Raw genomic sequence first — 56838 nt, 5'->3', positions numbered from 1 at the left:
TGAAGCCTTCTCCGGCCGAGGTCAGGGCGATGCCGCGGGCCCGGCGTTCGAACAGTACGGCGCCGAGGTGTTGTTCCAGCAGCTTGATCTGTTTGCTCACTGCGCTTTGCGTCAGGTAAAGCTCGCTGGCGGCGCGGGTGAAACTGCCGGTGCGCACCACTGCTTCAAAAGCGATCAGGGTGTCCAGCGGGGGCAGGTGGCGGCTGAAACGACTCATGCTGGCAATCCGTTCTGAGGAATGGCTGCATCATAAAGTCGATACTTACAGGCTGAAAGCCATTCCATACAGGAATGCCTGCATGCCTAATGATCTTTTGTCCGGACGACGGCCAAACGGTAGCCTGCGCACTTCTTTGAACAGGAGCGGGCAAGTGAAACAGGGTGTGGCCTACGCCGGGGTAGCCGGGGCGATGTGGGGGCTGGTGCTGATGGTGCCGCAGTTGTTGCCAGAGTTCAGTCCGGTGTTGCTCAGTTGTGCGCGCTTTGTGCTGTTCGGGGGGGTGACGCTGGTACTCGCGCTGCCGATGCGCAAGGCCCTCGGAAAACTGACCCTGGCCGATCTGTGGATGCTGGGGCGCTTGGCCCTGGTCGGCAACCTGCTGTATTTCATCTGCCTGGTGGCGGCTATCCAGCGCCTTGGCGTAGCGCCCGCTTCGCTGATTGTCGGTGTGTTGCCACTGACCATTACCCTGTATGGTCGCCATGACAGCGGCGGGGTAGCGCTCAAACAGTTGTTCGCGCCGCTGCTGCTGATTCTTGCCGGTATGCTGTGCATCAACCTGCAGACCTTTGCCGTTGAACCGGGCGCGGCGGGCGACAAAGTCGCGGGTGTGCTCTACGCTCTGGCAGCCTTGGCCTGCTGGACCTGGTACGCGGTTAACAACAGCCGATATCTCAAACAGTGCGGACATTTCGACAGTCATCAATGGTCGGTGTTGTGCGGCGTGATGACCGGGGTGTTCAGCCTGGTGCTGGTGGCGGTTATCGCACTGTGGCAGCCGTCACAGCTTCAGGTGCAGGCGTCGGCCGAGCGCTGGTGGCTGTTCTGGCTTTACAGCCTGGGCTGCGCGGTTTTTGGCTCGTGGCTGGCGGCGCTGCTGTGGAATGCCGCGTCCAAGCGCATGCCGTTGACCTTGAGCGGCCAACTGATCGTCTTTGAAACCCTGTTTGCCTTGCTCTATGCCTTCATCTGGCGGCAAAGCGGGCCGAGCCTGCTGGAGGCTGCGGCAATCCTCCTGGTGATCGGCGGCGTTTGCTGGTCGATGCGTCAGCACGGGCCTGCGGTGGGAGCGGGCTTGCCCCGCGAGGCGACTTGACTGATACACCGCAATCGCGGGTCAAGCCCGCTCCCACAGACTGCTGCTCCTTGCAAAACTCATTCAATCCTGAGAAAAGGCTGCGATTAAAGGCATACCACGAGGTCACGCATGAGCAGCGAACTGCAAATCATCGATATCCAGCTGGGCGAAGGCAAGGAAGCGGTCAAGGGTGCGCTGATTACCACCCAGTACACCGGCTGGCTGGAAGACGGCACGAAATTCGACTCGTCCTACGATCGCGGCAAACCGTTCCAGTGTGTGATCGGCACTGGCCGGGTCATCAAGGGCTGGGATCAGGGCCTGATGGGCATGAAGGTCGGCGGCAAGCGCAAGCTGGTGGTGCCGTCTCACCTGGCTTATGGCGAGCGCAGCATGGGTGCGATCACGCCACATTCGAACCTGACGTTCGAGATCGAGTTGCTGGAAGTCCTGACCCGCGACGAGTGACAGGCGCCTGTCTTAATCCGGCAACATCACGGCACTAAAGTCACTCGTGCTCAGGGTTGAGCAGTCAGGGATCGAACCAAACGGGATTCTCGCACTCTCAGTTAGCCCGCTCCACGGATGGAACAACAGACAGGGATCACCCGCGGCCTCGGCCGCGGCGTGTCATACGCGGGCCAGCGTTATCCCTTTTTGCCGTAAAGAGCCCGCACCATGAAGTTGTCGACCCTGTTCAAACGCCACCGCCATGCCTTGTGTTCTATGGCCCTGCTCGGTGGTGTCACGCTGCTGGCCGTGGAAGCCGTCGAAAGCCGCGCCGAGCCAGTGGACGGCGTCCAGACTCTGGTGTTCCTGCGCCATGCGGAAAAACCGGGGGAAGGTCTGGGCCAGCTTAACTGCCAAGGCCTGAATCGCGCCCTGGACCTGGCCACCTTGCTCCCGGAGAAGTTCGGCAAGGCCGACTATGTGTTCGCCGCCAATCCGTCTCGCCACGTTGAAGAAGGCAGCAAGGATGACGCTTACAGCTACATCCGCCCATTGATGACCATCAGCCCGAGCGCCATCAAGCTTGGCCTGCCGGTGAACATCGACTTTGGCGCCAACGACACCGGCGCACTGGCCGACGAGTTGCTGCAGGACAAATACCGCAATGCCACCGTCTACACCGCCTGGTCCCACGGTTACCTGCCCGAACTGATCAATACCGTGGCCGGCAAGGCCCTGGGTGAGAAGCGGGTGATTACAGAGGACTGGGATGGCGACGATTTTGACTCGCTGTACGTCCTGACCCTGACCTGGCACGACGGCAAGGCCAGTCTGCTTAGCCGCAACTACAAGCAAGGCCTGAACAACGGCGAGCATAGTTGCCCAAGCTGATCAAAGGGTGGGAGCGGGCTTGCCCCGCGATGCGATTTGACTGAAATACTGCAATCGCGGGGCAAGCCCGCTCCCACCGGAGGTGTTACCCCATCGGCGGCAAGCGCCGCTTGACCGGTGTTTTTTTCACGATTGCGGTGTTGGTCTCGGCATGGCTGTTGAGCTTGTCCAGCACCGTGTCCAACTGCTCCATCGAGCGCACATGCAAGCGGGCGATAAAACAGTCATCACCGGTGACCTTGTCGCACTCAGTGAACTCGGGAATGGCCATGATCTGCCGCTCCACTTCCTGCAACTGCCCCGGCAACGGTCGCACCCGCACGATTGCCTGCAACTGATAACCAAAGCAGCGCGGGTCGATTTCGACCGTGTAGCCTTTGAGTACACCGCGTTCCTCAAGGCGGCGCAGGCGTTCGCTGACGCTGGGTGCAGACAAACCGCTGAGCTGCGCCAGGGCCTTGAGCGAGCGGCGCGAGTCTTCCATCAGCGCCTTTATCAACAACTGGTCGATATCGTCGGTCATCTCAGTCTCGTTAGGCAGATTGCGAAATCTGCCTTGATAGTAAAGGTGTCTTTGCAGTTTAGCCTGTTTAATCCACTGGAGCAGGCAGCGCCAGGCTCGCATAATTTAGCCATCGTTCAGGAGGTGAGTGATGGACAGTTCAATACGCCGTGGTTCGCTGGAAATGGTCGCCGCGATGCTGATCTCGGGGACTATTGGCTGGTTTGTGCTGGTGTCCGGGCAACCGGTGCTGGATGTGGTGTTCTGGCGCTGCGTGTTTGGCGCTGGCACCTTGCTGTTGATCTGCCTGGCCATGGGCTTTCTCAAGCCCGGCATTCTGACCTTGGCCACCTTCGCCCTTGCAGTGCTCAGTGGTGTGGCGATCGTCGGCAACTGGGTGTTGTTGTTCGCCTCCTACTCGCGGGCTTCGATTGCCATCGGTACCGCGGTGTACAACGTCCAGCCGTTCATGCTGGTGGGGCTGGCGGCAGTGTTTCTCGGTGAGAAGATCACCGTGCAGAAGCTGTTCTGGCTGGCGCTGTCGTTTGCCGGGATGCTGGCGATTGTCAGCGCCCACGGCAGCCAGGGCGGCAGCGGTAATGACTATCTGTTGGGGATCGGCCTGGCTCTGGGCGCGGCGTTCCTGTATGCGCTGGCGGCGTTGATCATCAAGCGTCTGAGTGGTACGCCACCGCACCTGATTGCGTTGATCCAGGTGTGCACCGGCATCCTGTTGCTGGCGCCCTGGGCCAATACCTCGGGCCTGCCCAGCGAGGCCGGTGCGCTGGCTTCGCTGGTCACGCTGGGGATCGTTCACACGGGGGTGATGTATGTGCTGCTGTACGGTGCCATCCAGAAACTGCCGACCGCGTTGACCGGGGCCTTGTCGTTCATCTACCCGATCGCGGCGATCTTGGTTGACTGGTTCGCCTTCGACCACCGCCTGGCGCCGCTGCAGTGGCTGGGGGTGGCGACGATCCTGCTGGCCGCCGCCGGTATGCAGCAAGGCTGGTGGTTCAAACCGGCGGTCAAGGTTGCGACGGTCAAGCCGGACTGAGCGCGGCGCGGTCGATCAGCGCTGCCACTTCGGCAGCCCGCGAGGCCAATGAGGCGTGGCTGGCGTCCAGGCGCAACACTTCTTTCGGGTTCATGCGTTTGGACATCATTTCCTGATTGGCCGGGGCGATCATCCGATCGTGGGTGGAGAGCTGATACCAGGTAGGTTTGTGCTTCCACGCCGGGTTGTTGATGGTGTCACCGAAGGTGCTGGCCAGCGGGGCTTTCTGGGTCACGCTCATGACCAGCCCTTCGTCCTTGTTCAGGTCCTGGCAGAAGCTTTCGTGGAGTTTGTCGGGTTTGATCCACAGGTAACCGTCCGCATCCGGCTGCAGGTTGGCGGCTGCCTCAGGCGGGTTTTGTCCGGTAATGCTGCCAGGGCTTTCGCCGTCGTCAGGGGCGAAGGCGGCGATGTACACCAGGCCGGTGACATTGGGCAGATTACCCATCTGGGTGATCACCGCGCCGCCATAGGAATGACCGACCAGCAGCACCTTGCCAGGAATGGACGCGACCATTTTGCGTGTGCGTTCGGCGTCATCGGCCAGCGAGGTCAGGGGCATTTCCACGGCGTGCAGGTCGCGGTAACCCAGGCGTGACAATTCAAGAATGACTTTGCTCCAGTGGGCGGCGCCGCCCCAGAAGCCGTGGACCAGGACAATGCTAGGTTTTTCGCTCATGGTGGTTGTCCAGCAGATGAGGGTGGGATAGGCAGTGTAGATGCTCCCGGTGGTTTCGGGTGGCGTACCGGTTGCGCTACCGAGTGGGCGTGGTCAGGGTAGAATAGGCGGCTTTCCTGTATTGAATCTGCCCATGACTTCTGTGATCGACACTCTCCAGCAACACCTGCTTGCGGCGCTTGACCCGGCGCCGGCCGAAACCCGCCGGTTGTTTCATGGCCGCGGGCGCTGCTGGCCGGGGCTTGAGCAGATCACCGTGGACTGGTTGCAGGGTGTGCTGCTGGTGTCGCTGTTTCGCGAACCACCGGAAGGTCAATTGCCGGAGCTGGAGCAGATGCTGTTGGCGCTGGCCCAGGCGCCGTGCTGGAGTGGGCAGGCCATGCTGATCCAGCATCGCTACCTGCCCGACAGTCCCGGGCAGTGGTTGCTGGGTTCACCGAGTGAGCACTGGCTGATTGATGAAGACGGTTTGCGCTATCAGCTGGATCTTGGTTTGAAGCAGAACACCGGGTTGTTTCTCGACATGCGCTACGGACGGCGCTGGGTGCGTGAGCAGGCGGCGGGCAAGCGGGTATTGAACCTGTTTGCCTATACCTGTGGGTTTTCGGTGGCGGCAATTGCCGGTGGTGCCGAGCAGGTGGTCAATCTGGATATGGCGCGTTCGGCGCTGAGCCGCGGGCGGGATAATCATCGGCTCAATGGTCATGACCTGGGGCGGGTGAGTTTTCTCGGGCATGAGTTGTTCAAGTCGTGGGGCAAGGTGCGTAAGTCCGGGCCTTATGATCTGATCATTATCGATCCGCCGACCTTTCAGAAAGGCAGCTTTGTGTTGACTCAGGATTACCGCAAGATTTTGCGGCGGTTGCCTGAGCTGTTGACTGACGGTGGGACGGTGTTGGCGTGTGTCAATGATCCGGCCATCGGGCCTGAGTTTTTGATTGAAGGTATGGCTGAGGAGGCGCCGGATCTGGTGTTTGTCGAGCGTTTGGCCAACCCACCGGAGTTTCCCGATAACGATCCGGCGGGTGGGCTCAAAGCGCTGGTGTTCCGCCTGTAGGAGCGGATTCATCCGCGATGGACTGCGTAGCAGGCCCATTGTCTGGGGCCGCGCTGCGACCCATCGCGGATAAATCCGCTCCTACAGAGGCTGGCATCTGTCGCGCTTCTCTGTGGGCGCTACGCTGGCCCCGAACTACTTACGCAATCGCCGCCATCCCAACACCACCCCACTGACGCTGAGAATCAGCCCTCCAACACTGAAGACAATCATCCAGATATCCCAAACCGGCCGCCGCTGCAGCAACGGCAACCAGTCCCAGCTATGCAACAAGGCAAACAACCAGCGTGATACCCGCTTGGGTTGATCGAGCACACCAAGCACTTCCCCGGTGTACAGATCCAGATGCAACCAGGTCTGTTGCGAATCATCAAAGCGCACCCGCAACACCGGCAAACGCTTTTCCAGATGCCCGAGCATGCTCTGCTCAGCCCGTGCGTAGTAGTAAAAGTCGTAGCTATCGAGTAGCTCACTGTGCATCCGCCCCTGCGGCAAAATCGCCTGCGCAGCGCGTTCCAGCGCCGCCCTCGGCAAGCGGTTATGCACCTGCCCATCGACCATCGACAGCACCCGGGTACGACCCCCACCGTCATGCCCGATCAGATAACCCTGACCACCGACCAGACGCCACTCCAGCTCCCGCGCCACCAATCCTTCATCGGCAAACCTTGAAAGCGCTTCGGGCGCGGAAACAGGAAAGGCTTGGGCCTGCAACGGCCCACCTTGATACGCCGCGGTGTCCAGTGGCGTTGAACTGCTGAAAATCCGCCAGGGATTCATCGACATCAAGCCACTGAAGATCCAGGTGATCGCCAGCACACCAAACAGCAAACCACCGATATGGTGCCAGCGGGCAAACCCCCGATAGGGCGAACGCGAGCCGCTGCGGTAGGGTTTGCTGATGCGCCAGCGCAGCACACCGATCACCGCCCCAAGCACCGCCATGAGCGTGGCCGTCAGCGACAGGTAGATCACCAGATTGCTCCACCAGCCATCCAGGCCGATGCCACGCAGCGGGTACAGCCAGTGCAGCCAGGCGCCGACCCGGTTCCAGCCGCGTTCCAGCGCGCTGGCATCGCGGACCACTGCGCCGGTTTGCCCCGAGATGTACAACAGGGTGCCGTCGGCATCGGCAAGCTGTACCCGTTGCATCGGCCGGTCGGCATCCAACGCACGGGAATGGCTCCAGAGGTCTTCCTGCACCGGCCCCCGATAAACCGGTGCTGCCAATGGATCGTACTGGCGAGCGGCGGCCAGGGCCCACTCGCGGTCAGTGAAGCCCACGCGCTGGCCCGTGCGAGCATCCACCGCGACATTGCTGCGGCCCGGATAGCTGAACAGGTAGCGCGGCTGACCCGCCACGGTACTGAGGCGAATGCTTGCGGGGGCTCGCTGCGGATCGGCTGCGGCCAGCGCGACGGCCAGGTCGACGCAGCAGTCCTGCAGGCTGAGCACCGGCAGATGGCTCAGGTGCTCTCGCGGTGTCAGCTTGGGATAGCCGACGTAGAGCATGACCACGCCCGAGAAAAACCACAGGGCCATGAACAGACACAGACCGATGCCCAGCCAGCGGTGCCACAGGTACAGGTAACGTTTCATCGTCGGTGTCCTAGAAACGTGTCTGCACGGCCAGTTCCAGGGTCCGCGGCGCACCGAGGTAGAGCATGCTCGAGCTGGTCCAGCGCGCGTACACCTCGTCGGTCAGGTTGCGCACCCGGGCGGTGATGCGGGTGTCGTCATCGACCTTGTAGCCAACGAAGGCGCCGAAGACGGTGTAGGCCGGCGCATAGCGGGTGTTGGCCGCATCGGCATACACCGACGACACGTAGCGGCTATCGCCGCCCACTTGCCAGCTGGGGTCGATGTCGTAGGTCAGCCACAGGTTGGCGACCCGCTCGGGGATGTTGGTCGGGGTATTGCCTTTGCGCGAGAAGCTGGTGCCGCCGACGTTTTCGTTGAACTCGTCGTACTGGGCATCGACGTAGGCGAAGTTGCCCTCGGCCAGCAGTTGCGGGGTGACGCGCAGGGAGGCGGCCAGTTCGATGCCGCGTGACGATTGCTTGCCCACCGGCTGGGTGACGCCGGGGTTGGCCGGGTCGGCGGTGGCCAGGTTCTTGCGCTCGATGTGGTAGGCGGCAACCGTGGCAGCGCCGCGGCCGTCGAGGAAGCTGAGCTTGCTGCCCACTTCGACCTGTTTGCCGGTGCTCAGGTCAAAGTCGCGCACCTGGGCGAACGTTGCGGTGGTGAGGATGCCGGCGGGCGGGTCGGCGGCGGTGCTGTATTGCACGTAGACATTGGCCGCCGGCGTCAGCTCGTAGACCAGGCCAACACGTCCGGTGGTGGGTTCGTAGATGCGCTTGAAGTCGCGCGGATTGTTGGCATCGACAGTGCGGTAGTTGTGCACCTGCAGGTCGATGTGGTCGTGACGCAGGCCGGTCAGCAGCGACAGGCGATCGGTCAGTTGCAGGCGGTTTTCAAGGAAGGCGGCCCAGGTGTCGACGGTGTTCTGGCGGTTCTTCTGGTAGCCCGGGACCATGCCTTTGAGGTCGTAGAAATGACCGGGGTCGAAGTGCGCCGGGTCGACGCTGCCGAACCCTCCGGTGACCGAGCGCGGATAGTTCATCTGCACGTTGTGGCTGTAGTCGATGCCGCTCGACCACTGGCTGTTCATGCCGAACAGCTGGCCTTGGTGCAGCAGTTCGATACGGTTGCCGTTGAGCTCCTGGTCATGGCGCTGCAACAGCGCGTTGGAGCGTTTGACCTGACTGTTGTCGGCGTTGTAGGCGTAGGTCTCGAGGTTGCGGAAGTTTCGCTCGGTGTTGTAGTGGTAGAGGGTATTGCGCAGCGAGGTGTCGTCGTTGAAGCGGTACTCGGTGATCGAGCGCAGCCAGCGTACGCGTTGTTCGTAGCGGCCGTCCTCGACGTTGTAGTTTTCGAAGCGGCGGCTTTCGTCGACCTTCATTTCGCCACCCAGCGGGTTGAGTACCGGGCTGCCCCAGTAGGGGCTGTCGACGCTTTCGTTCTGGTATTCCAGGGCCAGGGTGTGCGACAGCTGGTCGTTGATGTCGGTCAGCAGCGAGAAGGCCACACTCCAGGCATCGCGCTCTTCACGGTCAACATAACCATTGCTGTGGGTATGGCTGAAGTCCAGGCGGGCATAGTTGCGGATGCCGTCGCCGTCATTGAGGGCATGGTTGAAGCCGAACGAGGTTTCGCTGCTGTCGTAGGAACCGTACTTGATGCGGCCTTCGTTGAAGTTTTCGTCGCGGCTGGCCAGCTTGGTGATGTAGTTGATCGAGCCACCGACGGCGCCGGCGCCGAACAGAAAGCTTGAAGGCCCGCCGATGGCTTCGACGCGGTCATAGATCCAGCTGTCCACCGGGCGCGCGGCAATCGAGTCGTACTGCACGCTGATGCCGTTGAACAGTTGGGTGATCTGCGCCCCGGAAAAACCGCGGTAGGCCACCGACCCTGCCGAGCCGGGTGGCGAGGCGGCGGTCATGCCGGGTACGCCGGCGAGCATGTCCTGGGTGGTCTGGGCGCCGCGTTGTTCGATCTGCTGGCGGTTGACGATATTCACCGACGCCGGGGTTTCCCGTGGGGTCAGGCCCAGGCGTGAGCCGGTTTGTGAGGGGGTGTCGAGCAACACGCCGTCGTCGGCGTCTGCACGACCATCGATGCGCAGGTCGGGCAGGGTCAGCGGCGCTTCAGCCGAGGCATTGAAGGACAGCGCGCACAGCAGCGCCGCGCAACCGGAAAAGCGATAGGAGTAGGGCATGGAGCAAACTCTGGAAATTGAGCCAGCGGCCAGCGGCGCCTGTCACACAGGTGCGGCAAAAAGGCCGGTTACCGGCAGCCACGCAAGCTGCCGCAGGGATCAAGCCAGAAGAGGGGAGGCGCGAGGGTTGGCAGCGGGCCAGCAATAGCGCGGTGGCGCCTTGCTGCGCAGTTCGCGGTGATAGCGTCGGGTGCGGGTGGCAGCCAGCAGCCAGCCAATGACCAGCATCAGGCCCAGGCAGACAACCGCGGCGGCGCACACCGGACAGGTTTGCATACTGTCCCAGCCAGAAACCGACTGGTCGCTGAAATCACTTTTCAGCGTTGGCCCGGCGCTGCCCATGGCCGAACAATAGGCGCCGCCGATACCGTTGAGTTGCAGGCCGACCATCTGCCCGTGGCCGATACCGCAGGCGAACAGATTGAACAGGACGCTGAAGTACAGGGTCCAGGCAATCAGCGGGCGGTTGGCGGGGAAGGTGTTCATGGCCGCGACTTTATCACCGATCTCAGGGGGCTAGAAAGTCGAATCAGGCTTGCCCGTCACCGACACGCGAGGGTGGTGGATTGTACTGGGCAAAGCTCACGTCATCGGTCTGGTCGACACGTTTTTTCAGGCGCTCGTTGAAGGCGCGGTTGACCGCATATTGTCCGCCCGAAGTGGTACGGAACTGTGCGGTCAGGGTGATGCCATTGAGGTTCATGCTGTCGACCCCGAACACCTGCAAGGGCCCTTGCAGACTGTGGCGCAGCATCGGGTCTTCGCTGATCGAGTGGCCGACTTCGCGGATCAGCTTCAAGGCGCTGTCGATGTCGGTTTCATAGCTGAACTGCACCGAGAAAAAGGCATAGGCAAATTGCCGGGACTGGTTGGTGACCGCCTTGATCTGGCCGAACGGCACCGAGTGCACGAAGCCTTTGCTGTCGCGCAGACGCAAGGTGCGGATGGTCAGGCTCTCAACAGTGCCGGCATGCCCGGAGTCGAGCACTACCCAGTCGCCGATGGCAATGGTGTCTTCGATGAGGATGAACAGCCCGGTGATCACGTCTTGCACCAGTTGCTGGGAGCCGAAGCCGATGGCCAGGCCAACCACCCCGGCACCGGCCAGCAGCGGGGCAACGTTGATGCCCAGGTTGGCCATGGTGGTGATGGTGCAGATCACCACCAGGATGATCTTGATCGCGTTGCGCAGCATCGGCAGGATGGTCCGCACCCGCGTGCTGGGCTGGCGTGCCGCACGGCGTCCGACCGTGGGCTTGAGTGCTTCCTGAATAGCGGTGTCGATTACTACCCAGAGCAGCCAGGTGACCAGCAGGATCAGGCCGATGCTGCTCAACGAGTCGCTGATGGCGCGGCCCAAGCTGTTGCGCAGGGCGAAGTCGAGCACCGAAAACCCCCAGATGCGCCCCAGCAGCACGATGAAGGCCACCGCAATGGCGATGCGCAACAGTGCGCGAGCGAGGTTGCGCAACAGCTCCTTGTAGGGGCGCAGGCGTTGTCTGGCGTCTGCTTCTTCCTGGTGTTTGAACATGTGCTGAAACACGGTGCTGAGAAACACTGTGCCGATCAGCAGGATTGAGGTCAGCAACGCCTTTTGCAGAGCACGCTGGCTCTCTTCGCCGGCGCCGATCAAGTGTATGGCCGAGACCAGGATCATCATCAGGATTGGCAGGAACCACAGTGCCGAGAAAATTCTCAGGGTTTCCTGCACGGCACGGTGTTGTAGGCGATCGGGCAAGGCGCGGTTGCGGATCAGGTGAGCTACCGGGCGGCGCAGCCTGATCACCAGCACGGCAAATGCCAGGGTCGCCAGCAAACCGGTCACCGCGGCGACGCTGCTGGTGATGTTGCCACCCAGGTGCCGGGCGATCTGCGGGCTGGTCAGCGCGTCGCTCCAGGCGGCGAGAAAGCCGATCAGAAACAATGGCCGTGGCGCCACCCGGCGAATGATCCGCACTGCCGTGCGTTTATGCCCGGTGTCGAACAGGGTGATCAGGCAGAAGATGATCGAGGTCGAGAAAATACCGCTACTGGTCGCGTAGGCCAGGCTCATGCCCAGGGCACGACCGGCGGAGAGCGCGAGGAAATGACTGACGTAGAGGGTGATGATCAGGCTGGCCATGGCTGGCAGGGTATAAACCAGCAGATATTTGACCACGCGGCTGGGACGCGGTCGCGCGCGCAGCAGACGAGAATGGCTGCTCTTGCCTGCCAGCAGGCGGCCGCCGTTGGTGAGCAGGGCAAAGGCGAGCAGCCAGGTGATCGTCAGCAGGGCGAAGTCGGTCCACAGCTCCAGAGAGCTGAGCCCTGAGGGCTGGCTGACCAGTTGATCGACTTCATCGGCGGCGCGATCGGCGCGCAGGCGCCAGTTATCGATCAGGTGGTTGTCGACATCCAGTTCCTGGCTGACGTCGTCCAGGCCATCGGCAATTGCGCCGAGCAGACCGCCCTGGACCACAGGCTCGGCAGGCTCTGTCGATTTTGCCGCAGTGGGCAGCAAGGGGGCGGCGGTCGCCAGCTGGAGGCTCAGCAGACAACCGAGCAGGAGGGCGAACAGGGATCGGGTCACTGGATACTCCTTGAACCGTGGATGACGGAAAGGGTAGTCAATGAACGAATCAAGGGTGGTGAAACGATCGCGGGGCAAGCCCGCTCCCACAGGGAGGGTGGAAATCCTCTGTGGGAGCGGGCTTGCCCCGCGATAGAGCTGTTACTGCCCGGTATAGATCTGGTCGAACACGCCACCGTCGTTGAAGTGGGTCTTCTGCACGGTGCGCCAGTCACCGAAGGTCTTCTCTACCGAGAGGAAATCGACTTTCGGGAAACGGTCGGTGTACTTGGCCAGTACCGCTGGATCACGCGGGCGCAGGTAGTTGTTGGCGGCAATTTCCTGGGCCTCCGGCGACCACAGGTACTTCAGGTAGGCCTCAGCGGTGGCGCGGCTGCCTTTTTTGTCCACCACTTTGTCGACCACGGTCACCGGTGGTTCGGCTTCGGCGGAAACGCTCGGGTAAATGACTTCGAACTGATCACGGCCAAACTCGCGGGCGATCATCTCGGCTTCGTTTTCGAAGGTCACCAGCACGTCACCGATCTGGTTGGTCATGAAGGTGGTGGTGGCGGCACGGCCACCGGTATCGAGCACCGGTGCCTGTTTGAACAGCTTGCCGACAAACTCCTTGGCTTTGTTCTCGTCACCACCGTTCTTCAGCACGTAACCCCAGGCCGACAGGTAGGTGTAGCGGCCGTTACCCGAGGTCTTCGGGTTGGGGACGATGACCTGGACGCCATCTTTGAGCAGGTCTGGCCAGTCTTTGAGCGCTTTAGGGTTGTCCTTGCGAACGATGAACACCGTGGCCGAGGTGAACGGTGCGCTGTTGTTCGGCAGGCGGGTGACCCAGTTATCCGGCACCAGCTTGCCGTTGTCGGCCAGGGCATTGATGTCGGTGGCCATGTTCATGGTGATGACATCCGCGGGCAGACCATCGATCACCGAGCGCGCCTGCTTGCTCGAACCGCCGAAGGACATCTGTACAGTGATTTTCTCTTTGTGCTCGGCTTCCCAGTGTTTCTGGAAGGCGGCGTTGTAGTCCTTGTAGAAGTCGCGCATCACGTCATAGGAAACGTTCAGCAACGGCGCTGGTGCGGCGTGGGCCAGGGAGCCCAGGGCGAGGCCGGCGGCCAGAAGCGAGGCACTGAAGAGATTTTTCACTGCGCATTCCTTGTTCGAATTGGTGTTGAAGGCATCATGGCAGCGACTATAGCGGTTGGCCCTTAGGCACTAAAAAGATTAAAAAGTACTTTGCTTATTCCATTTTCTTGAAAAGCGCATTACCACAGCGCGAGCAGAAGGCTGCGCCGTGCTCATGGTAGCCTTTGCGGCACACCGGACAGTCGTGCTTGAGCTGTTCGCCGCGCATGGCATTGGCCAGTTCAGCGGTGAAGATCCCGGTGGGCACGGCAATGATCGAGTAACCGGTGATCATCACCATCGAAGAAATCACCTGGCCAAGCGGGGTTTTCGGCACGATGTCGCCAAAGCCGACCGTGGTCAGGGTGACAATCGCCCAGTAGATCCCTTTGGGAATGCTGGTAAAGCCATGTTCCGGGCCTTCGACCACATACATCAAGGTGCCGAACACCGTCACCAGGGTCGAGACACTGACCAGAAAGACAATGATCTTCTGCTTGCTGCCGCGCAGTGCCTCAAGCAGGTAATGCGCCTGCTTGAGGTAGGGGCTGAGCTTGAGCACGCGAAAGATCCGCAACATGCGGATGACCCGGATGATCAGCAGGTACTGGGCGTCGCTGTAGTACAAGGCAATGATCCCCGGCACGATCGCCAGCAGGTCGACCAGGCCGTAGAAGCTGAAGGCATAGCGCAGCGGCTTGGGTGAGCAGTACAGGCGCACCAGGTACTCGGCGAGAAAGATCGCGGTAAAGCCCCACTCGGTCATCGCCAGCAGCCCGGCGTAGTTCTGGTGGACCTCGTCGATGCTATCCATGATCACAATGATCAGGCTGGCGAGGATGATCAGCAGCAGGATGCTGTCAAAGCGTCGGCCGGCGACGGTGTCGGTTTGAAAAACGATGACGTAGAGCCGCTCACGCCAGCTCAAAGGGGTATCCATGCTCAGCTCCATTTCACGATGGAGCTGAGCCTAGGGGCAGCGCCTCAGCTATGCAAGCGACCGGCACGGCGGGCTAGCGGTTGGCGCAGCAGGCGCTGGCCGATCAGCACCAGCCAGCAGGCGAAAATGAACGGTGCGGTCAGGCCGGGTACCGGCAGTTGCGCTACCAACGGTTGCAGGATGATCGCCAGGATCATCGCCAGCAACGGCAGCCAGGGTTGTTTGCGGGTCTGGCTGAAGGCCAGGGCGGCGAGTGCGGCGTTGAAGCCGTAGAGGCCGGCGTAGGCAGCACTGGCTTCGCCGCCGAGCAGTGCGACGCTGCCGCCCAGCGCCGCGCCGAGCAACGCCCAGGCCGCGGCATAGCGGTTGGCGATCAACAGGCCGATGGCGATCAGCAGGCCGGCCAGCGGGTTGTCCAGCAGGAAGATCTGGCCCAGCCCGCGCGCCAGGGCATAGAGCGCATTGGGCTCGATCGGACTGGAGGCGCTGGCGCCAGGTTCACTGACTGCCAGCACGGCCCAGCCGATCAATACGAACGGTGCGGTGTAAGCCGGGAGCAGCAGGTTGGAGCTGGCGCGTTTGAGCCACTGGTGCACGAGCATGCTGCTCAGGCCACCGGCGGCGATGATCAGTGGCGGCAGGATCGCCGACCAGGGCAGGGCATAGCTGAGCAGCAGGCCGATCAGCACGCCGTTGTAGCTGTACAGGCCAGCCTGGCGGTCGGTGCGGTTGTAGCTGCGGCGCTGGGCGGTGAGCAGACCGGCAAGGGCACCGAGCAGGGCACCGCCGACCAGATCGGGGGCAGTCAGGGTGATGGCCAGCAGGCACAACAGGCCGCACAGCGGATTGCGCTGCAGCAGGACCTGGCTGAAGCCGTTGAGCAAGGCCGTGGCCCAGTCCGGGCACGGGTTGACGAAATTCTTGGTGTACATGGGGGCAGTCTGGGTTGATGTGGAGTGGGGGAGCCTCTATCGGGCCGGGTTTTCCCACGTGGGTTTTGTGTTGTGTTCATCGCGGGGCAAGCCCGCTCCCACCGGTTTATCGGTGCCTGTGGGAGCGGGCTTGCCCCGCGATGACTTTTACATCAGATCAAGGTTTCAATCCGCAGCGTGTTAGTCGATCCTGGCTTGCCAAAAGGCACACCGGCGGTGATCAACAGGGTATCGCCACGGCTGGCCATGCCTTGGGCCTGGGCGATTTCCAGCGCGGTGGAGCAGATTTCATCGACCTGACGCAGGCGATCATTGACCACCGAGTGCACACCCCAGGCCACGCTCAGGCGCCGGGCGGTGGACAGGTTGGGGGTCAGGTTGAGGATCGGTGCCCGTGGCCGCTCGCGCGCAGCACGCAGGGTCGAAGCCCCTGACTCGCTGTAGTTGACCAGCACCGCCACCGGAAGGATCCCGCTGATCCGGCGGATCGCGCAGCTGATCGCATCGGAGACGGTCGCTTCCGCTTTGGGACGGCCAACGTCGAGTTGCGCCTGATAGTCCGGGCCGTTTTCAACCTGGCGGATGATCTTGCTCATCATCTGCACGGCTTCGAGCGGGTAGTCGCCGGAGGCGGTCTCGGCCGAGAGCATCACCGCATCGGCACCTTCGGCCACGGCGTTGGCCACGTCGGTGACTTCGGCACGGGTCGGCGCGGGCGAGAAGCGCATCGATTCGAGCATCTGCGTGGCAACCACCACGGGTTTGCCCAGCTCGCGGCAGGTGTTGATGATGCTTTTCTGGATCTGCGGCACGCTTTCGGCGGGTACTTCCACGCCCAGATCGCCACGGGCAACCATGATTGCATCGCTGAGCTCGGCAATCGCCCGCAGTTGGGTGACAGCCGACGGCTTCTCGATCTTGGCCATCAGGTAAGCGCGGTCACCGATCAGCTGGCGCGCTTCGACGATGTCTTCCGGACGCTGCACGAACGACAACGCTACCCAGTCGACACCCAGCTCCAGGCCGAAGGTCAGGTCGCGGCGATCCTTGGCGGTCAGCGGGCTCAAGTCCAGAACCGCTTGCGGCACGTTGACGCCTTTACGGTCGGACAGCTCGCCGCCGTTGAGCACTTCGGTCTCGATCGCGTCGCTGTGCTTGGCGGTCACCCGCAGGCGCAGCTTGCCGTCATCGAGCAGCAGGTCCATGCCCGGTTCCAGTGCGGCGATGATTTCCGGGTGCGGCAGGTTGACCCGCTCGACAGTGCCAGGGGTACTGTCGAGGTCCAGGCGCAGGGCCTGGCCGCGTTGCAGCTGGACCTTGCCTTCAGCGAAACGGCCAACCCGCAGCTTCGGCCCTTGCAGGTCCATGAGGATGCCCAGCGGGTAGTTGAGCTGGCTCTCTACTTCTCGGATCCACTGGTAGCGCAGGGCGTGGTCTTCGTGTTCGCCGTGGCTGAAGTTGAGGCGGAAGATGTTGACTCCGGACTCGACCAGCTGGCGGATGTCGTCGATACCCTTGATGGCAGGCCCGAGGGTCGCGAGGATTTTGACTTTTTTATCAGGCGTCATGGTTTGGCACTCTCAAGGATCAGAATGGCGCGAAAATCGTTGACGTTGGTCCGCGTCGGCTCGGTGACGATCAGGGCATCGAGCGCGGCGAAGTAGCCATAGCCATTGTTGTTGTCCAGTTCGTCGCTGGCCGACAGGCCCAGGGCCGCGGCACGGGCGTAGCTGTCCGGGGTCATCAGGGCACCGGCGTTGTCTTCCGAGCCGTCGATGCCGTCGGTGTCACCGGCCAGGGCGTAGACCCCAGGCAAGCCCTTGAGGCTTTCGGTCAGGCTCAGCAGGAATTCGGCGTTGCGCCCGCCACGGCCATTGCCGCGCACGGTCACGGTGGTCTCGCCACCGGAGAGGATCACGCAGGGCGGCGACAGCGGCTGGCCGTGCAGGACGATCTGCCGGGCGATGCCGGCATGAACCTTGGCCACTTCCCGCGATTCGCCTTCCAGGTCGCCAAGAATCAGCGGGCTGAAGCCGGCCTGGCGGGCTTTGACCGCCGCGGCTTCCAACGACTGCTGGGGACGGGCGATCAACTGGAAATGACTGCGGGCCAGCGCCGGGTCGTCGGCCTTGACGGTTTCCGACGCCGGGTTGTTCAGCCAGGCGGTGACTGCCGCCGGGGCCTCGATGTTGTAACGCTTGAGGATCGCCAGCGCTTCGGCCGAGGTGCTCGGGTCGGCCACGGTGGGGCCGGAGGCGATGACCGTGGCCAGGTCGCCCGGTACATCGGAAATCGCATAGGTGTAGACCGTGGCCGGCCAGCAGGCCTTGGCCAGACGCCCGCCCTTGATCGCCGAGAGGTGCTTGCGCACACAGTTCATCTCGCCGATGGTGGCGCCGGACTTGAGCAGGGCCTTGTTGATCTGTTGCTTGTCGGCCAGGGTCAGGCCTTCGGCCGGCAGGGCCAGCAGCGCAGAGCCGCCACCGGAAAGCAGGAAGATCACCCGATCGTCTTCATTCAGATCGCTGACCATCTCCAGCACGCGTTTGGCCACGGCCAGGCCGGCGGCATCGGGGACCGGGTGGGCGGCTTCGACCACTTCGATCTTCGAGCAGCTGGCGCCGTGACCGTAACGGGTCACCACCAGGCCGGAAACCGGGCCTTGCCAATTGCGTTCGACGACTTCGGCCATGGCGGCTGCGGCCTTGCCGGCGCCGATGACAATAACGCGACCGCTGCGGTCGCTGGGCAGGTGTGCTTCAAGAACCTGGCGAGGGTGCGCGGCATCGATGGCCGTAGCGAACAGGTCGCGCAGAAAGTGTTGCGGATCGAGCGACATGGCAGGCTCCAATCTTATTGTTCTTCAAAATCGAAAACGCCCCTGGTTCTGCCTCCGTGCAGGCCGACCCAGGGGCGGGTGTTGCTCTTCGCTTGCCTTGATTCAGAAGGCAATCAACGGGGCGGCCCTATCGCGGGGCAAGCCCGCTCCTACTCGCCGCGGATCGAGAAGTTGGCCATGTGCTCAAGGCCTTTGATCAACGCCGAGTGGTCCCAGTTGGCACCACCGATGGCCGCGCAGGTGCTGAACACTTGCTGGGCATTGGAGGTGTTGGGCAGGTTGATGTTCAGCTCTTTGGCGCCTTGCAGGGCCAGGTTCAGGTCCTTCTGGTGCAGGCTGATGCGGAAGCCTGGATCGAAGGTGCCCTTGATCATGCGCTCGCCATGCACTTCGAGAATCTTCGAAGAGGCGAAACCGCCCATCAGCGCTTCACGTACTTTGGCCGGGTCGGCACCGTTTTTGGCGGCGAACAGCAGCGCTTCGGCGACGGCCTGAATGTTCAGGGCAACGATGATCTGGTTGGCGACCTTGGCGGTCTGGCCATCGCCGTTACCACCGACGCGGGTGATGTTTTTGCCCATGGCCTGGAACAGCGGCAGGGTGCGTTCGAAAGCGTTCGGGCAACCACCGACCATGATGCTCAGGGTCGCGGCTTTGGCTCCGACTTCACCGCCGGACACCGGCGCGTCGAGGTAGGCAGCGCCAGTGGCCTTGATTTTCTCGGCGAAGGCTTTGGTAGCGGTAGGGGAGATCGAGCTCATGTCGATCACTACCTTGTTTGGACCCACGCCCTGGGCGACGCCGTTTTCACCGAACAGCACCGCTTCGACCTGTGGGGTATCCGGCACCATGACGATGATGAATTCAGCTTCCTGGGCCACTTCTTTCGGGTTGGCCAGGGCCACGGCGCCAGCGGCGACCAGGTCGGCCGGGGCTGCATCGTGGTGAGTGGAGAGGAACAGGCTGTGACCGGCTTTTTGCAGGTTCTGCGCCATTGGGCGGCCCATGATGCCGGTGCCGATAAATCCGATTTTAGCCATGAGAGATGCCTCTTGTAATTGTTAGATGCGGTAACCCGGTGGGAGCGGGCTTGCCCCGCGATAGCGGTGTTGAGGTCGCTATCGCATCGCGGGTCAAGCCCGCTCCCACCGAGAATCCATGCCAATCAGTTTCAGATCGCGTTGTGGGATTTCAACCAGCCAAGGCCAGCTTCGGTGGTGGTCAGCGGCTTGTATTCACAGCCCACCCAGCCCTGGTAGCCGATGCGGTCCAGGTGTTCGAAGAGGAAGCGGTAGTTGATCTCGCCAGTACCCGGCTCGTTGCGGCCCGGGTTGTCGGCCAGCTGGATGTGGTTGATCTTGGCCAGGTTGCTTTCCATGGTGCGGGCAAGATCCCCTTCCATGATCTGCATGTGGTAGATGTCGTACTGCAGGAACAGGTTGCTGCTGCCGACTTCGGCCTGGATTTCCAGAGCCTGTTGGGTGTTGTTCAGGTAGAAGCCTGGAATGTCGCGGGTGTTGATCATTTCCATGACCAGCTTGATCCCGGCAGCTTCCAGCTTGTCGGCGGCGTACTTGAGGTTGTCGACGAAGGTCTTGCGCACGCTGGCGCAATCCGGACCTTGCGGACGAATACCGGCCAGGCAGTTGACCTGGGTGTTGCCCAGCACCTGGGCGTAGGCGATGGCCAGGTCGACACCGGCGCGGAACTGCTCGACGCGAGCCGGATCGCAAGCGATACCGCGATCACCTTTGGCCCAGTCACCGGCCGGCAGGTTGAACAGCACCTGGGTCAGACCGTGGGCATCGAGCTGCTGCTTGATTTCAGCCGAGCTGTAATCGTACGGGAACAGGTATTCGACACCGCTGAAACCGGCGTCGGCGGCAGCCTTGAAACGGGCGAGAAAGTCCTGCTCGGTGAACAGCATGGACAGGTTGGCGGCGAAACGTGGCATGGTTGTCTCCTTGCAAAAGTGGGCCCTGCGCATTACGCAGCAGGGCCGCTCTAGCGATCAGTCGAGCAGGGAAATCGCGGTTGGCGCGTCGTTGCCGACCAGGGCCAGGTCTTCGAATTCGTTGACCGCGTTGATTTCGGTGCCCATGGAAATGTTGGTCACGCGCTCGAGGATAACCTCGACCACCACCGGAACCCTGAACTCTTCAGCCAGTTTCTGCGCTTTGAGCAGGGCCGGGGCGATCTCGCCTGGCTCGGTAACGCGCAGGGCCTTGCAACCCAGGCCTTCGACCACGGCGACGTGATCGACGCCATAACCGTTGAGTTCCGGCGCGTTGACGTTCTCGAACGCCAGCTGCACACAGTAATCCATCTCGAAGCCACGCTGCGCCTGACGGATCAGCCCCAGGTAGGAGTTGTTCACCAGTACGTGGACGTACGGCAGGTTGAACTGCGCACCCACCGCCAGCTCTTCGATCATGAACTGGAAGTCATAGTCGCCCGACAGCGCTACTACCTTGCGGGTCGGGTCGGCCTTGACCACACCCAGGGCGGCAGGAATGGTCCAGCCCAGCGGGCCGGCCTGGCCACAGTTGATCCAGTGACGCGGCTTGTAGACGTGCAGGAACTGCGCGCCGGCGATCTGCGACAAACCGATGGTGCTGACGTAGCAGGTGTCTTTGCCGAACACCTGGTTCATTTCCTGGTAAACGCGCTGCGGCTTGACCGGCACGTTGTCGAAATGGGTCTTGCGCTGCAGGCTCGATTTGCGCTGCTGGCAATCTTCCAGCCAGGCGCTGCGGTCCTTGAGCTTGCCGGCGGCTTTCCACTCGCGGGCTACTTCAAGGAACACGTCCAGGGCGGCACCGGCGTCCGAGACGATACCCAGGTCAGGGGTGAATACCCGGCCGATCTGGGTCGGTTCGATATCGACGTGAATGAAGCGGCGGCCTTCGGTGTAGACGTCGACGGAACCGGTGTGGCGGTTGGCCCAACGGTTACCGATACCCAGCACCACGTCGGACTTGAGCATGGTGGCGTTGCCGTAGCGGTGCGAAGTCTGCAGACCGACCATGCCGACCATCAGCGGGTGATCGTCCGGGATGATGCCCCAGCCCATCAGGGTCGGGATCACCGGAATGCCGGTCAGTTCGGCGAATTCGACCAGTTTGTCACAGGCATCGGCGTTGATGATGCCACCACCGGCCACCAGCAGCGGACGCTCGGCGGTGTCGAGCATGGCCAGGGCTTTCTCGACCTGGATGCGGTTGGCGGCAGGCTTGTGTACTGGCAGCGGCTGGTAGGCATCGATGTCGAATTCGATTTCGGCCATCTGCACGTCGAACGGCAGGTCGATCAACACCGGGCCTGGACGGCCGGAGCGCATTTCATAGAAGGCTTTCTGGAACGCATAAGGCACCTGGCCTGGTTCCAGAACGGTGGTCGCCCACTTGGTCACCGGCTTGACGATGCTGGTGATGTCGACGGCCTGGAAATCTTCCTTGTGCATACGGGCACGCGGCGCCTGGCCGGTGATGCACAGGATCGGGATGGAGTCGGCCGAGGCGCTGTACAGGCCGGTGACCATGTCAGTGCCGGCAGGGCCGGAGGTGCCGATGCACACGCCGATGTTGCCGGCTTTGGTGCGGGTGTAGCCCTCGGCCATGTGCGAGGCGCCTTCAACGTGACGAGCGAGGACGTGATCGATACCGCCGACTTTCTTCAGGGCCGAGTACAACGGGTTGATTGCAGCACCCGGAATACCAAACGCGGTTTCAACACCTTCGCGGCGCATCACCAGAACGGCTGCATCAATTGCTCTCATTTTGCTCATGGTTTTGTGCCTCTTTGATTTTGTAATTGTATACAAATGGCTTTTCGTCAGAGTGTATTCACGCCAGGCGACTCTGGTCAATCCATTTTCATCGGCGATGGGTGCTTTCGTCGGGAAGGCCATAAAAAAGGCGTTTCGTCAGAATTGGGTTATCGCTCTCGAATTATTGTATACAAAAAAATTCGCCATTGTGTTCTATTTGTTCTATTGCTTTCACACCTGCCCTCAGGGCTTCTAACAACAAGAGGACCTTTCCATGAACACATTGACCCTGAAAGTCGCCGTCAGCCTGGTGAACGCCGCGCTGGCCGCAGGCCGCAAGATCTCCGCCGCGCCCCTGACGGTGGCGGTGCTTGATGCTGGCGGCCACCTGTTAACCCTGCAGCGCGAAGACGGCGCCAGCCTGTTGCGCCCGCAAGTGGCGATGGGCAAGGCCTGGGGCGCGATTGCCCTGGGCAAGGGCTCGCGCCTGATTGCCCTGGACGCACAGCAACGCCCGGCGTTTTTCGCCGCGCTCAATGGTCTGGGGCAGAGCCCGGTGGTGCCGGCGCCAGGTGGCGTGCTGATCCGTAATCAGCAGGGCGTGGTGGTGGGGGCGATCGGTATCAGTGGCGATACCTCGGATATCGATGAGCAGTGCGCGATCAGTGCGATCGAAGAGGCAGGATTGACGGCGGATGCCGGGGTAGCAGCTTAAGGCTTTATCCCCCGGTGGGAGCGGGCTTGCCCCGCGATTGCGATTGTTCAGTCACATTGCATCGCGGGGCAAGCCCGCTCCCACCGGATGAATCTGTTCTCTCAGGTCAAGCGTCCGGCTCACAACCCTTGAGCACCAGACGAATGATGGTCTGCGTCGCTGCTTCATAGTCGCTGTCTTCCAGCTTGGCTTTACCGGTAACCACCGAGATCTGCCAGTCGAAATCAGCGTAGGTCTGGGTCGCCGCCCAGATGCTGAACATCAGGTGGTGCGGGTCGACCTTGGCAATCTGGCCACGGTCGATCCATGCCTGGATGCATTCGATGTTGTGCCGGGCCTGCTCGTTGAGCTGTTCGACCTGGCTCGGGCTCAGGTGCGGGGCGCCGTGCATGATCTCGCTGGCGAACACTTTGGAGGCAAACGGCAGGTCGCGGGAAATACGTACCTTGGAGCGGATGTAGGCGCTCAATACTTCCTTGGGGTCGCCGTCGGCATTGAACGGCGTAGACGCCTGCATGATCGGCTCGATGATGCTTTCCAGGACCTCGCGGTAGAGGTTTTCCTTGGACTTGAAGTAGTAGTACACGTTCGGCTTGGGCAGCCCGGCCTTGGCCGCGATGTCGCTGGTCTTGGTGGCGGCGAAGCCCTTGTCGGCGAACTCTTCACTGGCCGCGCGCAGGATCAGTTCTTTGTTGCGCTCGCGAATGCTGCTCATGGTTGACGCTAATCCTCGGGCCTGAAAGGGCGGTTGCGCATGGTAGCACCGCGTTTGCAAAGGGCTCAAGGTGGCGACTTTGGGCTAGACTGAGCACCTCTCAACCCGCTGGAATCAGGCAAACATGGCAGGAAGCAGTCTTCTGGTATTGATCGACGATATCGCCACGGTACTCGACGATGTCTCGGTAATGACCAAGGTCGCGGCGAAAAAGACCGCAGGGGTGCTGGGCGACGACCTGGCGCTCAATGCCCAGCAGGTCACCGGCGTGCGTGCCGAGCGGGAAATCCCGGTGGTCTGGGCGGTGGCCAAGGGCTCGTTCGTCAACAAGCTGATTCTGGTGCCGGCAGCGCTGTTGATCAGTGCGTTCATCCCCTGGGCGGTAACGCCGCTGTTGATGATCGGTGGCGCTTTTCTGTGCTTTGAAGGCTTCGAGAAGCTGGCCCACAAGTTCCTCCACAGCAAGGCGCAAGACCAGGCCGAGCACGCAGCGTTAGTCGAAGCGGTAGCGGACCCTGACGTCGATCTGGTGGCCTTTGAGCAAACCAAGATCAAGGGCGCGATTCGCACCGACTTCATTCTTTCGGCAGAGATCATTGCGATCACCCTGGGCACCGTTGCCGCTGCGCCGCTGAGCCAGCAGATCATCGTGCTCTCGGGCATCGCCATTGTCATGACCATCGGCGTGTATGGCCTGGTTGCCGGTATCGTCAAACTCGATGACCTGGGATTGTGGCTGACCCAGAAGGCGTCGCGCGTGGCACAGGTGCTGGGCAACGGCATCCTGCGTGCGGCGCCGTACATGATGAAGAGCCTGTCGGTGATTGGTACCGCGGCGATGTTCCTGGTCGGTGGCGGGATTCTGGTGCATGGCGTGGCGCCGCTGCATCACGCCATCGAAGCCTTCAGCGAAGGGCGGGGCGGGGCGTTGACCGGGCCTTGCTCAATGGCGGGGTGGGGATTGTTGCGGGGGCGGCAGTTTTGGCGGTGGTGGCTGTTGTTGGCAAGATCTGGCGAGCCGTGAAGGGCTGATGGCCTTATCGCGGGGCAAGCCCGCTCCTACCAGGTAGGAGCGGGCTTGCCCCGCGATCACTTCAATCAGAAGTGGTACTTGAGCAGGAAGCTCGCGGTGTTCTGATCGGTATCAAACGCATCGCTGTCCTTGATCCCGTACTTGTTCTTCCAGTAGTCGTATTCGAAACCGACATACAACTGCTTCTCGCCCCAGTTCAGCGCCTTGCCCAGGTCATATTTGACCTGCGGGTTGAAGTGCAGGTTGGCGTGGTAGGTGCCACGGCGGCTGGTGGCGTCGTTATCCACAACCCAGTCCATGAAACCATCGATGAGAATGTCGGACTTGCCCACAGGAATGGTGTAGGACCAGACCGGGGTGATTTGCCAGACGTTGTCACCGGCACGGCTGCCTTCGGTGTGACGCTGGTAGAAATTCAGCTGGAAGTAGTCGAAGCCCGGGATTGCCAGGTCGAAACCAGGACCGATCAGGTAGGACTCGGTATCGCCCTCGCCAAATTCGTAGGTCATGGCCAGCAGCACGTCCTTGATCGGGCCGAACTCCAGTTTCTGATCGAAGATCTTGCCGAACGACAGGCGTGGGCTGAACTCGCCGTAGTAGGTGTTGGGGCCGTTGTTGAAGTCTTTATCGCCGTTGTAGAAGATCTTGTCGACGAAGAAGAAGTTGTCGCCGTATTTCCAGGCATCGGCGTGCTCGAAGGTCACGGTCTGCTGGATTTCCGGGTTGACCGCAAAGTTCTTGCCCCACAGGTAGGTCAGGCTGTTGTTCTGCCATTGCAGCAGATCACCGGCGGTGGCGGCCGTGCTGGCCGCCAGCAGGCCACCGGCGAGGATCAGGCTATTGGTCATGCGCATCGCTGTGTTGCTCCCTTGATTGAATCTGTTGTCGGTGCTCTGAGCGGCACCGTTGAGTTCAAATACTTGTCTTTTGAGTCAGTTTTTTTCGATTGGCCACAACAATTTGGCAAGTGCTGCGCCAACTTTTCCGCAATGGCGCAACAGTCCTGCTCGACGTCTTTCTGAACAGCTGAAAAAGGGTATTTCAGGTTGGCGTGACGCTTGCCAACCGCCCGAATTCATTGACTGAGCGGTCAGCAAACGCAGGCAGGATCCATCCTGCCCTGAGCGAGGGGGCGCGCAGATTACTGGCTTGCGCGCGGGTCCTCAAGTGCTCCGTCGTGGAGCGGGTGTGGCTAAAACTGTGCGTTTGGTCAGGTTTTAGAAGTGAACCTTAACCAGGGCGCTGGTCACGCTCTGATTGGTGTCCAGCCGTCCACTGTTCTCGATGCCGTATTTGTCTTTCCAGTAGCTGTATTCGATACCCACGTACAACTGCTTGGCGCCCAGGTTCAGGGCCTTGCCCAGGTCGTATTTGACCTGTGGGTTGAACTGCAGGTTGGCGTGGTAAGTACCGCGTCGGGTCTCGTCGTTATCGACCACCCAGTCCATGTAGCCATCGATGAGGATGTCGGACTTGCCTACAGGGATGGTGTAGGAAAAGGTCGGAGTAATCTGCCAAACGTTATCGCCTGGGCGGCTGCCCTCGGTGTTGCGCAAGTAAAAGTTCAAGGTGAAGTAATTGAAACCGGGAATTGCCAGGTTGAAGCCGGGGCCGATCAGGTAGGCCTCGTTGTCGCCTTCGCCCGACTCGTAGGTCATGGCCAGCAACACGTCGGTGATCGGACCGAACTCCAGCTTCTGGTCGAAAATCTTGCCGAACGACAGGCGCGGGCTGAATTCGCCGTAGTAGGTGTTGTTGCCTTTGTTGCGGTCGGTACCGCCGTTGTAGAAGATCTTGTCGACGAACAGGAAGGTGTCGCCGTATTTCCACCGGTTGGCGTGTTCGAAGGTCACTGTCTGCTGGATGGCAGGGTTGACCTGGAAGTCCTTGCCATACAGGTAGGAGAGGCTGTTGGTGTGCCATTGCAGCAGGTCTTCTGCGGCGGCTGGCAAAGTGGCCAACAGACTGCTACCCAACAGAAGGGAAGTGGTGATGCCTTTCATGTTGTGATTCCCGGCTTTGTTATTGTTGGTTTTCGGTTTTTTCGGCGCGAAACGCCCCGGCCGACCCGCTCCCACGGGTCGACGGTCCTGCGTAGTGCTCGGGGTGGTACCGGGCGGCAAGCGCCGCCCAAAGACTCAGTGTTGGTGGGCGGCTTCGTTGTGGGCGGCGCGTTCGGCACCGCCGAGGATGTTGAACAACAGGTTGAGGATCAGCGCGCTGACCGTGGCCATGGCGATACCGCTGTGGGTGATCGGTTCCATCCACTGCGGCATCTGTGCGAAGAACTCCGGCCGCACCACAGGGATCAGGCCCATGCCGACGCTGACGGCAACCAGCAACTGGTTGCGGCGGTCGGCGATGTCGGCTTCCTGGAGGATCTTGATCCCGGTGGCGGCGACCATGCCGAACATGGCAATCGAGGCGCCGCCCAATACCGCAGGCGGAATCGAGGCAATCAGGAAGGCCGCCTTGGGCAGCAGGCTGAGCAGAATCAGAAAACCACCGGCAACCACCGTGACATAGCGGCAGCGCACGCCAGTCATCTGCACCAGGCCGATGTTCTGGGCGAACGAGGAGTGGGTGAAGGTGTTGAAGAAACCGGCGACAAACGATGCACCGGCGTCGCACATCAGGCCGCGGCGCAGCATGCCCGGAGTGACTTCACGGTCGGTGACCTTGCCCAGGGCGAGGAACATGCCGGTGGACTCGACAAAGATGATCACCACCACCAGGCACATGGACAGGATCGGCGCCAGGCTGAAGGTCGGCATGCCGAAGTGCAGCGGCGTTACCACTTGAACCCAGGGCGCCTCGTCGAGGCCGGAGAGGTCGACCATGCCGATGGAGCCGGCCAGGATATAACCCAGGCCCATGCCGATCAGCACCGAGACATTGACCCAGAAGCCGCGCATGAAGCGGTTTACCAGGAGGATGGTAGCCAGCACCAGGCCGGCGACGATCAGGTAGACAGGGGAGCCGAAGGTTTCGGCACTGGCGCCGCCACCGGCCCAGTTAACGGCAACCGGAAACAGCGAAAGACCAATCGAGGTGATGACCGTGCCGGTCACCAGCGGTGGGAAGAAACGCACCACCTTGGACATGAACGGGGCGATCAGCATGCCGAAGAAACCGGCGGCGATGGTCGCACCGAAAATACCTTGCAGGCCGACGCCGGGCATTCCGGCCATGGCCACCATGCTGCCGACTGCAGCAAAGCTTGCACCCATCATCACCGGCATGCGGATGCCGACTGCGCCAATGCCGAACGACTGGACGATGGTGGCGACACCAGCGACCAGCAGGTCGGCATTGATCAGGAAAGCGACTTCTTCACGAGAAAGGCCGGCGGCCTGGCCGATGATCAGCGGCACGGCAATCGCGCCTCCGTACATCAGCAAGACATGTTGTAGACCCACCAGGAACAGTTGGAGCATTGGCAGTGGCTGTCGTGGGGGCGCAACGGGGATGTACGCCTTGCGTGACTCGGACATGCAACACCTCGGTTTTGTTTTTATTCTTTAGAACTGCAAGCTTCAAGCGCCACGCCTCGAGGAGAAGCAGGTGGTGGCGCCTGGCTTGCAGCTTGTAGCTTGCCGCGTGAAGCCTGTTACTTAGTTCGTTGGAGCACCTTTGGCGATCCAGGCGCCAATCAGTTCACGTTCCTGCTGGGTCATCTGGGTGATGTTGCCCAACGGCATGATCTGCGTGGCGACAGCCTGAGCCTGGATGCGCGCGGCCTGTTGCTGGATCTGTTGCGGGGTGTCGAGCATTACCCCGGCAGGTGCAGCGCTGAACAGCGGGCTGGTCGGCTTGGCCGAATGGCACACGGCGCAACGTTCCTGGATGACGCTGTGGATCTTGTCGAAGCCGGCATCGTCGAGTTTGGCGACGTTGGCCGCCGGTGCTTCGGCTGGAGCAGCAGCCTGGGCTGGAGCGGCGGCTTGCTCTGCAGCTTTCTCGGCAGCAGTCTTGCCACCCAGAGCGGTTTCCGGCAGCGGTTGGTACTCGACCTTGGCGGCGGCCTGTTCTGGCGCAGTCGGCATTGGCGCAGGGCCAGTGACGTAAGCCAGGCAGATCATCGACAGGGCACCGACCGGCAGGGTCCAGGCGTACTTGTTGCTGTCGTGACGGGTGTTGAAGTAGTGACGAACCAACACTGCAGCCACTGCGATACCGGCCAGGATCAGCCAGTTGTACTGGCTACCGTAGGTGCTCGGGAAGTGGTTGCTGATCATGATGAACAGCACCGGCAGGGTGAAGTAGTTGTTGTGCCGCGAACGCAGCAGGCCCTTGGCCGGCAGGAGCGGGTCCGGGGTCTGGTTGGCTTCGATGGCGGCGACCAGCTGACGCTGGGCCGGCATGATGATGCGGAACACGTTACCGACCATGATGGTGCCGATGATCGCGCCGGTGTGCAGGTACGCACCACGACCGCTGAACACCTGGCTGAAACCGTAGCAGGCGGCAATCACCAGGACGAACAGCACCAGGCCGAGCAGGCCAGGGCGCTTGCCCAGTGGCGAGTCGCAGAGGAAGTCGTAGATGAACCAGCCGGCGATCAGCGAGCCAACGCCGATGGCGATACCTTCAGCGCCGCTCAGGGTGCTGCCAGGGGCCAGCAGGTACAGGGTCGGATTCCAGTAGAACACCAGGCACAGCAGGGCGATACCCGACATCCAGGTGAAATAGGCTTCCCATTTGAACCAGTGCAGGTTCTCCGGCATTTTCGGCGGAGCCAGCTTGTACTTCTCCAGGTGGTAGATCCCGCCACCGTGAATCGCCCAGAGATCGCCGGACAGACCATCGCGCGGGTTGGCCCGGTTGAGGTTGTTTTCCAGCCAGACAAAGTAGAACGACGCGCCAATCCAGGCGACGCCAGTGATCATGTGAACCCAACGCACGCTCAGGTTCAGCCATTCCAACAGATGTGCTTCCACAGTCTTTACCTCTACCCTGGCACCCTGTAGCCGGGTGCTCAGGTCTTCTCTTATTGGTGGGGGGCGAGGATCAATTGCTCATCCTCATTGAAAAAATGCTCATCGCAGTTGTTGCCAGTGCCACTGCGATCAACCACCAGGAAGTCATCCCGCTTTTCGATCGTCAGCACCGGGTGGTGCCAGACGCCGCGATGGTAATTGATGCCCTGCCTTCCATTACTGATGAAGGCACGGACCAGGCCTGATACAGGTGCATCGCCAACGGGCGCGACCACGATCAGAAAGGGGTTGCCGAGCAGCGGAATGAACGCCTGGCTGCCCAGCGGATGGCGCTCCAGCATGCGAACGGTCAGCGGCATGTCCTGCGCGTCGGCGCGGAAGATGCTGATGATCGCGTTGTCCTCGGGCTGGGCGGTTTGTACCGTGGCCAGCTTGTGGAAGCGCATGGTCGAACCGTTGTTGATCATGAAGTGGTCGCTGCCGTCGGTTTCGATCACGTCACCGAAAGGGGCGAAGGCTTCTTTGGTCAAGGGCTCAATCACTAAAGTGCGCATGCGGATTCTCTTTATTCTGTGTTGTGGAGGGTAAGGCCGGGCTTACCCTTAAAGTTGCAGCAGGCGGAACAGGGCAATCAGGTTGATCTGCGCCAGCGCTTCCTTGAACTCGGCTTCGGCCGAGTTGTGGATGCGCTTCTCGAACGAGGCGAGGATCTGGTGCCGGTTACTGCCCTTGACCGCCATGATGAACGGGAACTTGAATTTTTCTTTGTAGGCATCGTTGAGCTCGGTGAAGCGCTCGAACTCTTCGGCGGTGCACTGGTGGATACCGGCGCCGGCCTGCTCGTTGGTGCTCGACTCGGTCAGTTCACCCTGGATCGCGGCTTTGCCGGCGAGGTCCGGGTGAGCATTGATCAGGGCCAGCTGGGCGGCGTGATCGGCGCTCAGCAGAATGTCGCTCATGCGTTGATGCAGGGCTTCGATCTGGTCGATTTCCTGCAACTGGCCGAGGTCGTAGGCCTTTTCGGCGACCCAGGGTGAGTGCTCGTAGATGTCGGCAAAGGCTTCGACGAACGCGCTGCGCTCCAGGGACGAAGGCTTGAGGGTCTTGAAAGCGGTCATTGGGCGTTCTCGGCTTTGTAAGGGTGGGTGGCATGCCAGTGACGGGCGATGTCCACGCGCCGGGTGAACCAGACCTGCTCATGGCTCTTGGCGTATTCAATGAAGCGCTTGAGCGCGGCCAGGCGCGCCGGACGGCCGACCAGGCGGCAGTGCAGGCCGATCGAGAGCATCTTCGGTGCCTCGGCGCCTTCTTCGTAGAGCACGTCGAAGGCGTCCTTGAGGTACTGGAAGAACTGCTCGCCGCAGTTGAAGCCCTGCACCTGGGTGAAGCGCATGTCGTTGGTGTCCAGGGTGTACGGGATCACCAGGTGCGGCTTGCCGGTCGGGTTGTTCGGTTCCCAGTAGGGCAGGTCGTCGTCGTAGGTGTCGCTGTCGTAGAGGAAGCCGCCTTCCTCCATCACCAGGCGACGGGTGTTGATTCCGGTGCGGCCGGTGTACCAGCCCAGCGGACGCTCGCCGGTCAGCTCGGTGAGGATGCGGATGGCTTCGAGCATGTGCTCGCGCTCCTGGGCCTCATCCATGTTCTGGTAGTCGATCCAGCGGTAGCCGTGGCTGCAGATCTCGTGGCCGGCTTCGACCATGGCGCGGATCACGTCGGGGTGACGCTGGGCGGCCATGGCGACGGCGAAGATGGTCAGCGGCACGCCGGTGTCCTTGAACAGCTTGAGCAGGCGCCAGACGCCGGCGCGGCTGCCGTATTCGTAGAGCGATTCCATGCTCATGTTACGAGCGCCCTGCAGGGGCTGGGCGGCAACCATTTCCGAGAGGAAGGCTTCTGATTCCTTGTCCCCGTGAAGAATGTTGCGTTCACCGCCTTCTTCGTAATTGAGCACGAAAGACAAAGCAATGCGGGCATTCCCCGGCCAGCGCGGATGGGGTGGGGTATTGCCGTAACCGATCAGGTCGCGAGGATAGTCAGCGCTCACTGCAGTCTTCCTTCTTATACGTGTAAACGGAGGGCGTGGCGCCCGGGTAGGGTATTGGCCACGACGATGAGGTGATTGTATACAACTTTGTTTGCGGTTTGTAAGCCTGTTTTTTCCTATTTCTTCCTGTTTTTACCCTCGGAAACCCTCTGCAAGAAACCTGCCCAGTTGGTCAGTTAATGACGTGCTCGTCGGCCAGTGGCGTGGTTTTGCGACTGATGGCGTATTTACAGAAGGTGGTGGGCATGTCAGGAAAGAATACCGAATTATTGTGTACAATTTTACAGAAAAATGTCTTAATAATCCGACAGCCGTACGCTGCCGGGTCTCCTGACGGCGCCGTACGGGATTTTTTGCCCACAGATAGAACAGAGGCGAGCAAGCAATGGGACGTTTGACCACGCATGTACTGGATGCCGCTCACGGCTGCCCTGGCAGCTCGATCAAGGTCGAGCTGTACCGGGTCGAAGGCCAGCAGCTCGAGCTGGTGCACACCACCCTGACCAACAGCGATGGCCGTTGCGACGCGCCGCTGCTGCAAGGTGACGACTACCGCAGCGGTGTCTACCAGCTGCAGTTCAATGCGGGCGACTACTACCGCGCCCGTGGCGTGCAGTTGCCTGAGCATGCATTCCTGGATGTTGTGGTACTGCGTTTTGGCATCAGCGCCGAGCAGGATCACTACCACGTACCACTGCTGATCTCGCCGTACAGTTACTCGACCTATCGTGGAAGCTAGTTGGTCGCTAGAAGAATCTTCGTAGGTCCTTGCCCGCTCACACTGCGGGCTTTTTTTTGTCTGGGGTTTTGTGCTGCCTTTATCGCGGGGCAAGCCCGCTCCCACTGGGGATCACTTTCGGTGGGAGCGGGCTTGCCCCGCGATAAGGTCCAACAAAAAAGCCCCACCCGAAGGTGAGGCTTTATCTGGTTGCAGCGCTGCTTAGAGGAACACAAACTTGGCAATGAAGATCGCCGTCAGTACCCACAGGCTTGCCGAGATCTCGCTGAAACGACCGGTACCGGCCTTGAGCACCACGTAGGTGATAAAGCCCAGGGCAATACCGTCGGCAACCGAGAAGGTCAGCGGCATCATGATTGCGGTGACGATCGCCGGGATGCTGTCGGTGGCTTCGTCCCAGTTGATGTGCGCCATGCTGCCCATCATCAGCATCGCGACATAGATCAACGCACCTGCCGTGGCGTAGGCAGGAATCATCCCGGCCAGGGGGGCGAAGAACATCGCGGCGATGAAGAACAGGCCGACCACCACCGCCGTCAGGCCGGTGCGGCCACCGGCGGCAACACCCGCAGCACTTTCCACATAGCTGGTTACCGGCGGTACGCCCACCACTGCACCGAACACGCTCGAAGCACTGTCTGCCTTCAGTGCGCGCGAGAGGTTTTCGATACGTCCGTCGGCATTCACCAGGTTGGCGCGCTGGGCTACACCCATCAGGGTGCCGGCGGTGTCGAACATGTGCACGAAGAGGAAGGCGAACACCACGGCAATCATGCTGACGTTGAACACGCCCGCGACATCCATGGCCATCCAGGTCGGTGCCAGGCTTGGTGGCAGCGAGAACAGGCCGCCGTATTCGACCAGGCCCAGGCCCCAGCCGGCGAGGGTGACGCTGATGATGCTGATCAGGATCGCGCCGAACACCCGGTGATAGCTGAGCACCGCAATCATCAAAAAGCAGATCGCCGCCAGCAGCGGGCCAGGCTCGTGCAGGGAGCCGAGCTTGATCAGGGTGGCCGGGCTGTCGACGACAATTCCGGCAGTTTTAAGACCGATCAGTCCGAGAAACAATCCGACGCCGGCACCCATCGCATGACGCAGGCTCACAGGAATGCTGTTGAGCAGCCATTCACGCACCCGCGAAAGCGTCAGCAGCATGAACAGCACCCCGGAGACGAATACCGCGCCCAGCGCCGCCTCCCAGGTGTAGCCCATGGTCCCGACCACGGTATAGGTAAAGAAGGCGTTGAGCCCCATGCCCGGTGCCAGGCCTACTGGCCAGTTGGCATAGAGGCCCATCAACAGGCAGCCCAGGGCGGCGGCGATGCAGGTGGCGACAAAAGCCGCTCCGTGATCGATGCCGGCATCGGCCATGATGTTGGGGTTGACGAAGATGATGTAGGCCATGGTGATAAAGGTGGTCAACCCGGCGATCATCTCGGTTTTGACGGTGGTGCCATGTAGCTTGAGTTTGAAAATCCGCTCCAGCCAGCTCGTTTCGAGCGGTGGGGCAAGATCCAGCGTAGGGGCTTCGGATTTGCGGCTTTCCACAGCATGTACTCCTCAAGTCTTTTCTTGTTTTTCAGAGCCAGTCCTGCGCACGCACTGGGAAGCTCTGTGAGGCGGATGGGATGGCAGGCGACCGGACCTTTTGTTGACTTCTGAGTCAGGAAGTTGCACGAATGGATTATGCGTTTGTATACAAAGAATGCAAATAATGTTTTCGTTGTTGTGCGCAAATAATTTCGCCGCATCGCTATAAAGGCCATCACCCCCTGCAGAAATCGCTGCGGCTGTGTACAATGTGCCCATACCTTAATCGTTTAATTTTCTTACCAAGACTTGCCTCCGCCCCACTGGCTGGTATTACAGTCAGGGTCCGACAGGCCGATCCCCGTGCTCGAGTGCCCATGAACGAACAGCTGCAACCTCTCAAGAAACCAGTGCGTACCGGCAAGGCCGGGCGCAGCGGAACCCAGGACGATATCGTCTATGCGCACATTTTCGAGGCCATTCTCGAACAACGCCTGGCGCCGGGTACCAAGTTGAGCGAGGAAGCCCTGGGCGAAATCTTTGGCGTCAGCCGCACCATCATTCGCCGCGCACTGTCGCGCCTGGCGCATGAAAGCGTGGTACTGCTGCGGCCTAACCGCGGTGCGGTGGTGGCCAGCCCGACCGTTGAGGAAGCGCGCCAGGTGTTTTTCTCGCGGCGTATGGTTGAACGTGCCATCACCGAACTTGCGGTCGAGCACGCCACAGCCGAGCAGCTCAACGAACTGCGCCAGATGGTGCGTGAAGAGCGCGACAGTTTCTCCCGGGGCGACCGTGGCGCCGGTATTCGCCTGTCTGGCGAGTTCCACCTGAAGCTGGCCGAAGCCGCCGGCAATGCACCGCTCATCAGCTTCCAGCGCAGCCTGGTGTCGCAGACTTCGTTGATCATCGCCCAGTACGAAAGCGGTAACCGCTCGCACTGTTCCTACGACGAGCACATGCAGCTGATCGATGCCATCGAGGCGCGTGACGTCAATCAGGCGGTCAGCCTGATGATGCACCACATGGATCACATCGACAGCAAGCTCAACCTCGACGAGGACAGCGCTTCGGATGATCTGCATGCGGTGTTCTCGCATTTGTTGCAGACCAAGAAGCGCGGTAGTTCGGTGCCGATCAAGGGCTGATAACCGGCTCAAAACAATCGCGGGGCAAGCCCGCTCCCACAGGAGTTACTCGAACCTGTGGGAGCGGGCTTGCCCCGCGATGTTTTTGAAGATTAACGCTGGTGTACGCAACGCCCGGCGGCGAAGGTCTGTTTGACGGTACGGTCGTCGCCCAGGGTCATCAGCACGAACAGGGTCTCGTCGATGCTGTTCGACTGCTGGATGCGGTAGTCCATCAGCGGCGTCGCCTTGTAGTCGAGCACCACGAAGTCGGCATCGTTGCCAGGTTTGAGGCTGCCGATGCGGTCATCCAGGCTCAGCGCCTGAGCGCCGCCGAGGGTGGCCAGGTACAGCGACTTGAACGGGCTCAGGCGCGCGCCCTGCAGTTGCATGACCTTGTAGGCCTCGTTGAGGGTGTTGAGCAGCGAGAAGCTGGTGCCGGCACCGACGTCAGTCCCCAGGCCGACCTTGACCTTGAACTTCTCCGCCTGCGGCAGGTTGAACAGGCCGCTGCCGAGGAACAGGTTGGAGGTCGGGCAGAAGGCCACGGCCGAACCGGTTTCGGCCAGACGCTGGCACTCTTCGTCGCACAGGTGCACGCCGTGGGCGAATACCGAGCGCTCACCGAGCAGCTTGAAGTGATCGTAGACGTCCAGGTAACCCTTGCGCTCAGGGAACAGTTCCTTGACCCAGTCGATCTCCTTGAGGTTTTCACTCAGGTGGGTGTGCATGTACAGGTCAGGGAATTCGCTCAGCAGTTGCCCGGCCAGGGTCAGTTGCTCCGGGGTGCTGGTCGGAGCGAAGCGTGGAGTCACGGCGTAGTGCAGGCGGCCCTTGCCGTGCCAGCGTTCGATCAGCGCCTTGCTTTCGGTGTAGCCCGATTCAGCGGTATCGGTCAGGTAGTCCGGGGCGTTGCGGTCCATCATCACCTTGCCGGCGATCATCCGCAGGTCAAGACGTTCGGCTTCTTCAAAGAAGGCATTGACTGACTCGGGGTGCACGCTGCCAAACACCAGGGCAGTAGTGGTGCCGTTGCGCAGCAGCTCTTCGACGAAAATCTTCGCTACCTTGTCGGCGTGCTCCTTGTTGGCAAACTGCTTTTCGCACGGGAAGGTGTAGGTGTTGAGCCAGTCCAGCAGTTGCTCGCCGTAGGAACCGATCATGCCGGTCTGCGGGAAGTGGATGTGGGTATCGATAAAGCCAGGAGTGATCAGGGCATCTTTATAGTGCTGCACCTCGATGTCGGCGGGCAGAGTCGGCAGCAGTTCACTGGCGTGTCCCAGGGCGCTGATCTTGCCGTTGTCGATCAGCAGCAGGCCGTCCTGGAAATACTGATAGGACGCTTCGATTCCCACCTCGGCAGGGTCGGCGATGCTGTGCAGGATGGCGGCACGGTAGGCTTTGCGGGTTGCGCTCATAGGGCTCTCGTCATATGGCTTGGCTGCGCCGCGAGGGCGGCAGCAATTGGGCAATGGGGCCGGCATTGGTCGCACTGTCGTGCTGGCCGAAGCTGGCGTTGTAGGTGGCAATGATTTCAGCGGCGATGGACACGGCGATCTCGATCGGCAGCTTGCCCTTGACCTCGGCCAGGCCCATCGGGCAACGCATGCGTTGCAGGCGCTCCTCGGTGTAGCCGCGTTCACGCAGGCGGTGTTCGAACTTGACCCGTTTGGTCTTCGAGCCGATCAGACCGAACCAGGTGAAGTCATTGCGTTTAAGGATTGCAGCGGTCAGTTCCAGGTCCAGCTGATGGTTGTGGGTCATGACGATGCAATAGCTGCCAGCGGGCAGGTCGTCGACCTCATCGACCGGCTCTTCGCTGACGATCTTGCTGACGCCGGCCGGAATCTGCTCGGGAAACTCCTGCTCGCGCGAATCGATCCAGCGCACCCGGCAGGGCAGCGCGGCGAGCAAGGGTACCAGAGCGCGGCCGACATGGCCTGCGCCGAACACGGCGATTTGCGCCTGCACCTGGCCCATGGGCTCGAACAGCAGCACGGTAGCGCCGCCGCAGCACTGGCCAAGACTGGCGCCGAGGCTGAAACGCTCCAGATGCGGTGATTCGCGACGCTCGGCGAGCATCTCGCGGGCGATTTTCATTGCCTTGTATTCAAGGTGGCCGCCGCCGATGGTGTCGAACAGTTGCTCGGCGCTGACCACCATCTTCGAGCCGGCATTGCGTGGCGTCGAACCGCGTTCTTCGATGATAGTCACCAGTACGCAGGCTTCACCGCGGGCTTGCAGGTCGGCGAGGGCGTTGATCCAGGTGTGCATAGTTAAATTGCCTCTTTAATCGCGGGGCAAGCCCGCTCCCACAGGTAGGAGCGGGCTTGCCCCGCGATGAGCACACTACGGTGCTACGGTCTCAACCTCGGCAACCGGCTGTTGTGCCGCTACCGCCTTGCGCATTTGCTCGCAACCCCACAGCACCCGCTCAGGTGTCGCCGGCGCATCGATCTTCGGTTGCACCCGGTAGTCCGCCAGGCTGGCCACGGCATCCTTGATCGCGCACCAAGCGGCGATACCCAGCATGAACGGCGGTTCACCCACGGCTTTGGAGTGGAACACGGTGTCTTCCGGGTTCTTGCGGTTTTCCACCAGCTTCACCCGAAAGTCGATCGGCATATCGGCCACCGCCGGGATCTTGTAGCTGGCCGGACCGTTGGTCACCAGTTTGCCCTTGGCGTTCCACACTAGCTCTTCGGTGGTCAGCCAGCCCATGCCCTGAACGTAGCCGCCTTCCACCTGGCCGATGTCGATGGCCGGGTTCAGCGAAGCGCCGACGTCGTGCAGGATATCGGTGCGCAGCATCTTGTATTCGCCGGTCAGGGTGTCGACGACCACTTCGGCACAGGCCGCACCGAAGGCGAAGTAGTAGAACGGACGGCCACGGGCCTGGCTACGGTCGTAATAGATTTTCGGGGTCTTGTAGAAGCCGGTGCTCGACAGCGATACCTGGGCAAAGTAAGCCTGCTGGATCAACGCGTCGAAGCTGATGATCTCGTCGCGGATACGCACATGATTGTTGCGGAACTCGACGTCTTCCTCGGTCACCTTGTATTGCCGCGCGGCGAACTCGACCAGGCGCTTCTTGATGGTCTCTGCCGCGTTCTGTGCTGCCTTGCCGTTCAGGTCGGCGCCGGAGGAGGCCGCCGTCGGTGAGGTGTTCGGCACTTTCTCGGTGTTGGTCGCGGTGATCTGTACACGCTGGAAGTCGACCTGGAATACCTCGGCCACTACCTGCGCAACCTTGGTGTTGAGGCCCTGGCCCATCTCGGTGCCGCCATGGTTCAGGTGGATGCTGCCGTCGGTGTAAACGTGCACCAGCGCACCGGCCTGGTTGAGGAAGCTGGCGGTGAACGAAATGCCGAACTTCACCGGAGTCAGCGCCAGGCCTTTCTTGAGGATAGGGCTGTGGGCGTTGAAGCGGCGGATCGATTCGCGGCGCTCATGGTAGTCGGCGCTGGCTTCCAGTTCTGCGGTCATTTCCTCGAGCATGTTGTGCTCGACGGTCTGGTAGTAGTGGGTGACGTTACGCTCGGTCTTGCCGTAGTAGTTGGCCTTGCGTACCTCTAGTGGGTCGAGTGCCAGGCTGCGGGCGATATGGTCCATCACCTCTTCGATGGCGACCATCCCCTGCGGGCCGCCGAAGCCCCGGTAGGCAGTGTTCGACGCGGTGTTGGTCTTGCAGCGATGACCGTTGACCGTGGCGTCGCCCAGGTAATAGGCGTTGTCGGAGTGGAACATGGCGCGGTCGACGATGGATGCCGAAAGGTCCGGCGAGTAGCCGCAGTTGCCGGCCAGCTCCAGGTTGATGCCGTGCAGGCGGCCGCTGTCATCAAAGCCGACGTCGTATTCGACGTAGAACGGATGACGTTTACCGGTCATCAGCATGTCTTCGACCCGCGGCAGACGCATCTTGGTCGGCTGGCCAGTCAGGCGCGCGATCACCGCGCACAGGCACGCCGGGCTTGCCGCCTGGGTTTCCTTGCCGCCGAAGCCGCCGCCCATGCGACGCATGTCGACCTGTACCTTGTTCATCGGCACGTCGAGCACTTCGGCCACCAGCTTCTGCACCTCGGTAGGGTTCTGGGTCGAGCAGTAGACGATCATCCCGTCGTCTTCGGTAGGCATCACCGAAGAGATCTGGGTTTCCAGGTAGAAGTGTTCCTGGCCGCCGATGTGCAGGGTACCTTGCAGGCGGTGCGGCGCGTTCGCCAGGGCCGTGGCCGAGTCGCCGCGTTTGTGGGTGTGGCTGTCCAGCACGAAGTGACGCTTGCGCAGGGCCTCGACCACGTCGAGCACCGGTTCCAGGTCTTCGTATTCGACGATCGCGGCCATTGCTGCGCGGCGTGCGGTGTCCAGGTCGCGGGCGGCGACGGCGAGCACCGGCTGGCCGACGAACTCTACCTTGTCGATGGCCAGCAACGGGTCGCCGGGCATGATCGCGCCAATGTCCTTGAGGCCCGGAATGTCTTCGTGGGTGATGGCGATGCGCACACCCTCGAAGGCGTAGCAGGGGCTGGTATCGATCTTCAGCACCCGCGCATGGGCGCGGTCGGACATGCGCGCATACACGTGCAGCTGGTTGGGGAATTCCAGGCGGTCATCGATGTACTGCGCTTCACCGCTGACCTGCTTGTCGGCGCTGTCGTGCTTGATGCTGCGCCCGACTCCGGTGGTCAGGTCCTGGCTGAACAGCTCGGCCATTTGTGCCTGGCTTTTGGCGACGTGATGGTTAGACATAAGCGGTCACCCGGGTCTCGATGTGCGGCGTTTGCAGTTCGATGAAGTATTTGCGCAGCAGGTTCTGCGCACTGAGCAGGCGGTATTCCTTGCTGGCGCGGAAGTCCGACAGCGGGGTGAAGTCTTCGGCCAGGGCCTGGCAGGCGCGTTCGATGCTGGCCTGGTTCCAGGCTTTACCGACCAACGCGGCTTCGCAGGCGCGGGCGCGTTTGGGGATTGCAGCCATGCCGCCGAAGGCGATACGTGCGGCTTCAACCTCACCGTTTTCGATACGCAGATTGAAGGCGGCGCAGACGGCGGAAATATCGTCGTCCAGACGCTTGGAAACCTTGTAGGCGCGGAACGTCCAGGCGCTGCGGGCGCGCGGCACAATGATCTTTTCGATGAACTCGCTTTCCTGGCGGGCAGTGATGCGGTAGTCGATGAAGTAGTCTTCCAGCGCCAGAGTGCGGGTGCTGCCGCCTTTGCGCAGGACAATCTGCGCGTCCAGGGCAATCAGCAGGGGCGGGGAGTCACCGATCGGCGAGGCGTTGCCGATGTTGCCACCGAGAGTGCCCTGGTTGCGGATCTGCAAGGAAGCAAAGCGGTGCAGCAGCTCGCCGAAGTCCGGGTATTCGCGGCTCAAGGCGTCGTAGCAGTCGGTCAACGGTGTGGCCGCGCCAATTTCCAGATGCTCATCAAGGCTGTCGATGCGCTTGAGTTCGGCGACGTTACCGACGTAGATCATCACCGGCAGGGTTTTGTGGAACTGGGTGACTTCCAGCGCCAGGTCGGTACCGCCAGCGAGCAAGCGTGCTTCGGGGTGCGAGCCATAGAGGTCGGCGAGGTCGGCCACGGTCAACGGTACCAGGCAGCGCTTGTCGCCGCTGTTGAGTTCACCGGTTTCGCTCGGCGCAATGGCTTTGAGGCGGGCAATGGTCTGCGCCTGGTTGCTGTCAAACTGGTCTGGCTTGGCCTGACAGCAGGACTGTTCGGCGGCGGCGAGAATAGGGCGGTAACCGGTGCAGCGGCAGAGGTTGCCAGCCAGCGCTTCCTGGGCCTTGTGCAGGTCCGGTGCATCGCTGTTCTTTTGCAGGGCAAACAGCGACATGACAAAACCGGGGGTACAGAAGCCGCACTGCGAGCCGTGGCAGTCGGCCATGGCCTGTTGCACGCTGTGCAGTTGCCCTTGGTGCTTGAGACCTTCGACGCTGATCAATTGCTTGCCGTGCAGCGACGAAACAAAGGTCAGGCACGAGTTCAGGCTGCGGTAGCGGATCTGCTCACGGCCGTCGTCGTCCACGGCCAGTTCGCCGACCACCACTGTGCAGGCACCACAATCGCCGCTGGCGCAGCCTTCCTTGGTACCGGACTTGCCCAAGTGCTCGCGCAGGTATTGCAGCACTGTCAGGTTGGGATCCAGGGCATGCTCACTGCGCAGCTCCTGGTTTAATAGAAACTGGATCACGGAAGGCCTCACACGCGGTTTATTGTTGTTGAGCGGACTGTAAGCAGACTTGATTTTTAGGTCAACAATTTTCTGACTTCTGGGTCAGGAAAATTTACACGCCATTACCCACCCGCCACAGGCGTCTCTCTATAGAGCATAGTCCGCTGTACCCATGGCCGAATTTTTTGCGCCATTGCCGCCAACTTCTGCTTCCAGGCCCCTGCGCGGCGCCGGGGCAAGTGCGCTACAATTGCGCCCTTTGCACAGTTCAATGATTTTGAAGGAAAACCATGACGTTCAAGGCGCCGGACAGCCTCTCCGAGCAAATTGCCCACTACCTGGCCGAGCGGATCATCCGCGGCGAGCTCAAACCTGCTGAGCGTATCCAGGAGCAGAAGGTCACCCAGGCATTGAACGTCAGTCGCGGCTCGGTGCGTGAAGCCTTGCTGATCCTCGAACGTCGGCACCTGGTGACCATCCTGCCGCGCCGTGGCGCTCATGTGACCGAACTCGACGAGCATGGTGTGCGCAGCCTGTGCACCTTGATGGGCGAGCTCTACATCCTGCTGGGCAATGCGGTTGCACAGAACTGGCGCAATGAAAGCGACCTGCTGGCATTCCTGGACATCCAGCAAAGCCTGGCCAGTGCCCTGCAGCGCCAGGACATCAAGGTCTTCGTCGAAGAAAGCTTTGCGGTAATGCGCGCGGCTTACCCGTTCGCCAACAATCCTTACTTGCAGGAAACCGTCGAGAACCTGCAGCCGGCCATGAGCCGCGCCTATTATCTGGCGCTGGATCAACGCAAGGCCGAAATGAGCGACTTCCTGGCGTTGTTCGCCAACCTGCTGGAGGCCGTGGTCGCCCGCGATCAGGCGCGCATCCGCACGGTGCTGGTCGAATACTGCCAGCGCAGCTGCGAGCTGGTGCTGGCGGCACTGGCGACCGCCTGAGCATGCGCCTAAAGTGCATTCGCCTGGCCGGGTTCAAGTCGTTCGTCGACCCGACCACGGTCAACTTCCCCAGCAACATGGCGGCGGTAGTCGGGCCCAATGGCTGCGGCAAGTCCAACATCATCGATGCGGTGCGCTGGGTGATGGGCGAAAGCTCGGCGAAAAACCTGCGTGGCGAGTCGATGACCGACGTCATCTTCAACGGCTCGACCAGCCGCAAGCCGGTGAGCCAGGCCAGTATCGAACTGGTGTTCGATAACTCCGACAGCACTCTGGTCGGTGAATACGCCGCCTACGCGGAAATCTCCATCCGCCGTAAAGTCACCCGCGACGGGCAGAACACCTATTACCTCAACGGTACCAAGTGCCGGCGCCGTGATATCACCGACATCTTCCTCGGCACCGGCCTCGGCCCACGCAGCTATTCGATCATCGAGCAGGGGATGATCTCCAAGCTGATCGAGGCCAAGCCGGAAGACCTGCGCAACTTCATCGAAGAAGCGGCCGGGATCTCCAAGTACAAGGAGCGTCGGCGCGAGACCGAGAACCGTATCCGCCGCACCCATGAAAACCTTGAGCGCCTGACCGACCTGCGCGAAGAGTTGGAACGCCAGCTCGAACGCTTGCATCGCCAGGCCCAGGCTGCCGAGAAGTACAAGGAGTACAAGGCCGAGGAACGCCAGCTCAAGGCGCAGCTGGCGGCCTTGCGCTGGCAGGCGCTGGATCAGCAGGTCAGTCAGCGTGAAGTGGTGATCGGTGACCAGGAAGTGGCCTTTGAGGCCCTGGTGGCCGAGCAGCGCAATGCCGATGCCAGCATCGAGCGCCTGCGTGATGGCCATCATGAGCTGTCCGAGCGCTTTGGGCAGGTGCAGGGGCGCTTCTATTCGGTCGGCGGCGATATCGCCCGGGTTGAGCAAAGCATCCAGCATGGCCAGCAGCGTCTGCGCCAGCTTCAGGACGACTTCAAGGAAGCCGAGCGCTCGCGCCTGGAGACCGAATCGCACCTGGGGCATGACCGCACCTTGCTGGCGACCCTCGGTGAAGAGCTGGCAATGCTCGAGCCTGAGCAGGAAATGACCCTGGCCGCCGCCGAAGAGTCGGCGGCCACCCTGGAAGAAGCCGAAGGCACCATGCACGGCTGGCAGGAACAGTGGGACACCTTCAACACCCGTTCGGCCGAACCACGTCGCCAGGCCGAAGTGCAGCAGGCGCGTATTCAGCAGCTCGAACAGGCGCTTGAGCGTCTGGCCGAGCGCCAGCGCAAGCTGGCTGAAGAGCGCGACCAGCTCAGTGCCGACCCTGAAGATGCCGCGATTCTGGAGCTGGGTGAGCAAGTGGCCAGCAGCGAGCTGGTGCTTGAAGAGATTCAACTGCAGGAACAACAGGTGGTCGAGCAGCTGGAAACCCTGCGCGAGCAATTGCAGCAGGCTGTCCAGGCACAGCAACAGACCCAGGGCGAGCTGCAGCGCCTGGGTGGTCGTCTGGCGTCGCTCGAGGCCTTGCAGCAGGCTGCTCTGGATCCGGGCACCGGCACCGCGCAATGGTTGCGCGAGCAGGGCCTGGAGCAGCGTCCGCGTCTGGCTGAAGGCCTGCGGGTCGAGCCGGGGTGGGAGCTGGCGGTGGAAACCGTGCTGGGCGCCGATTTGCAGGCCGTGCTGGTGGATGATTTCAGTAGCCTTGATCTAGCAGCGTTCAGTCAGGGCGATCTGCGTTTGTTTGATTCGACGACCGAAAGTGCGCGCATTCCGGGCAGCTTGCTCGACAAGGTTGAAGGCCGGGTCGATCTGGCGCCTTGGTTGGGGCAGGTTTTGCCGGTGGAAAGCCTTGAGCAGGCGCTGGCCCAGCGCAGCCGCTTGAATGACGGTCAAAGTCTGGTCAGCCGTGATGGCTACTGGGTCGGGCGGCATTTTCTGCGGGTCAATCGCGCCAGCGATGCTCAAGGCGGGCTGCTGGCCCGTGGTCAGGAGCTGGAACGCCTGGGGCTTGAGCACCAGGAGCTGGAGGCCGCGCTCGAATTGCTTGAAGCCCGGTTGCAGGAGCAGCGCGAGCAGCAGCAGGGTCTTGAGGAGCGCCGCGAACAATTGCGTCGTCGCGCCCAGGACGAGGCCCGCCAGCAGAGTGAGCTCAACGCTCGGCTGTCGGCCGGCAAGGCGCGCGCCGAGCAATTGAGCTTGCGGCGTCGGCGTCTGGAAGAAGAGCTGGCCGAACTGCTGGAGCAACGCGCCCTCGAAAGCGAGAATCTCGGTGAATCGCGCCTGCAACTGCAGGAGGCCCTCGATCTGATGGCCCAGGACACCGAACAGCGCGAACTGCTTCTGGCCCAGCGCGACAGCCTGCGTGAGCGCCTCGACCGGGTGCGCCAGGAGGCCCGTCAGCACAAGGATCACGCTCATCAACTGGCCGTGCGTCTGGGCTCGTTGCGCGCCCAGCACGATTCCACCCGCCAGGCTCTTGAACGTCTGGAGCTGCAGTCGGAGCGCCTGACGGAAAAGCGTGAACAGCTGAGCCTCAACCTGGAAGAGGGTGAGGCACCGCTGGAAGAGTTGCGCCTGAAACTCGAAGAACTGCTGGAAAAGCGCATGAGCGTCGATGACGAAATGCGCCAGGCCCGCCTGCACATGGACGAGGCTGACCGCGAGCTACGTGATGCGGAGAAGCGCCGGACCCAGGCCGAGCAGCAAGCGCAATTGCTGCGCGGCCAGCTGGAACAGCACCGCCTGGAATGGCAAGGGCTGAGCGTCCGGCGCAAGACGCTTCAGGAGCAGTTGCAAGCCGACGGCTACGACCTGCAAGGGGTCCTTGGCACCCTCAGCGAGGCGGCCAGCGAGCAAGAAGCCGAGCAGGAGCTGGAGCGCATCGACGCCCGTATCCAGCGCCTGGGCGCGATCAACCTGGCGGCCATCGACGAGTATCAGCAGCAGTCAGAGCGCAAGCGCTATCTGGATGCTCAGGATGCCGACCTGGTCGAAGCCCTGGATACCCTGGAAAACGTCATTCGCAAGATCGACAAGGAAACCCGCAACCGCTTCAAAGATACCTTTGATCAGATAAATGCCGGATTACAGGCACTTTTCCCAAAAGTTTTCGGTGGCGGCAGTGCTTACCTGGAACTGACGGGCGAAGATTTACTCGATACAGGGGTAACGATCATGGCGCGGCCACCGGGCAAGAAGAACAGCACCATCCACCTGCTTTCGGGCGGGGAGAAAGCGCTGACCGCCCTGGCCCTGGTATTTGCCATTTTCAAACTGAACCCGGCACCGTTCTGCATGCTCGACGAAGTCGATGCGCCACTGGACGATGCCAACGTCGGACGCTACGCCCGGCTGGTCAAGGAGATGAGTCAGACAGTGCAGTTCATCTATATCACCCACAACAAGATCGCCATGGAGATGGCCGATCAGTTGATGGGGGTTACCATGCATGAACCGGGTTGCTCGCGTCTGGTTGCGGTCGATGTGGAGGAGGCGATGGCCATGGTCGACGCCTGACTGGAGGCGATAAGGCGTGAACCTGCGCTAAATGGCCCTGTCAGTTGCGACAGACGGTGTAAAGTTATCTTTGGTCGTGCTAGCTTAATGTCACTTATTTTTTGCGTGGGTAAAAACGCCTGTCAGAACATAGAGTTGGCGCCACGTTTTAAAGGGGTTTAAACCCTTTATTTTTCAGCATTTTTTACAGAGGCACAGGATTACATGGAAATCGGTCTGCGCGAGTGGCTGATCGTCATCGGCATCATTGTCATTGCCGGTATTCTTTTTGACGGCTGGCGTCGTATGCGCGGCGGCAAGGGCAAGCTGAAGTTTCGTCTGGATCGTAGCTTCTCCAATGCCCCTGATGACGATAACAGTCCCGAATTGATCGGCCCGCCGCGGGTATTGGACACCCACAAGGAGCCTGAGCTGGACGAGCACGACCTGCCGTCCATGAGTGCTGCGCGCGAGCGTGACAATAACAGCAAGCCAAAGGCGTCCAAACGCAAGCGTGGTAGCGAGCCGCAGCAGGGCGACCTGAACCTGGCGGCTGAGCCGCGTGAGCGTGAGCCGGACCTGTTTGCCAATGCTGACGACGATTACCCAGATGAAAGCCGTAACAACGGCAATGCCTTTGCCAGCACTGAAACCCGTGACCTGCCACCGGTTGAAGAAGTCTTGGTGATCAGCGTCATTTCCCGTGACGAAGGCGGCTTCAAGGGGCCGGCCTTGCTGCAGAACATTCTGGAAAGCGGTTTGCGTTTCGGCGAAATGGATATTTTTCACCGCCACGAAAGCATGGCCGGTAATGGCGAAGTGCTGTTTTCGATGGCCAACGCGGTCAAGCCGGGTGTGTTCGATCTGGACGATATCGATCACTTCAGCACCCGTGCGGTGAGCTTCTTCCTGGGCTTGCCAGGGCCGCGTCATCCCAAACAGGCCTTTGATGTCATGGTTGCTGCTGCGCGCAAGCTGGCTCATGAGCTCAACGGTGAGCTCAAGGACGACCAGCGCAGCGTTATGACTGCCCAGACCATCGAGCATTACCGTCAGCGCATCGTCGAGTTCGAGCGCCGTGCCCTGACCCAGAAGCGCTAACTGCATCGCGGGGCAAGCCCGCTCCCACAATAGCCTCCCTGTGGGAGCGGGCTTGCCCCGCGATGAGGCTCTCAAAGCCGACCCCGAACACGCAAGAGCAGCCCAGGCTGCTCTTTTGCTTTGCAAGAGAATACGAAAATGACTGCCGAATCCCGAATCCTCGAACTGCGTGCCGAACTCGACCAGCACAACTATCGCTACTACGTGCTCGACGAGCCCAGCGTTCCGGACGCCGAATACGACCGTCTGTTCAACGAGCTCAAAGCGCTGGAAGCCGAGCACCCGGAGCTGGTGACCGCTGATTCGCCGACCCAGCGTGTCGGCGGTGCGGCCTTGTCGGCTTTCAGTCAGGTGCGTCACGAAGTGCCGATGCTGAGCCTGGGCAACGCCTTCGAGGAAAACGACCTGCGCGAGTTCGACCGGCGCGTGGTCGAAGGGCTGGATCTGCCGGCAGGCGACCTGTTCGGTGACGGCGCGGCGGTGGACTACAGCTGCGAGCCCAAGCTCGATGGCCTGGCCGTCAGCTTGCTGTACCGCGACGGGCAACTGGTGCAGGGCGCCACCCGCGGTGACGGCACCACCGGCGAAGACATCAGCGTCAACGTGCGTACCGTGCGCAACATTCCCCTGAAGCTGCAAGGCGAGGGCTGGCCAGCCGTGCTCGAAGTGCGCGGCGAGGTGTACATGTCCAAGGCCGGCTTCGAGCGTCTGAACCAGGCGCAGATCGAAGCGGGCGGCAAGACCTTCGCCAACCCGCGCAACGCAGCGGCGGGCAGTCTGCGTCAGCTGGATTCGAAGATCACCGCCAGCCGCCCGCTGGAGTTCTGCTGCTATGGTCTGGGCCAGGTCTCGGCGCCGCTGGCCGACACCCATATTGGCACCCTGGAACAGCTGAAGGCCTGGGGTATGCCGATCAGCCGCGAACTGCGCCATGCAGCGGGCGTTGCCGAGTGCCTGGAGTACTACCGCGATATCGGCGCGCGCCGCAATGACCTGCCTTACGAGATCGATGGCGTGGTGTTCAAGGTCAACAGCCTGGCTTCCCAGCGCGAACTGGGCTTTCGCGCCCGCGAACCGCGCTGGGCCATTGCCCACAAGTTCCCGGCCATGGAAGAGTTGACCGAAGTGCTGGATGTGGAATTCCAGGTCGGACGTACCGGCGCGGTCACCCCGGTGGCCCGGCTCAAGCCGGTGAAGGTGGCTGGAGTGACCGTGTCCAATGCCACGTTGCACAACATGGGAGAAATAAGCCGTTTGGGTCTCAGGATCGGGGATGTTGTCACCATTCGCCGTGCCGGGGACGTGATTCCTCAAGTAATGGAAGTCATTCTTGAGAGGCGTCCTAAGTTGACTCGTCCGATTGAGATACCTAAAGAGTGTCCAGTCTGCGGTTCCCCTGTGGAGCCGACGCAGTTGATCAAGCGTGGAAAGGGCAAGGAAGTTGTCAGTGAAGGGGCCGTATATCGTTGCATCGGGCGCCTTGGCTGCGCTGCGCAGCTTAAGCAGGCGATTGTCCATTACGTCTCGCGCCGTGCGATGGATATTGATGGGCTAGGGGAGAAAAGCGTAGAGCAACTGGTGGATGAAGGGCTTATCCAGTCTCCGGCAGACCTGTACCGCTTGGAGTTCGAGCAAATTGTTGATCTAGAAGGATTTGCCGAACTTTCCAGCAACAACCTTCTGGATGCGATAAAGGCAAGTAAAAAGCCTTCTCTTGCGCGTTTCGTTTATGCCTTGGGTATTCCAGATGTTGGGGAGGAAACCGCCAAGGTGCTTGCTCGCTCATTAGGCTCGTTGGAGCGTATTCAGAAGGCGTTGCCTGAAGTACTCACGTACCTCCCTGATATCGGAATGGAAGTCGCCTCTGAAATTCACTCATTCTTCTCCGAGTTGCACAATAAGCAGGTAATCCGGGATTTACGTGAACGTGGGCTTGAGATTCAAGATGAAGGTGGCGTGGGCGTGGAATTAGCAGCCTCTGTCTCTTTCGCCGCATTCGTAGAGAAACTAGGTATTACTGGTGTTGCTGCGACAGGGGCGAAGAAGTTGGCGGATAAGGCGGGAAGCCTGGACGGTCTGATTAGGCTCAGTGAAGACTGGTTGGATCTGAGTTCTATGAAAGGCATCAATGAAAAAGCAAAAGGTGCTTTGCGTGAGTTTTTTGTTTCGGAAAATACCCAGAGAGCTCGAGCTATCGAAGCGCAACTGCTCGACTTTGGCATGCATTGGAGCAGCGAGAAGAAAGTCGCTGCTGGCTTGCCGCTGGCCGGTCAGACCTGGGTGCTGACCGGCTCCCTGGAGCGCATGAGCCGCGATATCGCCAAAGACAAGCTGGAAAGCCTGGGCGCCAAAGTCGCGGGCTCGGTGTCGGCCAAGACCCATTGCGTGGTGGCGGGGCCGGGGGCCGGTTCCAAGCTGGCCAAGGCCAACGAACTGGGGCTCAAGGTGCTGGATGAAGATGCCTTTGTGACCTTTATGGGTAAGCACGGCATTGCCATCTAAGCCTTGGAACACCGCCAAGTCATTGAGTGTTGATGGTTTTTTTGAAATTAGAGGTTGTATCTTCACTTGATGCCGGTACAATGGCGCGGCTCGTCGCCAGATGAGCTGCGTTATGGTGACCCCATCGGTCCCCCCGCATTGATTACCCGTTAACCTGGTCAGGCCCGGAAGGGAGCAGCCATAGCGGGAACATCGAGTGCCGGGGTGTGGCTGGTGGGGTCGCCACCTATCTTCAAGCCATGCGCTTGTTCCTGCTTTGCCTATCTAGTTTATTCATTGTCTTTTGATGCGCGTGCTATTTCGCCTGCTTGTGTCTGGCTGTCCAGCGCTGCTGTATGGCGTTTAACCATACGCTCAATCTCCCCAGATTTTTTCATGGCCTCAAGGCTGCGCAGAATCCCTTGCGTGGGTACGCCCGGATCATTTCGCACATAGCAGCTCAGTGCCTGCTCCTCCAGCAGTGCCACTGGCTTGAAGCGTTGGGCTTCGGGCAGCGAGCGATTGAACCAATCCAGGCTGAACTGACTGCTGACCGCGTAGCGGTAGCGTCCTGCCTGCAGCTTCTGCAGCACCTGCAACTGATTGCGGGCGTCGTCACGCTTGAAGTGGCCGTTGTCGAATTGCGTCTGCAGGGCAGGGTAGTGAAAACCAAGCACGGTACCAATGACCTGGCTGGGTAGCTGCGCCAGGTTTGTCGGCGCTGCTTCGCCGGGAAGCGCCACCAGCCAGTCGCGCTGCTGGAACAACGGCGGGCTCCAGCTGAAGTTGCCCGACTGCCCGCCGCTCCAGGACGGCATCACGAAACAGCGCACGTCGACGCTGCCACGCTCCATCCCCGCCTGCAGGCGCAGGCGCGGCATTACGTGGAATTCAGGACGACGCTGCACGCGGCTGGCCAGGGTGTTCATCAGGTCGAACATGATGCCTTCTACCGGCTGGTTGTTTTCCAGGCGTACCAGCGGCATGGTCCAGCTATCGGCGACGGCAAAACGCAAGGGGGGTAACTCGGCGGCCGGCAGTTGGCCGATGTACAGCATTAACAGGCTTAAAACCCAGCGCATCCACTTCTCCCTGCGTGGTATCGGCATCCTGGCGAACAAAGCTTATACGTCAGGCCGCATAGCGGATGCAATTTCAGGCCTGCTCCGCTAGGATTAGCGGTCTTTGGTCTATCTATTTGACGGTTTTCGATGAGTTATCAGGTTCTTGCACGTAAATGGCGTCCGCGCTCGTTCCGCGAAATGGTCGGCCAGACCCATGTGCTCAAGGCTTTGATCAACGCACTGGACAACCAGCGCCTGCACCATGCCTACCTGTTTACCGGTACTCGCGGCGTGGGCAAGACTACCATCGCGCGAATCATCGCCAAATGCCTGAACTGTGAAACCGGCATCACCTCGACCCCCTGCGGCACCTGTTCGGTGTGCCGGGAAATCGACGAGGGCCGTTTCGTCGACCTGATCGAGATCGACGCCGCCAGTCGCACCAAAGTCGAAGACACCCGCGAGCTGCTCGACAACGTGCAGTACGCGCCGAGCCGTGGGCGCTTCAAGGTCTACCTGATCGACGAAGTGCACATGCTCTCCAGTCACTCGTTCAACGCCTTGCTCAAGACGCTGGAAGAGCCGCCGCCCTACGTCAAGTTCATCCTTGCCACCACTGATCCACAGAAGCTGCCCGCGACCATCCTCTCGCGCTGCCTGCAGTTTTCCCTGAAGAACATGACCCCCGAGCGGGTGGTCGAGCATCTGAGTCATGTGCTCGGTGCTGAGAACGTCCCGTTCGAAGACGACGCGCTGTGGCTGCTTGGCCGCGCTGCCGATGGCTCGATGCGCGATGCCATGAGCCTGACCGATCAGGCCATTGCTTTCGGTGAAGGCAAGGTATTGGCCGCCGATGTGCGGGCCATGCTGGGCACGCTCGATCATGGCCAGGTCTATGGCGTCTTGCAGGCGCTGCTCGAAGGCGACGCACGGGCCTTGCTCGAAGCGGTACGCCACCTGGCCGAGCAGGGGCCGGACTGGAGCGGCGTGCTGGCCGAGATGCTCAATGTGCTGCATCGCGTCGCCATTGCCCAGGCCCTGCCTGAAGCCGTGGACAACGGCCAGGGCGATCGCGACCGGGTATTGGCCCTGGCCCAGGCGCTGCCGGCCGAGGACGTACAGTTCTACTACCAGATGGGCTTGATCGGTCGTCGTGACCTGCCGCTGGCTCCGGATCCGCGCGGCGGCTTCGAGATGGTGCTGTTGCGCATGCTGGCGTTCCGTCCCGCCGATGCCGATGACGCACCGACGCCGGTACTAAAGCCGGTGGGGATCAGCCAGGCCACAGCTGATTCGGCAAGTGCGGTGGCAGCAGCGAGTGCAGCTGCGCCTGCGATGATTGCTGCGCCGGCTGTCGAGCCTGCGCCGGTTGCTGCTCCTGAGCCGGTAGCTGTTACCCAGCCTGAGCCGGAACCTGAGCCTGCGCCCACGCCAGTCGAGGTCAAAGCTGAAGAGCCTGAGCCGGTTGTCGACCTGCCCTGGAACGATCCAGCCCCGGTCCAGCCTGTTGCCGAGCCCGAGGTTGCACCTGCTGCGCCCGAACCTGTAGTCGAATCGCCGCAACCGGCGCCAGTTCAGGCGGTGGTACGCCAGGACGCACCGCCTCACGACGACAGCATCGGCTACAGCCCGGCGGGCATGGAGCGTGACGACGAGCCGCCGCTGGACGAGGATTACTACGAGCCGGAGATGGATCCGGCCAGCTACAGTTACCTGGATGAGCTGGCGATCGAGCATGTGCACGAAGAAGCGCCGACCGCCGCTCCCGAGCCGTTGCCAGCGGCCATGCCGGCCACCGGCCTGGCTTTGCAATGGCTGGAATTATTCCCGCAGTTGCCGATCTCCGGGATGACCGGCAGTATCGCCGCCAACTGTACCCTGATTGCCGCCGAAGGCGATGACTGGTTGCTGCACCTGGATCCGGCCCACAGTGCGCTGTTCAACGCTACTCAGCAGCGCCGCCTGAACGATGCCCTGAACCAGCATTTCGGGCGCACGCTGAAGCTGTCCATCGAGCTGATTCGCCCGGAGCAGGAAACCCCGGCCCAGGCGGCGGCTCGCAAGCGTGCCGAGCGTCAGGGTGAGGCAGAGGCTTCGATTGAGGCTGACCCGCTCATCCAGCAGATGATCAAGCAGTTTGGTGCCATGGTGCGACACGATACCATTGAGCCTGTAGACGCCCCGGTAACCCAGGGCGAATGACCGAATGACACAAGCGGCCCGGGCCCGACCCGCGCCGCACCCCGTAAGACTAAATTTGAGGTGATCCCCATGATGAAAGGTGGCATGGCCGGCCTGATGAAGCAGGCCCAGCAGATGCAGGAAAAAATGGCCAAGATGCAGGAAGAGCTGGCCAACGCCGAAGTGACCGGTCAGTCCGGCGCCGGCCTGGTGAGCGTGGTGATGACCGGTCGTCACGACGTCAAGCGCATCAGCCTGGACGACAGCCTGATGCAGGAAGACAAGGAAGTGCTGGAAGACCTGATCGCCGCCGCTGTCAACGACGCGGTGCGCAAGGTCGAGCAGAACAGCCAGGAAAAAATGGGTGGCATGACCGCTGGCATGCAGCTGCCACCTGGTTTCAAAATGCCGTTCTAAGGCAGCACTCGTAGTACCTACGGTGGGAGCACGGCTGTGAGGTCGTTGCTCCCATCGTCGTTTTTCTCGCGCTTATTGAATATCCAGGTTATTGCCCATGAGCTTCAGTCCCCTGATTCGCCAACTGATCGATGCCTTGCGCATCTTGCCCGGCGTCGGCCAGAAAACCGCTCAGCGCATGGCACTGCAGTTGCTCGAGCGCGACCGCAGTGGCGGCACGCGCCTGGCTCAGGCCCTGAGCCAGGCCATGGAAGGGGTTGGCCATTGTCGCCAGTGCCGTACCCTGACCGAGCAGGAGCTGTGCCCACAGTGCGCCGACACGCGCCGTGACGACACGCTGCTGTGTGTGGTCGAAGGGCCGATGGATGTCTATGCGGTGGAACAGACCGGTTATCGCGGCCGTTACTTCGTGCTCAAAGGGCACCTGTCACCGCTGGACGGGCTGGGGCCTGAGGCGATCGGCATTCCACAGCTGATGGCGCGTATCGAAGAGCAGGGCACCTTTACCGAGGTGATTCTGGCGACCAACCCGACGGTGGAGGGTGAGGCGACGGCTCATTACATTGCGCAGTTACTGGCCGACAAGGGCCTGGTGGCTTCGCGCATCGCTCATGGTGTGCCGTTGGGCGGAGAACTGGAGCTGGTGGATGGCGGGACGCTGGCGCACTCCTTTGCGGGGCGCAAGCCGATTTCGTTGTAGATCTGGAGATTGTATCGCGGGGCAAGCCCGCTCCCACAGGATTTCCACCATTCTGTGGGAGCGGGCTTGCCCCGCGATTGAAACTCAGTATTCGCTCAACGAGAACTCGGTCAGGCAGAAGGTTGGAATACCCAGCGCCTGCAGTTTCTGCGAGCCACCCAGTTCCGGCAGGTCAATAATCGCTGCGGCCTCGAACACTTGCGCACCCATGCGGCGCACCAGGTTGCTTGCTGCCACGAAGGTCCCGCCGGTGGCGATCAAGTCGTCGAAAATCAGCACCGAATCGCCTTCACACAGGCTGTCGGCGTGCACTTCGAGGAACGCTTCACCGTATTCGGTCTGGTAGCCTTCGGCGAGCACGTCAGCCGGCAGCTTGCCCTGCTTGCGGAACAGGATCAGTGGCTTGTTCAGTTGGTGGGCGATGATCGAGCCGATCAGGAAGCCGCGGGCGTCCATGGCACCGATGTGGCTGAATTCGGCCTCGACATAGCGCTCGATGAAGGCGTCGGCCACATGGCGCAAGCCCCGTGGCGACTGGAACAGCGGCGTGATGTCGCGAAAGATCACGCCGGCTTTCGGGAAGTCCGGTACTGGGCGGATCAGGGCTTTGAGGTCGAAGGTATCGCTGTGCATGAGGCGGGTATCCTGAGAAACGAATGCCCGCCAGTATACCCTTATCCCGTGTCCTCAGCTCTCCAGAGCACCACCGGCCAGCGCACACAGCTGGATCGGGTCGAGGATGTGGATTTCCTTGCCTTCGGCGGCAATCAGGCCGTTCTGCTGGAAGCGGGTGAAAACCCGTGAAACAGTTTCTACAGCCAGACCCAGATAGTTACCGATTTCGTTGCGCGACATGCTCAGGCGGAACTGATTGGCCGAATAGCCCCGGGCACGGAAACGCGCCGAGAGGTTGACCAGGAAGGTGGCGATGCGTTCGTCGGCGGTTTTTTTCGACAACAGCAGCATCATTTGCTGGTCGTCACGAATTTCGCGGCTCATCACCCGCATCAGCTGGCGACGCAGTTGAGGCAACTGAACCGAAAGCTCGTCAAGGCGTTCGAAGGGGATTTCACAGACCGACGTGGTTTCCTGGGCCTGGGCCGATACCGGATAGGTTTCGGTGTCCATGCCGGACAGGCCGACCAGTTCGCTGGGCAGGTGAAAGCCGGTGATCTGTTCTTCACCGCCGTCGCTCAGGCTGAAGGTTTTCAGGGCGCCGGAGCGCACTGCGTAGACCGAAGCGAAGTTGTCACCCTGGCGGAACAGAAATTCGCCTTTCTTCAGCGGTCGCCCGCGTTTGACGATTTCATCCAATGCATCCATGTCTTCCATGTTCAACGACAATGGCAGGCATAGAGGCGCCAGGCTGCAATCCTTGCAGTGGGCCTGGTTATGGGGGCGCAGTTTGACTGGCTCGGACATTTCTTCATTCCTTGGGGGAAAGCACACATAAGCCGTAAGGGTAACTCAGGGCATGGGGTTTCGACCAGCCCGCACCCGGGTAGGGTGGGCTGGATGAGGTGCGGCGTATCGTCCGACCTCCGATAAACATAGTGTGCTTTACAAGTATGACTGTAAACAGTGTCCGTGCTTTGTGCTTCAGATGACCCGAGAGAAGCGTTGCTGGCTGTGCAGGCCGAGGTAGGCGTCGAACACCATGCACACCGAACGCACCAGCAGGCGACCGGCGGGCAATACCTGGATGCCCTGGTTGCTGAGGTGGATCAGGCCATCGTCGTGCATGGCTTGCAGGGCTGGCCACTGGTCCTTGAAGTAGCCGCGAAAATCGATGGTAAAGGCTTGTTCGATGACCTCGAAGTCCAGTTCGAAGTGGCAGATCAACTGCTGGATCACCGCGCGGCGCAGGCGGTCGTCGGCGCTGCAGAGCAGGCCGCGGCTGGTGGCCAGCTGGGCGCTGGACAGGGTGTCCTGATAGGTGTTCAGGTCGCTGGTGTTCTGGCAGTACAGGTCACCGATCTGGCTGATGGCCGAGACGCCGAGGCCGATCAGGTCGCAGTGACCGTGGGTGGTGTAGCCCTGGAAGTTGCGTTGCAGGGTCGACTCTTCCTGGGCGATGGCCAGCTCGTCGTCGGGCAGGGCGAAATGGTCCATGCCAATGTAGCGGTAGCCGGCGGCGGTCAGTTGTTCAATGGTTCTTTGCAGCATCTCCAGCTTGGCGGCGGGCGCCGGCAGGTCATTGCTGTCGATGCGCCGCTGCGGCATGAAGCGTTCCGGCAAGTGCGCATAGTTGAACACCGACAGGCGGTCCGGTTGCAGCTTGATGACTTCGTCCACGGTGCGGGCAAAGCCTTCTGGCGTTTGCTTGGGCAGGCCGTAGATCAGGTCGAGGTTGATCGAGCGAAACTGCAGGGTGCGTGCCGCGTCGATGATTGTCCGGGTCTGTTCCAGGGTTTGCAGGCGGTTGATCGCCCGTTGCACGGCCGGGTCGAGGTCCTGTACGCCCAGGCTGACGCGATTGAAACCCAGTTCGCGCAGCAGGCCCATGGTCGGCCAGTCGGCCTCACGCGGGTCGATCTCGATGCCGTAGTCGCCGGAATCGTCGTCCAGCAGGTTGAAATGCTGGCGCAAATGCGCCATCAGCTGGCGCAGTTCGACATGGCTGAGAAAGGTCGGGGTGCCGCCACCGAAGTGCAATTGCTCGACGCTCTGCTTGGGGTCCAGGTGACAAGCGATCAGCTGGATTTCCTGCTCCAGGCGTTGCAGGTAGGGCTGGGCGCGGGCGCGGTCTTTGGTGATGACCTTGTTGCAGGCGCAGTAGTAGCAGATGTTGGCGCAGAACGGCACGTGCACATAAAGCGACAGCGGCCGAACGGCCCGGCGGCTGTCACGCAGGGCGTGCAGCAGGTCGAAGGAGCCGACTTCGCTGTGCAGTTGCACTGCGGTTGGATAGGAGGTGTAGCGTGGGCCAGACAGGTCGTAGCGACGGATCAGGTCGGAGTCCCAGCGGAGTGCGTCGAGCATGTGGGCAATCCCCAGAATGAGCAGCAGTGCCCGAAGTCTAGGGGGGTGGCAAACAGCCCGTCTTGATTTGTATCAACGGCGCTTCAGTGGCCCATCAGCCAGTGCTGGTGCGGCCCCGGCAGGGTCCACAGGCCGAACAGGATCACCAGTATGCCGCCGGCGACCCGTACCCCGCGTTTGCGTAGCAGGGCGCTGGTGCGTTCGGCGGCAAGCCCGGTGGCCAGCAGCACTGGCCAGGTGCCGAGGCCGAAGGCCAGCATCAGCAGGGCGCTGTCAGCAGCGTTGCCCTGGCTCGCAGCCCACAACAGGGTGCTGTAGACCAGGCCGCATGGCAGCCAGCCCCACAGGGCGCCCAGTAGCAGGGCGCGGGGCAGGCTGGAAACCGGTAGCAGGCGGTTGGCCACGGGCTGTATGTGGCGCCACAGGCCGCGTCCGAGGCCTTCGATGCGAGTCAGGCCGCTCCACCAGCCGGCCAGGTACAGGCCCATGCTGATCAACAGCAACGCTGCGGCCACGCGCATGCCCAAGGCCACCGGGCTGTTGGCCACGGCCCAGCCGGCCAGGCCCAGCAGCAGGCCGGCCAGGGCGTAG

The 56838-nt window shown here is 61.3% G+C and carries 48 protein-coding genes, 1 other RNA gene and 1 pseudogene (2 of these 50 running past the window's edge); 17 read left to right on the top strand and 33 right to left on the bottom strand.

Features of this window, described 5'->3' with window-relative positions:
* On the bottom strand, window positions 1-217 hold the beginning of the coding sequence (locus tag PSAKL28_RS18625; protein ID WP_038613292.1) for a LysR substrate-binding domain-containing protein. Its footprint begins 677 nt before the window's first position; the window shows 217 of its 894 coding nt (coding positions 1-217); its start codon is at window positions 215-217; its stop codon lies beyond the left edge, outside the window.
* 154 nt (window positions 218-371) lie between these two features.
* On the opposite strand from PSAKL28_RS18625, the gene PSAKL28_RS18620 reads away from it, so the two are divergent.
* The 3 genes from PSAKL28_RS18620 (at window position 372) to PSAKL28_RS18610 (ending at window position 2639) form a co-directional block, all read left to right on the top strand.
* The gene (locus tag PSAKL28_RS18620; protein ID WP_038613290.1) at window positions 372-1316 is read left to right on the top strand and encodes a DMT family transporter; all 945 of its coding nucleotides are present in this window, start codon (window positions 372-374) and stop codon (window positions 1314-1316) included.
* A gap of 111 nt (window positions 1317-1427) precedes the next feature.
* The gene (locus PSAKL28_RS18615; RefSeq protein ID WP_038613288.1) at window positions 1428-1766 is read left to right on the top strand and encodes an FKBP-type peptidyl-prolyl cis-trans isomerase; all 339 of its coding nucleotides are present in this window, start codon (window positions 1428-1430) and stop codon (window positions 1764-1766) included.
* A 210-nt stretch (window positions 1767-1976) separates the two neighbouring features.
* Complete coding sequence (locus tag PSAKL28_RS18610) at window positions 1977-2639, top strand: hypothetical protein (RefSeq protein ID WP_038613285.1); 663 nt, start codon at window positions 1977-1979, stop codon at window positions 2637-2639.
* An 85-nt stretch (window positions 2640-2724) separates the two neighbouring features.
* On the opposite strand, the gene PSAKL28_RS18605 is transcribed toward PSAKL28_RS18610, so the two are convergent.
* Entirely contained in the window at window positions 2725-3162 is a 438-nt protein-coding gene (locus PSAKL28_RS18605; protein WP_038613283.1) for an Lrp/AsnC family transcriptional regulator, read from the bottom strand.
* A gap of 130 nt (window positions 3163-3292) precedes the next feature.
* Here PSAKL28_RS18605 and PSAKL28_RS18600 point away from each other — a divergent pair, with 130 nt between their 5' ends.
* On the top strand, window positions 3293-4198 hold the full coding sequence (locus tag PSAKL28_RS18600) for a DMT family transporter (RefSeq protein ID WP_038613281.1): 906 nt from the start codon (window positions 3293-3295) through the stop codon (window positions 4196-4198).
* Here PSAKL28_RS18600 and PSAKL28_RS18595 read toward each other — a convergent pair.
* Complete coding sequence (locus tag PSAKL28_RS18595) at window positions 4185-4877, bottom strand: alpha/beta hydrolase (protein WP_038613279.1); 693 nt, start codon at window positions 4875-4877, stop codon at window positions 4185-4187. The two genes, PSAKL28_RS18600 and PSAKL28_RS18595, sit on opposite strands and share 14 nt — an antisense overlap.
* Window positions 4878-5010: 133 nt before the next feature.
* Here PSAKL28_RS18595 and PSAKL28_RS18590 point away from each other — a divergent pair, with 133 nt between their 5' ends.
* Window positions 5011-5934, top strand: a complete 924-nt coding sequence (locus tag PSAKL28_RS18590; protein WP_038613277.1) for a class I SAM-dependent methyltransferase — start codon at window positions 5011-5013, stop codon at window positions 5932-5934.
* A gap of 135 nt (window positions 5935-6069) precedes the next feature.
* Here the strand turns inward: PSAKL28_RS18590 and PSAKL28_RS18585 are convergent, their stop codons facing one another.
* The 12 genes from PSAKL28_RS18585 to gcl form a co-directional block, all read right to left on the bottom strand.
* Window positions 6070-7533: a PepSY domain-containing protein gene (locus tag PSAKL28_RS18585; protein WP_038613275.1), complete on the bottom strand. Its 1464-nt coding sequence runs from the start codon at window positions 7531-7533 to the stop codon at window positions 6070-6072.
* Between the two features lie 10 nt (window positions 7534-7543).
* Window positions 7544-9712 (bottom strand): TonB-dependent receptor, encoded by a 2169-nt coding sequence (locus tag PSAKL28_RS18580; RefSeq protein WP_038613273.1) that lies wholly within the window; start codon window positions 9710-9712, stop codon window positions 7544-7546.
* Window positions 9713-9811: 99 nt separating this feature from the next.
* Window positions 9812-10198, bottom strand: coding sequence for a DUF2946 domain-containing protein (locus PSAKL28_RS18575; RefSeq protein WP_038613271.1), 387 nt, complete (start codon window positions 10196-10198; stop codon window positions 9812-9814).
* A 43-nt stretch (window positions 10199-10241) separates the two neighbouring features.
* Entirely contained in the window at window positions 10242-12281 is a 2040-nt protein-coding gene (locus PSAKL28_RS18570) for a mechanosensitive ion channel family protein (RefSeq protein ID WP_038613269.1), read from the bottom strand.
* A gap of 141 nt (window positions 12282-12422) precedes the next feature.
* A complete protein-coding gene (locus PSAKL28_RS18565) occupies window positions 12423-13424 on the bottom strand; it encodes a sulfate ABC transporter substrate-binding protein (RefSeq protein ID WP_038613267.1) in 1002 nt (333 codons plus the stop codon).
* A 94-nt stretch (window positions 13425-13518) separates the two neighbouring features.
* Window positions 13519-14343 (bottom strand): ion transporter, encoded by an 825-nt coding sequence (locus PSAKL28_RS18560; protein WP_038613265.1) that lies wholly within the window; start codon window positions 14341-14343, stop codon window positions 13519-13521.
* A gap of 44 nt (window positions 14344-14387) precedes the next feature.
* Window positions 14388-15275, bottom strand: coding sequence for an urea transporter (locus PSAKL28_RS18555; RefSeq protein WP_038613263.1), 888 nt, complete (start codon window positions 15273-15275; stop codon window positions 14388-14390).
* Between the two features lie 152 nt (window positions 15276-15427).
* Window positions 15428-16843 (bottom strand): pyruvate kinase, encoded by a 1416-nt coding sequence (pyk, locus tag PSAKL28_RS18550; protein ID WP_038613261.1) that lies wholly within the window; start codon window positions 16841-16843, stop codon window positions 15428-15430.
* Window positions 16840-18114, bottom strand: coding sequence for a glycerate kinase type-2 family protein (locus tag PSAKL28_RS18545; protein ID WP_038613259.1), 1275 nt, complete (start codon window positions 18112-18114; stop codon window positions 16840-16842). Before PSAKL28_RS18545 ends, pyk begins: the two co-directional genes overlap by 4 nt.
* A gap of 149 nt (window positions 18115-18263) precedes the next feature.
* Complete coding sequence (locus tag PSAKL28_RS18540; RefSeq protein ID WP_038613257.1) at window positions 18264-19154, bottom strand: 2-hydroxy-3-oxopropionate reductase; 891 nt, start codon at window positions 19152-19154, stop codon at window positions 18264-18266.
* A gap of 131 nt (window positions 19155-19285) precedes the next feature.
* Window positions 19286-20068: a hydroxypyruvate isomerase gene (hyi, locus tag PSAKL28_RS18535; RefSeq protein WP_038613255.1), complete on the bottom strand. Its 783-nt coding sequence runs from the start codon at window positions 20066-20068 to the stop codon at window positions 19286-19288.
* Window positions 20069-20125: 57 nt separating this feature from the next.
* Window positions 20126-21901: a glyoxylate carboligase gene (gcl, locus tag PSAKL28_RS18530; RefSeq protein ID WP_038613253.1), complete on the bottom strand. Its 1776-nt coding sequence runs from the start codon at window positions 21899-21901 to the stop codon at window positions 20126-20128.
* A 256-nt stretch (window positions 21902-22157) separates the two neighbouring features.
* On the opposite strand from gcl, the gene PSAKL28_RS18520 reads away from it, so the two are divergent.
* Window positions 22158-22598 (top strand): GlcG/HbpS family heme-binding protein, encoded by a 441-nt coding sequence (locus PSAKL28_RS18520; protein WP_038613248.1) that lies wholly within the window; start codon window positions 22158-22160, stop codon window positions 22596-22598.
* Between the two features lie 106 nt (window positions 22599-22704).
* Here PSAKL28_RS18520 and PSAKL28_RS18515 read toward each other — a convergent pair whose 3' ends face one another.
* Window positions 22705-23313 (bottom strand): TetR/AcrR family transcriptional regulator, encoded by a 609-nt coding sequence (locus tag PSAKL28_RS18515; protein WP_038613246.1) that lies wholly within the window; start codon window positions 23311-23313, stop codon window positions 22705-22707.
* A gap of 124 nt (window positions 23314-23437) precedes the next feature.
* On the opposite strand from PSAKL28_RS18515, the pseudogene PSAKL28_RS18510 reads away from it, so the two are divergent.
* Window positions 23438-24345 (top strand): annotated as a pseudogene (locus PSAKL28_RS18510) (DUF808 domain-containing protein).
* 66 nt (window positions 24346-24411) lie between these two features.
* Here the strand turns inward: PSAKL28_RS18510 and PSAKL28_RS18505 are convergent.
* From PSAKL28_RS18505 to puuE, 7 genes are all read right to left on the bottom strand, one after another.
* Window positions 24412-25200: an outer membrane protein OmpK gene (locus PSAKL28_RS18505; protein WP_038613244.1), complete on the bottom strand. Its 789-nt coding sequence runs from the start codon at window positions 25198-25200 to the stop codon at window positions 24412-24414.
* 363 nt (window positions 25201-25563) lie between these two features.
* The gene (locus PSAKL28_RS18500) at window positions 25564-26349 is read right to left on the bottom strand and encodes an outer membrane protein OmpK (RefSeq protein WP_038613242.1); all 786 of its coding nucleotides are present in this window, start codon (window positions 26347-26349) and stop codon (window positions 25564-25566) included.
* A gap of 135 nt (window positions 26350-26484) precedes the next feature.
* Window positions 26485-27840, bottom strand: a complete 1356-nt coding sequence (locus PSAKL28_RS18495; RefSeq protein ID WP_038613240.1) for a nucleobase:cation symporter-2 family protein — start codon at window positions 27838-27840, stop codon at window positions 26485-26487.
* 120 nt (window positions 27841-27960) lie between these two features.
* The gene (locus tag PSAKL28_RS18490; protein ID WP_038613238.1) at window positions 27961-29286 is read right to left on the bottom strand and encodes a urate hydroxylase PuuD; all 1326 of its coding nucleotides are present in this window, start codon (window positions 29284-29286) and stop codon (window positions 27961-27963) included.
* A 50-nt stretch (window positions 29287-29336) separates the two neighbouring features.
* Window positions 29337-29840 (bottom strand): ureidoglycolate lyase, encoded by a 504-nt coding sequence (locus PSAKL28_RS18485; RefSeq protein WP_038613236.1) that lies wholly within the window; start codon window positions 29838-29840, stop codon window positions 29337-29339.
* A gap of 48 nt (window positions 29841-29888) precedes the next feature.
* A complete protein-coding gene (uraD, locus tag PSAKL28_RS18480) occupies window positions 29889-30404 on the bottom strand; it encodes a 2-oxo-4-hydroxy-4-carboxy-5-ureidoimidazoline decarboxylase (RefSeq protein WP_038613234.1) in 516 nt (171 codons plus the stop codon).
* A complete protein-coding gene (gene puuE / locus PSAKL28_RS18475; protein ID WP_038613232.1) occupies window positions 30401-31330 on the bottom strand; it encodes an allantoinase PuuE in 930 nt (309 codons plus the stop codon). The genes uraD and puuE overlap by 4 nt, the downstream gene beginning before the upstream one ends.
* 385 nt (window positions 31331-31715) lie before the next feature.
* On the opposite strand from puuE, the gene uraH reads away from it, so the two are divergent.
* Window positions 31716-32069 carry a hydroxyisourate hydrolase gene (gene uraH, locus PSAKL28_RS18470; RefSeq protein WP_038613230.1) on the top strand — a complete coding sequence of 118 codons (354 nt, stop codon included), beginning with the start codon at window positions 31716-31718 and terminating at the stop codon, window positions 32067-32069.
* Window positions 32070-32270: 201 nt separating this feature from the next.
* Here the strand turns inward: uraH and PSAKL28_RS18465 are convergent, their stop codons facing one another.
* Window positions 32271-33620 carry an NCS2 family permease gene (locus tag PSAKL28_RS18465; protein ID WP_038613228.1) on the bottom strand — a complete coding sequence of 450 codons (1350 nt, stop codon included), beginning with the start codon at window positions 33618-33620 and terminating at the stop codon, window positions 32271-32273.
* Window positions 33621-33979: 359 nt separating this feature from the next.
* On the opposite strand from PSAKL28_RS18465, the gene PSAKL28_RS18460 reads away from it, so the two are divergent.
* On the top strand, window positions 33980-34747 hold the full coding sequence (locus PSAKL28_RS18460) for a GntR family transcriptional regulator (protein WP_038613226.1): 768 nt from the start codon (window positions 33980-33982) through the stop codon (window positions 34745-34747).
* Between the two features lie 92 nt (window positions 34748-34839).
* Here PSAKL28_RS18460 and guaD read toward each other — a convergent pair whose 3' ends face one another.
* The 4 genes from guaD to xdhA form a co-directional block, all read right to left on the bottom strand.
* Window positions 34840-36144: a guanine deaminase gene (gene guaD / locus PSAKL28_RS18455; protein ID WP_038613225.1), complete on the bottom strand. Its 1305-nt coding sequence runs from the start codon at window positions 36142-36144 to the stop codon at window positions 34840-34842.
* Window positions 36145-36154: 10 nt separating this feature from the next.
* Window positions 36155-37000, bottom strand: coding sequence for a xanthine dehydrogenase accessory protein XdhC (xdhC, locus tag PSAKL28_RS18450; protein ID WP_038613222.1), 846 nt, complete (start codon window positions 36998-37000; stop codon window positions 36155-36157).
* A 75-nt stretch (window positions 37001-37075) separates the two neighbouring features.
* Window positions 37076-39472: a xanthine dehydrogenase molybdopterin binding subunit gene (gene xdhB / locus PSAKL28_RS18445; RefSeq protein ID WP_038613220.1), complete on the bottom strand. Its 2397-nt coding sequence runs from the start codon at window positions 39470-39472 to the stop codon at window positions 37076-37078.
* The gene (xdhA, locus tag PSAKL28_RS18440) at window positions 39465-40919 is read right to left on the bottom strand and encodes a xanthine dehydrogenase small subunit (protein ID WP_038613218.1); all 1455 of its coding nucleotides are present in this window, start codon (window positions 40917-40919) and stop codon (window positions 39465-39467) included. The genes xdhB and xdhA overlap by 8 nt, the downstream gene beginning before the upstream one ends.
* 272 nt (window positions 40920-41191) lie before the next feature.
* Between xdhA and PSAKL28_RS18435 the strand changes: the two genes are divergently transcribed.
* The 5 genes from PSAKL28_RS18435 (at window position 41192) to ffs (ending at window position 49143) form a co-directional block, all read left to right on the top strand.
* The gene (locus PSAKL28_RS18435) at window positions 41192-41851 is read left to right on the top strand and encodes a GntR family transcriptional regulator (protein ID WP_038613216.1); all 660 of its coding nucleotides are present in this window, start codon (window positions 41192-41194) and stop codon (window positions 41849-41851) included.
* Window positions 41852-41853: 2 nt separating this feature from the next.
* Window positions 41854-45342 carry a chromosome segregation protein SMC gene (gene smc / locus PSAKL28_RS18430; protein ID WP_038613214.1) on the top strand — a complete coding sequence of 1163 codons (3489 nt, stop codon included), beginning with the start codon at window positions 41854-41856 and terminating at the stop codon, window positions 45340-45342.
* 204 nt (window positions 45343-45546) lie between these two features.
* On the top strand, window positions 45547-46422 hold the full coding sequence (gene zipA, locus PSAKL28_RS18425) for a cell division protein ZipA (RefSeq protein WP_038613212.1): 876 nt from the start codon (window positions 45547-45549) through the stop codon (window positions 46420-46422).
* Between the two features lie 138 nt (window positions 46423-46560).
* On the top strand, window positions 46561-48924 hold the full coding sequence (ligA, locus tag PSAKL28_RS18420; protein ID WP_038613210.1) for an NAD-dependent DNA ligase LigA: 2364 nt from the start codon (window positions 46561-46563) through the stop codon (window positions 48922-48924).
* Window positions 48925-49046: 122 nt separating this feature from the next.
* Window positions 49047-49143: signal recognition particle sRNA small type (gene ffs, locus PSAKL28_RS27160), an RNA gene on the top strand.
* Window positions 49144-49193: 50 nt separating this feature from the next.
* Here ffs and PSAKL28_RS18415 read toward each other — a convergent pair.
* Window positions 49194-49985 (bottom strand): substrate-binding periplasmic protein, encoded by a 792-nt coding sequence (locus PSAKL28_RS18415; protein WP_038613208.1) that lies wholly within the window; start codon window positions 49983-49985, stop codon window positions 49194-49196.
* Window positions 49986-50114: 129 nt separating this feature from the next.
* Between PSAKL28_RS18415 and dnaX the strand changes: the two genes are divergently transcribed.
* The 3 genes from dnaX (at window position 50115) to recR (ending at window position 53265) form a co-directional block, all read left to right on the top strand.
* A complete protein-coding gene (dnaX, locus tag PSAKL28_RS18410; protein ID WP_038613206.1) occupies window positions 50115-52169 on the top strand; it encodes a DNA polymerase III subunit gamma/tau in 2055 nt (684 codons plus the stop codon).
* A 69-nt stretch (window positions 52170-52238) separates the two neighbouring features.
* Entirely contained in the window at window positions 52239-52565 is a 327-nt protein-coding gene (locus PSAKL28_RS18405; RefSeq protein ID WP_028945400.1) for a YbaB/EbfC family nucleoid-associated protein, read from the top strand.
* A gap of 97 nt (window positions 52566-52662) precedes the next feature.
* Complete coding sequence (recR, locus tag PSAKL28_RS18400) at window positions 52663-53265, top strand: recombination mediator RecR (protein WP_038613204.1); 603 nt, start codon at window positions 52663-52665, stop codon at window positions 53263-53265.
* A gap of 84 nt (window positions 53266-53349) precedes the next feature.
* Here the strand turns inward: recR and PSAKL28_RS18395 are convergent, their stop codons facing one another.
* The 4 genes from PSAKL28_RS18395 to PSAKL28_RS18380 all read right to left on the bottom strand — a co-directional run.
* Entirely contained in the window at window positions 53350-53898 is a 549-nt protein-coding gene (locus PSAKL28_RS18395; RefSeq protein ID WP_038613202.1) for an adenine phosphoribosyltransferase, read from the bottom strand.
* 54 nt (window positions 53899-53952) lie between these two features.
* Window positions 53953-54687, bottom strand: a complete 735-nt coding sequence (fnrA, locus tag PSAKL28_RS18390; RefSeq protein WP_038613200.1) for a Crp/Fnr family transcriptional regulator FnrA — start codon at window positions 54685-54687, stop codon at window positions 53953-53955.
* 177 nt (window positions 54688-54864) lie between these two features.
* Entirely contained in the window at window positions 54865-56247 is a 1383-nt protein-coding gene (hemN, locus tag PSAKL28_RS18385) for an oxygen-independent coproporphyrinogen III oxidase (protein WP_038613198.1), read from the bottom strand.
* Between the two features lie 83 nt (window positions 56248-56330).
* Window positions 56331-56838 carry the 3' portion of a sulfite exporter TauE/SafE family protein gene (locus PSAKL28_RS18380; protein ID WP_038613196.1) on the bottom strand. It continues 176 nt past the right edge of the window, so the window shows 508 of its 684 coding nt (coding positions 177-684); its start codon lies off the right edge, out of view; it ends in the stop codon at window positions 56331-56333.

This window comes from Pseudomonas alkylphenolica, assembly GCF_000746525.1.
GTDB lineage: Bacteria > Pseudomonadota > Gammaproteobacteria > Pseudomonadales > Pseudomonadaceae > Aquipseudomonas > Aquipseudomonas alkylphenolica.
Note: the sequence above shows the minus strand (reverse complement) of the source record. Positions and strands in the feature narration are given on the sequence as shown.

What these genes read in the sequence shown, in the direction of transcription:
- PSAKL28_RS18405 (WP_028945400.1), top strand. Translation starts at nt 52,239, where the DNA reads ATGATGAAAGGTGGCATGGCCGGCCTGATGAAGCAGGCCCAGCAGATG.
- PSAKL28_RS18520 (WP_038613248.1), top strand. Translation starts at nt 22,158, where the DNA reads ATGAACACATTGACCCTGAAAGTCGCCGTCAGCCTGGTGAACGCCGCG.
- PSAKL28_RS18585 (WP_038613275.1), bottom strand. Translation starts at nt 7,533, where the DNA reads ATGAAACGTTACCTGTACCTGTGGCACCGCTGGCTGGGCATCGGTCTG.
- pyk (WP_038613261.1), bottom strand. Translation starts at nt 16,843, where the DNA reads ATGACGCCTGATAAAAAAGTCAAAATCCTCGCGACCCTCGGGCCTGCC.
- dnaX (WP_038613206.1), top strand. Translation starts at nt 50,115, where the DNA reads ATGAGTTATCAGGTTCTTGCACGTAAATGGCGTCCGCGCTCGTTCCGC.
- PSAKL28_RS18560 (WP_038613265.1), bottom strand. Translation starts at nt 14,343, where the DNA reads ATGGATACCCCTTTGAGCTGGCGTGAGCGGCTCTACGTCATCGTTTTT.
- uraD (WP_038613234.1), bottom strand. Translation starts at nt 30,404, where the DNA reads ATGACCGCTTTCAAGACCCTCAAGCCTTCGTCCCTGGAGCGCAGCGCG.
- PSAKL28_RS18595 (WP_038613279.1), bottom strand. Translation starts at nt 4,877, where the DNA reads ATGAGCGAAAAACCTAGCATTGTCCTGGTCCACGGCTTCTGGGGCGGC.
- PSAKL28_RS18505 (WP_038613244.1), bottom strand. Translation starts at nt 25,200, where the DNA reads ATGCGCATGACCAATAGCCTGATCCTCGCCGGTGGCCTGCTGGCGGCC.
- PSAKL28_RS18615 (WP_038613288.1), top strand. Translation starts at nt 1,428, where the DNA reads ATGAGCAGCGAACTGCAAATCATCGATATCCAGCTGGGCGAAGGCAAG.
- PSAKL28_RS18395 (WP_038613202.1), bottom strand. Translation starts at nt 53,898, where the DNA reads ATGCACAGCGATACCTTCGACCTCAAAGCCCTGATCCGCCCAGTACCG.
- PSAKL28_RS18460 (WP_038613226.1), top strand. Translation starts at nt 33,980, where the DNA reads ATGAACGAACAGCTGCAACCTCTCAAGAAACCAGTGCGTACCGGCAAG.
- PSAKL28_RS18500 (WP_038613242.1), bottom strand. Translation starts at nt 26,349, where the DNA reads ATGAAAGGCATCACCACTTCCCTTCTGTTGGGTAGCAGTCTGTTGGCC.
- hemN (WP_038613198.1), bottom strand. Translation starts at nt 56,247, where the DNA reads ATGCTCGACGCACTCCGCTGGGACTCCGACCTGATCCGTCGCTACGAC.
- PSAKL28_RS18540 (WP_038613257.1), bottom strand. Translation starts at nt 19,154, where the DNA reads ATGGCTAAAATCGGATTTATCGGCACCGGCATCATGGGCCGCCCAATG.
- xdhC (WP_038613222.1), bottom strand. Translation starts at nt 37,000, where the DNA reads ATGCACACCTGGATCAACGCCCTCGCCGACCTGCAAGCCCGCGGTGAA.
- zipA (WP_038613212.1), top strand. Translation starts at nt 45,547, where the DNA reads ATGGAAATCGGTCTGCGCGAGTGGCTGATCGTCATCGGCATCATTGTC.
- fnrA (WP_038613200.1), bottom strand. Translation starts at nt 54,687, where the DNA reads ATGTCCGAGCCAGTCAAACTGCGCCCCCATAACCAGGCCCACTGCAAG.
- ligA (WP_038613210.1), top strand. Translation starts at nt 46,561, where the DNA reads ATGACTGCCGAATCCCGAATCCTCGAACTGCGTGCCGAACTCGACCAG.
- PSAKL28_RS18485 (WP_038613236.1), bottom strand. Translation starts at nt 29,840, where the DNA reads ATGCGCACTTTAGTGATTGAGCCCTTGACCAAAGAAGCCTTCGCCCCT.
- gcl (WP_038613253.1), bottom strand. Translation starts at nt 21,901, where the DNA reads ATGAGCAAAATGAGAGCAATTGATGCAGCCGTTCTGGTGATGCGCCGC.
- PSAKL28_RS18415 (WP_038613208.1), bottom strand. Translation starts at nt 49,985, where the DNA reads ATGCGCTGGGTTTTAAGCCTGTTAATGCTGTACATCGGCCAACTGCCG.
- PSAKL28_RS18610 (WP_038613285.1), top strand. Translation starts at nt 1,977, where the DNA reads ATGAAGTTGTCGACCCTGTTCAAACGCCACCGCCATGCCTTGTGTTCT.
- hyi (WP_038613255.1), bottom strand. Translation starts at nt 20,068, where the DNA reads ATGCCACGTTTCGCCGCCAACCTGTCCATGCTGTTCACCGAGCAGGAC.
- PSAKL28_RS18495 (WP_038613240.1), bottom strand. Translation starts at nt 27,840, where the DNA reads ATGTCCGAGTCACGCAAGGCGTACATCCCCGTTGCGCCCCCACGACAG.
- xdhB (WP_038613220.1), bottom strand. Translation starts at nt 39,472, where the DNA reads ATGTCTAACCATCACGTCGCCAAAAGCCAGGCACAAATGGCCGAGCTG.
- PSAKL28_RS18515 (WP_038613246.1), bottom strand. Translation starts at nt 23,313, where the DNA reads ATGAGCAGCATTCGCGAGCGCAACAAAGAACTGATCCTGCGCGCGGCC.
- PSAKL28_RS18575 (WP_038613271.1), bottom strand. Translation starts at nt 10,198, where the DNA reads ATGAACACCTTCCCCGCCAACCGCCCGCTGATTGCCTGGACCCTGTAC.
- uraH (WP_038613230.1), top strand. Translation starts at nt 31,716, where the DNA reads ATGGGACGTTTGACCACGCATGTACTGGATGCCGCTCACGGCTGCCCT.
- recR (WP_038613204.1), top strand. Translation starts at nt 52,663, where the DNA reads ATGAGCTTCAGTCCCCTGATTCGCCAACTGATCGATGCCTTGCGCATC.
- PSAKL28_RS18605 (WP_038613283.1), bottom strand. Translation starts at nt 3,162, where the DNA reads ATGACCGACGATATCGACCAGTTGTTGATAAAGGCGCTGATGGAAGAC.
- PSAKL28_RS18545 (WP_038613259.1), bottom strand. Translation starts at nt 18,114, where the DNA reads ATGTCGCTCGATCCGCAACACTTTCTGCGCGACCTGTTCGCTACGGCC.
- smc (WP_038613214.1), top strand. Translation starts at nt 41,854, where the DNA reads ATGCGCCTAAAGTGCATTCGCCTGGCCGGGTTCAAGTCGTTCGTCGAC.
- PSAKL28_RS18590 (WP_038613277.1), top strand. Translation starts at nt 5,011, where the DNA reads ATGACTTCTGTGATCGACACTCTCCAGCAACACCTGCTTGCGGCGCTT.
- PSAKL28_RS18435 (WP_038613216.1), top strand. Translation starts at nt 41,192, where the DNA reads ATGACGTTCAAGGCGCCGGACAGCCTCTCCGAGCAAATTGCCCACTAC.
- PSAKL28_RS18580 (WP_038613273.1), bottom strand. Translation starts at nt 9,712, where the DNA reads ATGCCCTACTCCTATCGCTTTTCCGGTTGCGCGGCGCTGCTGTGCGCG.
- PSAKL28_RS18555 (WP_038613263.1), bottom strand. Translation starts at nt 15,275, where the DNA reads ATGTACACCAAGAATTTCGTCAACCCGTGCCCGGACTGGGCCACGGCC.
- PSAKL28_RS18600 (WP_038613281.1), top strand. Translation starts at nt 3,293, where the DNA reads ATGGACAGTTCAATACGCCGTGGTTCGCTGGAAATGGTCGCCGCGATG.
- guaD (WP_038613225.1), bottom strand. Translation starts at nt 36,144, where the DNA reads ATGAGCGCAACCCGCAAAGCCTACCGTGCCGCCATCCTGCACAGCATC.